The sequence below is a fragment of the Ruegeria sp. CE9 genome, from assembly GCF_056537425.1.
Map to the genome: position 1 here is coordinate 55,284 of NZ_JBQFRO010000013.1, position 57,671 is coordinate 112,954.

General features: G+C 55.2%; 47 protein-coding genes and 2 pseudogenes (2 of these 49 cut by a window edge). 36 read left to right on the forward strand and 13 right to left on the reverse strand.

Annotated features, from left to right (window positions below):
• The 4 genes from cobA to ACR0B3_RS20190 form a co-directional block, all read right to left on the reverse strand.
• Nucleotides 1-670: the 5' portion of a uroporphyrinogen-III C-methyltransferase gene (gene cobA, locus ACR0B3_RS20175; RefSeq protein ID WP_480810605.1), read on the reverse strand. The gene continues 92 nt to the left of window position 1, outside the view; the window shows 670 of its 762 coding nt (coding positions 1-670); it begins with the start codon at nt 668-670; the stop codon falls past the left edge of the window.
• A gap of 190 nt (nt 671-860) precedes the next feature.
• Nucleotides 861-1,262, reverse strand: a complete 402-nt coding sequence (locus ACR0B3_RS20180) for a cupredoxin domain-containing protein (RefSeq protein ID WP_480810606.1) — start codon at nt 1,260-1,262, stop codon at nt 861-863.
• A 54-nt stretch (nt 1,263-1,316) separates the two neighbouring features.
• Complete coding sequence (locus ACR0B3_RS20185; protein WP_480810607.1) at nt 1,317-3,101, reverse strand: NapC/NirT family cytochrome c; 1,785 nt, start codon at nt 3,099-3,101, stop codon at nt 1,317-1,319.
• A 121-nt stretch (nt 3,102-3,222) separates the two neighbouring features.
• On the reverse strand, nt 3,223-4,899 hold the full coding sequence (locus ACR0B3_RS20190; protein ID WP_480810608.1) for a cytochrome D1 domain-containing protein: 1,677 nt from the start codon (nt 4,897-4,899) through the stop codon (nt 3,223-3,225).
• Nucleotides 4,900-5,132: 233 nt separating this feature from the next.
• On the opposite strand from ACR0B3_RS20190, the gene ACR0B3_RS20195 reads away from it, so the two are divergent.
• The 7 genes from ACR0B3_RS20195 (at nt 5,133) to ACR0B3_RS20225 (ending at nt 11,831) form a co-directional block, all read left to right on the forward strand.
• Entirely contained in the window at nt 5,133-6,314 is a 1,182-nt protein-coding gene (locus ACR0B3_RS20195; protein ID WP_480810609.1) for an NnrS family protein, read from the forward strand.
• 98 nt (nt 6,315-6,412) lie between these two features.
• Nucleotides 6,413-6,862, forward strand: coding sequence for a c-type cytochrome (locus tag ACR0B3_RS20200; protein WP_010443109.1), 450 nt, complete (start codon nt 6,413-6,415; stop codon nt 6,860-6,862).
• Nucleotides 6,863-6,878: 16 nt separating this feature from the next.
• A complete protein-coding gene (locus tag ACR0B3_RS20205; protein ID WP_480810610.1) occupies nt 6,879-8,246 on the forward strand; it encodes a cbb3-type cytochrome c oxidase subunit I in 1,368 nt (455 codons plus the stop codon).
• A 5-nt stretch (nt 8,247-8,251) separates the two neighbouring features.
• A complete protein-coding gene (locus ACR0B3_RS20210) occupies nt 8,252-9,061 on the forward strand; it encodes an AAA family ATPase (RefSeq protein ID WP_480810611.1) in 810 nt (269 codons plus the stop codon).
• A 9-nt stretch (nt 9,062-9,070) separates the two neighbouring features.
• Nucleotides 9,071-10,993 carry a nitric oxide reductase activation protein NorD gene (locus tag ACR0B3_RS20215; protein WP_480810612.1) on the forward strand — a complete coding sequence of 641 codons (1,923 nt, stop codon included), beginning with the start codon at nt 9,071-9,073 and terminating at the stop codon, nt 10,991-10,993.
• The gene (locus ACR0B3_RS20220; RefSeq protein WP_480810613.1) at nt 10,990-11,538 is read left to right on the forward strand and encodes a cytochrome c oxidase subunit 3; all 549 of its coding nucleotides are present in this window, start codon (nt 10,990-10,992) and stop codon (nt 11,536-11,538) included. Before ACR0B3_RS20215 ends, ACR0B3_RS20220 begins: the two co-directional genes overlap by 4 nt.
• Before the next feature lie 5 nt (nt 11,539-11,543).
• Entirely contained in the window at nt 11,544-11,831 is a 288-nt protein-coding gene (locus ACR0B3_RS20225; RefSeq protein WP_480810614.1) for a cytochrome C oxidase subunit IV family protein, read from the forward strand.
• Between the two features lie 58 nt (nt 11,832-11,889).
• Here ACR0B3_RS20225 and hemA read toward each other — a convergent pair whose 3' ends face one another.
• Complete coding sequence (gene hemA, locus ACR0B3_RS20230) at nt 11,890-13,113, reverse strand: 5-aminolevulinate synthase (RefSeq protein WP_480810615.1); 1,224 nt, start codon at nt 13,111-13,113, stop codon at nt 11,890-11,892.
• Nucleotides 13,114-13,302: 189 nt separating this feature from the next.
• Here hemA and ACR0B3_RS20235 point away from each other — a divergent pair, with 189 nt between their 5' ends.
• Nucleotides 13,303-13,998: a Crp/Fnr family transcriptional regulator gene (locus ACR0B3_RS20235; protein ID WP_480810616.1), complete on the forward strand. Its 696-nt coding sequence runs from the start codon at nt 13,303-13,305 to the stop codon at nt 13,996-13,998.
• Nucleotides 13,999-14,396: 398 nt separating this feature from the next.
• Complete coding sequence (locus ACR0B3_RS20240) at nt 14,397-15,119, forward strand: response regulator (protein ID WP_480810617.1); 723 nt, start codon at nt 14,397-14,399, stop codon at nt 15,117-15,119.
• On the opposite strand, the gene ACR0B3_RS20245 is transcribed toward ACR0B3_RS20240, so the two are convergent.
• Nucleotides 15,116-16,474, reverse strand: coding sequence for a sensor histidine kinase (locus ACR0B3_RS20245; RefSeq protein WP_480810618.1), 1,359 nt, complete (start codon nt 16,472-16,474; stop codon nt 15,116-15,118). The two genes, ACR0B3_RS20240 and ACR0B3_RS20245, sit on opposite strands and share 4 nt — an antisense overlap.
• Before the next feature lie 296 nt (nt 16,475-16,770).
• Here ACR0B3_RS20245 and ACR0B3_RS20250 point away from each other — a divergent pair, with 296 nt between their 5' ends.
• The 5 genes from ACR0B3_RS20250 to ACR0B3_RS20270 all read left to right on the forward strand — a co-directional run bounded on the left by ACR0B3_RS20250 (nt 16,771) and on the right by ACR0B3_RS20270 (nt 26,813).
• The gene (locus ACR0B3_RS20250) at nt 16,771-18,552 is read left to right on the forward strand and encodes a type I secretion system permease/ATPase (protein WP_480810619.1); all 1,782 of its coding nucleotides are present in this window, start codon (nt 16,771-16,773) and stop codon (nt 18,550-18,552) included.
• 38 nt (nt 18,553-18,590) lie between these two features.
• Nucleotides 18,591-19,922, forward strand: coding sequence for an HlyD family type I secretion periplasmic adaptor subunit (locus tag ACR0B3_RS20255; protein WP_480810620.1), 1,332 nt, complete (start codon nt 18,591-18,593; stop codon nt 19,920-19,922).
• Nucleotides 19,923-20,221: 299 nt separating this feature from the next.
• Nucleotides 20,222-20,872, forward strand: coding sequence for a hypothetical protein (locus tag ACR0B3_RS20260; protein ID WP_480810621.1), 651 nt, complete (start codon nt 20,222-20,224; stop codon nt 20,870-20,872).
• A 306-nt stretch (nt 20,873-21,178) separates the two neighbouring features.
• Entirely contained in the window at nt 21,179-23,884 is a 2,706-nt protein-coding gene (locus ACR0B3_RS20265; protein ID WP_480810622.1) for a calcium-binding protein, read from the forward strand.
• Between the two features lie 352 nt (nt 23,885-24,236).
• Nucleotides 24,237-26,813 carry a hypothetical protein gene (locus ACR0B3_RS20270; protein WP_480810623.1) on the forward strand — a complete coding sequence of 859 codons (2,577 nt, stop codon included), beginning with the start codon at nt 24,237-24,239 and terminating at the stop codon, nt 26,811-26,813.
• 162 nt (nt 26,814-26,975) lie between these two features.
• On the opposite strand, the gene ACR0B3_RS20275 is transcribed toward ACR0B3_RS20270, so the two are convergent.
• Nucleotides 26,976-27,335: a DDE-type integrase/transposase/recombinase gene (locus ACR0B3_RS20275; protein WP_480810680.1), complete on the reverse strand. Its 360-nt coding sequence runs from the start codon at nt 27,333-27,335 to the stop codon at nt 26,976-26,978.
• Nucleotides 27,305-28,594, reverse strand: coding sequence for an aminotransferase class III-fold pyridoxal phosphate-dependent enzyme (locus ACR0B3_RS20280; protein WP_480810624.1), 1,290 nt, complete (start codon nt 28,592-28,594; stop codon nt 27,305-27,307). Before ACR0B3_RS20280 ends, ACR0B3_RS20275 begins: the two co-directional genes overlap by 31 nt.
• Before the next feature lie 91 nt (nt 28,595-28,685).
• Here ACR0B3_RS20280 and ACR0B3_RS20285 point away from each other — a divergent pair, with 91 nt between their 5' ends.
• The 3 genes and pseudogenes from ACR0B3_RS20285 to ACR0B3_RS20295 all read left to right on the forward strand — a co-directional run bounded on the left by ACR0B3_RS20285 (nt 28,686) and on the right by ACR0B3_RS20295 (nt 30,459).
• The gene (locus ACR0B3_RS20285) at nt 28,686-29,609 is read left to right on the forward strand and encodes a LysR family transcriptional regulator (protein ID WP_480810625.1); all 924 of its coding nucleotides are present in this window, start codon (nt 28,686-28,688) and stop codon (nt 29,607-29,609) included.
• Between the two features lie 176 nt (nt 29,610-29,785).
• Nucleotides 29,786-30,138 (forward strand): annotated as a pseudogene (locus ACR0B3_RS20290) (transposase family protein); the annotation flags it as partial.
• A 186-nt stretch (nt 30,139-30,324) separates the two neighbouring features.
• Nucleotides 30,325-30,459, forward strand: coding sequence for a hypothetical protein (locus ACR0B3_RS20295; protein ID WP_480810626.1), 135 nt, complete (start codon nt 30,325-30,327; stop codon nt 30,457-30,459).
• Between the two features lie 339 nt (nt 30,460-30,798).
• Here the strand turns inward: ACR0B3_RS20295 and ACR0B3_RS20300 are convergent, their stop codons facing one another.
• Nucleotides 30,799-31,272, reverse strand: coding sequence for a GlcG/HbpS family heme-binding protein (locus ACR0B3_RS20300; protein WP_480810627.1), 474 nt, complete (start codon nt 31,270-31,272; stop codon nt 30,799-30,801).
• A 174-nt stretch (nt 31,273-31,446) separates the two neighbouring features.
• Here ACR0B3_RS20300 and ACR0B3_RS20305 point away from each other — a divergent pair, with 174 nt between their 5' ends.
• On the forward strand, nt 31,447-32,391 hold the full coding sequence (locus ACR0B3_RS20305) for a helix-turn-helix domain-containing protein (protein ID WP_480810628.1): 945 nt from the start codon (nt 31,447-31,449) through the stop codon (nt 32,389-32,391).
• Here the strand turns inward: ACR0B3_RS20305 and ACR0B3_RS20310 are convergent.
• Nucleotides 32,360-33,640 (reverse strand): LytTR family DNA-binding domain-containing protein, encoded by a 1,281-nt coding sequence (locus ACR0B3_RS20310; protein WP_480810629.1) that lies wholly within the window; start codon nt 33,638-33,640, stop codon nt 32,360-32,362. The two genes, ACR0B3_RS20305 and ACR0B3_RS20310, sit on opposite strands and share 32 nt — an antisense overlap.
• Before the next feature lie 970 nt (nt 33,641-34,610).
• Here ACR0B3_RS20310 and ACR0B3_RS20315 point away from each other — a divergent pair.
• On the forward strand, nt 34,611-38,159 hold the full coding sequence (locus tag ACR0B3_RS20315; protein WP_480810630.1) for an autotransporter outer membrane beta-barrel domain-containing protein: 3,549 nt from the start codon (nt 34,611-34,613) through the stop codon (nt 38,157-38,159).
• Nucleotides 38,160-38,198: 39 nt separating this feature from the next.
• Here the strand turns inward: ACR0B3_RS20315 and ACR0B3_RS20320 are convergent, their stop codons facing one another.
• Entirely contained in the window at nt 38,199-38,453 is a 255-nt protein-coding gene (locus tag ACR0B3_RS20320) for a hypothetical protein (protein ID WP_480810631.1), read from the reverse strand.
• Between the two features lie 451 nt (nt 38,454-38,904).
• Here ACR0B3_RS20320 and ACR0B3_RS20325 point away from each other — a divergent pair, with 451 nt between their 5' ends.
• The 5 genes from ACR0B3_RS20325 (at nt 38,905) to ACR0B3_RS20345 (ending at nt 43,108) form a co-directional block, all read left to right on the forward strand.
• Nucleotides 38,905-39,528 (forward strand): tetratricopeptide repeat protein, encoded by a 624-nt coding sequence (locus tag ACR0B3_RS20325; RefSeq protein ID WP_480810632.1) that lies wholly within the window; start codon nt 38,905-38,907, stop codon nt 39,526-39,528.
• A gap of 527 nt (nt 39,529-40,055) precedes the next feature.
• Entirely contained in the window at nt 40,056-40,481 is a 426-nt protein-coding gene (locus tag ACR0B3_RS20330; RefSeq protein WP_170694991.1) for an H-type lectin domain-containing protein, read from the forward strand.
• A gap of 130 nt (nt 40,482-40,611) precedes the next feature.
• The gene (locus tag ACR0B3_RS20335) at nt 40,612-41,169 is read left to right on the forward strand and encodes an invasion associated locus B family protein (protein ID WP_480810633.1); all 558 of its coding nucleotides are present in this window, start codon (nt 40,612-40,614) and stop codon (nt 41,167-41,169) included.
• A complete protein-coding gene (locus ACR0B3_RS20340; RefSeq protein WP_480810634.1) occupies nt 41,159-41,797 on the forward strand; it encodes a L,D-transpeptidase in 639 nt (212 codons plus the stop codon). Before ACR0B3_RS20335 ends, ACR0B3_RS20340 begins: the two co-directional genes overlap by 11 nt.
• A 27-nt stretch (nt 41,798-41,824) precedes the next feature.
• A complete protein-coding gene (locus ACR0B3_RS20345; protein WP_480810635.1) occupies nt 41,825-43,108 on the forward strand; it encodes a BamA/TamA family outer membrane protein in 1,284 nt (427 codons plus the stop codon).
• Nucleotides 43,109-43,726: 618 nt separating this feature from the next.
• Here the strand turns inward: ACR0B3_RS20345 and ACR0B3_RS20350 are convergent.
• Both ACR0B3_RS20350 and ACR0B3_RS20355 read right to left on the reverse strand, forming a co-directional pair.
• Nucleotides 43,727-44,677 carry a MarR family transcriptional regulator gene (locus ACR0B3_RS20350; RefSeq protein WP_480810636.1) on the reverse strand — a complete coding sequence of 317 codons (951 nt, stop codon included), beginning with the start codon at nt 44,675-44,677 and terminating at the stop codon, nt 43,727-43,729.
• A gap of 648 nt (nt 44,678-45,325) precedes the next feature.
• Nucleotides 45,326-46,336 (reverse strand): annotated as a pseudogene (locus ACR0B3_RS20355) (IS110 family RNA-guided transposase).
• Here ACR0B3_RS20355 and ACR0B3_RS20360 point away from each other — a divergent pair.
• The 12 genes from ACR0B3_RS20360 to ACR0B3_RS20415 all read left to right on the forward strand — a co-directional run.
• A complete protein-coding gene (locus ACR0B3_RS20360) occupies nt 46,323-46,988 on the forward strand; it encodes an IS6 family transposase (protein ID WP_480810637.1) in 666 nt (221 codons plus the stop codon). The pseudogene ACR0B3_RS20355 and the gene ACR0B3_RS20360 sit on opposite strands and share 14 nt — an antisense overlap.
• Before the next feature lie 105 nt (nt 46,989-47,093).
• Entirely contained in the window at nt 47,094-47,366 is a 273-nt protein-coding gene (locus ACR0B3_RS20365) for a DUF4915 domain-containing protein (protein ID WP_480810638.1), read from the forward strand.
• 89 nt (nt 47,367-47,455) lie between these two features.
• A complete protein-coding gene (locus ACR0B3_RS20370; RefSeq protein WP_480810639.1) occupies nt 47,456-47,749 on the forward strand; it encodes a hypothetical protein in 294 nt (97 codons plus the stop codon).
• Nucleotides 47,750-47,772: 23 nt separating this feature from the next.
• Nucleotides 47,773-50,100, forward strand: a complete 2,328-nt coding sequence (locus ACR0B3_RS20375) for a caspase family protein (RefSeq protein ID WP_480810640.1) — start codon at nt 47,773-47,775, stop codon at nt 50,098-50,100.
• Nucleotides 50,101-50,433: 333 nt separating this feature from the next.
• Nucleotides 50,434-51,945 carry a caspase family protein gene (locus tag ACR0B3_RS20380; RefSeq protein WP_480810641.1) on the forward strand — a complete coding sequence of 504 codons (1,512 nt, stop codon included), beginning with the start codon at nt 50,434-50,436 and terminating at the stop codon, nt 51,943-51,945.
• Entirely contained in the window at nt 51,915-52,616 is a 702-nt protein-coding gene (locus tag ACR0B3_RS20385) for a hypothetical protein (protein WP_480810642.1), read from the forward strand. The genes ACR0B3_RS20380 and ACR0B3_RS20385 overlap by 31 nt, the downstream gene beginning before the upstream one ends.
• Before the next feature lie 12 nt (nt 52,617-52,628).
• Entirely contained in the window at nt 52,629-53,033 is a 405-nt protein-coding gene (locus ACR0B3_RS20390) for a hypothetical protein (RefSeq protein WP_480810643.1), read from the forward strand.
• A 403-nt stretch (nt 53,034-53,436) separates the two neighbouring features.
• Nucleotides 53,437-54,462, forward strand: a complete 1,026-nt coding sequence (gene tssA / locus ACR0B3_RS20395) for a type VI secretion system protein TssA (RefSeq protein WP_480810644.1) — start codon at nt 53,437-53,439, stop codon at nt 54,460-54,462.
• Between the two features lie 66 nt (nt 54,463-54,528).
• Nucleotides 54,529-55,044, forward strand: coding sequence for a type VI secretion system contractile sheath small subunit (gene tssB / locus ACR0B3_RS20400; RefSeq protein ID WP_170590832.1), 516 nt, complete (start codon nt 54,529-54,531; stop codon nt 55,042-55,044).
• Between the two features lie 2 nt (nt 55,045-55,046).
• Entirely contained in the window at nt 55,047-56,540 is a 1,494-nt protein-coding gene (gene tssC, locus ACR0B3_RS20405) for a type VI secretion system contractile sheath large subunit (RefSeq protein WP_480810645.1), read from the forward strand.
• A 91-nt stretch (nt 56,541-56,631) separates the two neighbouring features.
• Nucleotides 56,632-57,129, forward strand: a complete 498-nt coding sequence (locus ACR0B3_RS20410; RefSeq protein ID WP_170590837.1) for an Hcp family type VI secretion system effector — start codon at nt 56,632-56,634, stop codon at nt 57,127-57,129.
• Nucleotides 57,130-57,209: 80 nt separating this feature from the next.
• Nucleotides 57,210-57,671, forward strand: the 5' portion of a protein-coding gene (locus ACR0B3_RS20415; RefSeq protein ID WP_480810646.1) for a type VI secretion system accessory protein TagJ. Its footprint extends 360 nt past the window's final position; the window shows 462 of its 822 coding nt (coding positions 1-462); the start codon lies at nt 57,210-57,212; the stop codon falls past the right edge of the window.

Below are 57,671 nucleotides of genomic sequence, written 5' to 3' on the forward strand. Positions count from 1 at the left end.
AATCAGCGTCGCGCACATCCGCTGCCAATCGATCCAGCCGGGACACCATGCGGTGTTCATCCGGTGTGGTGGCTTTGCCAACTGCCAGAACCGGGGTCGCGCCGGGCAGGTTCTCGGTCATCAGCCCCATGGCGATCTGGCCGATATTGGCGACGCCCATATAGACGACCAGTGTCGAATCCGGATCAGCCAGACGTTTCCAATCCAGATCCAGTACCTTGTCCGCCTGACGGTGCCCGGTGACATACTGCACCGAAGTCGCCAGCCCGCGATGGGTCAGCGGCACGCCGGTGGAACAGGATGCGCCTTGGGCTGCAGTGATGCCTGGCGCGTAGTCGACCGGGATGCCGTTTGCCATCAGATGCGCGGCCTCCTCTGAGCCGCGCCCGAAAATCATCGGGTCGCCACCCTTGAGCCGCGCAATGGTGTGTCCGGCGCGGGCTTCTTCAACGAGGATGTCGTTGATACGAGTTTGCGGCACGGTATGGCATTTCGGGGCCTTGCCAACGGGGATCAGCCGTGCGCCCTTGGCGTGCATGGCAAGGATATCAGCCGAGACCAGACGGTCATAGACCACCACGTCCGCCTCTTGCAGCATCCGAAGCGCGCGCAGGGTCATTAGTTCGGGGTCGCCAGGGCCTGCGCCAATCAGATAAACCTTACCGCTCATGTACAAACTCGCTTGGTCTGAATGTCTTCGGAGCCCGGAATTCCTGCGCGATCACGGGACGTTGCTGGGTGAGCCGGGCGTGTCATGCACCAAGACTGCGGCAATCGGAAAGGAACCTCCTTGACTAAAGTTAAGGAGCGCAGGATTTGGTCCCGCGCTCCTTTTGTCTTGCCTGTAAGGTTGCCTCGGCTCAGGGTTCGACGGTGATCATGCCGATCATGTTCTGTGTCTCCCAATGGGGTCCGCACAGAAAGTCTTGCGGGCCAGGGGTGAGGAAGGTCAGGTCAACCGTTTCTTCAGGAAACAGCCTGTCGCTTTCGGGTTCGCTGCCGTCTTTCAGCAGGACCGAGTGGCTCGTGCGTTTGTCCACGTTGACCCAGCGCACCGTGGTGCCCACTTTCACGGTCAGCTCGACCGGGCAGAAGGTGTATTTGTACATCAGCACCACTTCCGCATCCTCAACGGAGGATGAGGGATGACCAAACAGCTCGACATAACGCTCTTCTGCTTCCGCACACAGCTCGGCGGTTTCATCCGCCCAGGCGGGTGTGGCCAGAAGCAGCAGCGCGGGAAGAAGGTGTCGGGGTTTCATCGTCCAAGTCTCCTCTTCTAAGCGGAAAGGGCCGGATCGCTCGGCCCCTGTCCTTTATTGTTTGACCACGTTGATGAAGGCGCTGTCGTCGTCCAGCGCCAGGCTGGTATCCAGCGTTACGTGGTGGAAACGTGCTGCGGCAAAGTCATCGTGGATGGCAAAGCCGACCGTGTAGGTCTGACCGGTCTCCAGTGGGACATCGCCGGGCGCGCCAGAGTTCAGCGGGCGAGAGAAGACCACGGTCCACATGCCTGCATCAAGGCTGGACGAGGCGGCGATTTCGCCGTCATTGACCACGCGCTGTTCCAGCAGATAGCCGTTGGTGGCGCTGCCATCTGCATAGACACGCATCAGGTCCAGATAGGTGCCATCGGCCAGATACTGCTCGATCTGATCAGCGGCTTGCAGCTTGTCCCAACCACCCAGCGCTTTGCCACGACGGCCTTTGATTTCGACCTCAGTACGGCTTTCGCTGATGTATTTGGTCACTGTGTCCTGCGCGGCCAGACGACCTGAGATATCTCCATTCGCGGCAATCGCCTCAGCACCCGGGTCAAACGGCATATAGCTGTTGTCTGCGTGGCATGAGGCCCAGCAGCCGACCTGATCGCCCAGCTCAATCCCGGTGCCAGTGATCATCATGGCCACCTTGATCTGGTTGTCCGGGTCCATCTTGCCACTATCCACAAACGGGGCTGGGTTGTGACCCGCATCCGGCCATTGCAGACGGATGTAGAGGTTCTGATCATCATGAGCCGCTTGTACGGTCGCATCGATTACGCCGCGCTTGCCGGGGATCGGAGAGGGTTCCAGATCGCCACCGGCCACGATCTTGTTGCCGATCGCATCCAGCTCGGCTGCGTGGCAGGTCGTGCACTTGTCGCCGCCCTTGGTCAGCGGGCGCGCGCCGCCGTGGGATCTACCGTTCTGAACCCACTCAAACGAGGCCTGACCGGGATAGAATAGTTTCATATCCGCGCTTGGGACTGCCGCCCAATCGATATTCGTACCGACATCGCTGCCGCCACCTGCGGGGGCTGTAGTTTCCTGGCCAGAAGCGTTGGCGCGTTCTTCCGCGACAGCGGCATCAACCGCTGCCGCGATCTGAGCTTGCACAGCTTCTTGTTGCGCCACACGCGCGGCTTTCTCGGCTTCGGCTTCGGCTGCTTCCTTGGCTTCGATGCGTTCGAGGCTTGCCAGGTATTCGGCCGGAATCTCGCGAATGAACGCAGGGTTCGGGGCCTCCAGTTCTTCCAGATACTCTGCATCGGCCCGATCACGGGCGTCCGAGTGTGCAATCCCCTTGTGGCAATCGATACAAGTCTGACCGACGGTCATCGCATTCAGGTGCTGCTGACGCGCACGGGGTTTCTGGAACTCGGGCATCATCGACTCGAAATCGTGGCAGTTACGGCATTCGCGCGAGTCGGTGGATTTCATTCGCTCCCACTCGTTCATGGCCAGATGCACGCGCTTTGCCTCGAATTTCTCGCGGGTATTGATGGTGCCGACCACCTTGCCATACAGCTCTTTCGAGGCTTTGATCTTGCGGATGATCTTATGCGTCCAGTCCTTGGGCACGTGGCAGTCAGAACAGACCGCACCCACACCCGAACGATTCACGTCGTGGATTGTGCCGGTGTATTCCTCGTAAACGAAATCTCGCATTTCGTGGCACGAGACGCAGAATTCCTTGGTGTTGGTCGCTTCCATGGCGGTGTTGAACCCGCCCCAGAAGATGATGCCGGCAGCAAAGGCTGCAGCAATACCGGCCACGGGCATTCCCCACAGGAAATACCGGCGCCAGATCGGTTTTTTCTTTTCCGGTTCCGAGGTCATATCCGGGCTCCGTTTTGGCTGTCTTATCTGGCCTGATGTGGCCGGTGAGTTTGGCGGATGGGTCAAACGAAGAAAGGGCGGGCGAGGGGCCCGCCCTTTCCGGTTCTGGGTGCTAACCCCGTCAGGTGACGTGGTTCGACCGGTTGTAGACGTTGAACTTACCGGTCGGGGCAAACAGGCCCTTCACGCGGCCGATCTCTTCCAGCGTCTTGGCGTCGAAGATCACGATCTCACCGTTTGGCTCCTTCGAGGTCGAGCGGTTCCACTTGGAAACCCAAACTTCGGAGCCGTCCTGGTTGAACTCGAAGTGAACGGCGACATTGCCTTCCTCTTCAGTGATCTGGATCGTTTTCACGATCTCACCGGTGGCCTTGTCGATGACCTGCACCGATTGCTGGATCTCAGGCTCAGGGTGCTTGGTCTGGTCAGCCCAGATGTAATCCGATTCCGGGTGTGTCCGGATAAACAGACCGGGTCCGTCAGTTTCAACCTCGTAGCAGACCTTCCAGGCGTCGTCCGGGCGACTTTCGGGGTCGTTGCCCCAGACGGTAACCGTGCCTTCGCCCAGGTGGGTTGTGCCGGCAACAGGACCACAATTCGGGTCATCCCAGTTGGCGCCCGGGCCAGGGTGCGGCAGCGGCGCTGTGTCGATCAGAGCTTCCAGCTTGTGGGTTTCAGTATCGACCACGACCATCTTGTTCGACGCGTTTGCAGCGATCTGGAAGTACCGGCCCGACGGATCAAAGAACCCGTCATGCAGGAACTTGGCGCTGTCGATCTTGTCGATCCGCAGGTTGTCCAGATCGGAGTAATCCACCTGCCAAAGTTGACCGAGTTCCTTGACGGCCACGATCCATGTGGGCTCGTTAGGGGTGGTGTAGATGGCCGCCACGCGCGCCTCTTCCACATAATCCCCGTCCACGTTGTAGCCGCGGGTCGAGACGACCTTTTTCGGCTCCATGGTTTCGGCATCAACGATGGCGAAATGCGGCGGCCAATAGGCCCCACCGATCACGTATTTGCCATCACCAGAAACGGCCACGTCGCGGGCGTCATAACCAATGGTGACCTCAGCCACGAGCATGTTCTCGGGGTTCTGCCACAGGTCGATCTTGGTCATCTTGCCGTCGCGGCCCATGGTGTACCAGAAGCGACCCGGGTTTTCCGGCTCTTCCAGTTTGTGGTGCTCGGACGCTTTCAGAACGTGTACCGCATATCCGGTCGGAATGTGCGCAAGCACTTCTTTGGTGTCGCCGTCGATCACGGCCACCTTGCCCACGTCACGTTCGATGACCACAAAGAAGTTTTCCCAGTTACGGCCATGCAGCGGCTCGGTTGGGTAGTCTTCGGGTTCGACATAAACCTTGCGGGTCGCCATCATCTGCTCAAGCGACATCTCGGGCGGTTTGGGTGGCTCCATCTGGATGTAGGTCGCCATATCGCGGATTTCGTCCTCGGACATCACATCCGAGAAGTTGTTCATCCCGCCTTCCGTGCCCCAGGCGATGATCTTCTCAAGCCGTTCCTGCCCCAGTTTCAGAGTGCCGGATTCGGTGACGGTGCCGTCGGCGTTCTTTGTTTCGACCAAAGGTTCAAGGCTTTTGCCGGTCGCGCCCTTGCGCAATACGCCGTGACAACCGGCGCAGCGTTCAAAGTAAAGCTGTTTTGATGATTCAAAGGCTTCCTTGCTCAGGGTTGGCTCTTCGGCAAAGACTGGTGCAGCGACGCTGCCCAGCAGCATCGCCAAACCGACGCGCAAGGCGCGGCCAGTTTTGTTGTAGCTGATTCCAAGTGACATGATCACTCTCCATTTGCTGGTGAGGCAGGTTCAAGGGTGAGACATCGCGCGTGGATACTCCTTGACGAAAGTCAACGCTGCGGGTGCAAATCTGTTGGCGGATTGGAAAAAAGAGCCAAAAAAACCTCAGGAAAATTTGGGTTATGGATGCATGTTTTTGCGGTTTTGATTTTGGTTAAGTTACGCGTGCGGGCTGAATGCTAGGGCTGGGAAAACCGTCAAGGAGAGCAGCTATGCCCGCAATGATCACCCGCGTTCTTGGCGAAGGGTTTCGTGTTTTCTTTCTGTCTGCGGGCCTCTACGGCATGTTTGTCGGGCTGGTCTGGGGCTTGTGGCTGACAGTGCCCTACCTGGCACCGGAATACGGCATGACCCCGCCGATGTGGCACGCGCATGAGATGATCTTTGGCTATGCCACGGCTGCGCTGGGTGGTTTCTTCCTGACCGCCGTTCCCAACTGGACCGGTGCGCCCGAGGCCCGTGCGAAGTTCATCGCCATCGTTGCCGGGCTTTGGCTGGCTGGTCGGCTGGCGATGTGGTTTTCAGGCGCTCTTCCTCCGGCGATAGTCGCCGTACTCGATCTGGCTTTTGTCCCGGTTCTGGCGGCCAAGATGCTGACGCAGCTGATCAAACGCCCGAAGCCGCAGAACATGGTCTTTTTGGCTTTACTGAGTCTCATCTGGATTGCCAATCTGATCACTCATCTGGGCTGGATGGGGGTCAGCAATGACACTAGTCAAACCGGGCTGAGGGCAGGGCTTCTGACTCTGTGCGCGATGATCGCCATATTGGGCGGACGTATTACACCGGCCTTTACCCGAAACGCCATGAAACGCGCCGAGGTGCCCGAGGCGCTTTGGCCGGTCTCATCCCCGATTTTCGACAAGGCCGGTATGGTCTTGGCTTTGCTTTTGCCACTCAGTGCCTTGACCTTGGGTGCCGGATCGGTGGCGGGTAGGTTGGCTCTGGTATTGGGCGTGGTGCAGATCTTGCGCATGGCGCGCTGGCGCGCGATCTGGGCGGCTCGGCAACCGATTTTGCTGGCACTGCATCTGGGCCTTGCCATGTTGGCGCTGGGCCTGATCCTTTGGGGACTGGCGGTGCTGGGAATTGGGAACGAAGTTGCTGCCCTGCACATTCTGGGTATCGGCTGCGTTGGCGGCATGACGCTTGCAGTCATGAGCCGCGCGGCGCTTGGACATAGCGGTCGCGCATTGGTCGCGCCCTTGCCGATGGTTGTGGCCTATGGGTTTATGGCTGCGGCTGCGTTGTCTCGCTGGATCGGGGCTGAGCTGAACGCCGGATACCTGGTTGCCATGCTGTTGTCGGACGGCCTATGGGTCGCGGCCTTCGCTCTGTACCTGATTTCGATGTGGCCCGCGTTGACAGGCCCGAAGACTGCGAAATCGGGCTGATCTGACTTCATTTCCATAGTCTTGACTTTCGTTAAGGAGCTAACGCGCCCCAACCGCCATGCTGAGCACACTAGCTAATCTGCGCAAAGGAGAGCGCAATGCGAGAAGTCATGACAAAGAGCATGGCTCGCAACATATTCTATGGCGGGTCACTGTTCTTCATCCTCATCTTTCTGGCCCTGTCGGCCCATTCGCACTTGTATATCGTCAACTCCGAGAATTCGGCAAAGCTTGATGAAAGTGTGGTCCGGGGCAAGCATGTCTGGGAAAAACACGCCTGCATCAACTGTCATACTATCATGGGTGAAGGTGCCTACTATGCGCCGGAAGTCGCGAATGTGATGACCCGTTGGGGTGTGTTGGACGACCCGGAATCAGCCTTTGAAGCCCTCAAAGGCTGGATGGAAGCACAACCGACCGGCATTCCCGGTCGTCGACAGATGCCCAATTTCAACCTCAGCGACGAAGAGATCCGTGATCTGGCGAACTTCCTGATCTGGACCGACAATATCGACGCTCAGGGCTGGCCGCCCAACGAGGCAGGCTGAGAAAGGGAACGGAGCAATGAAATACGAATCCCAAAAAATAGCCTATGCCTACTTTGCTGTAGCTATGGCGTTGTTCGCGATACAGGTGATCGGCGGCCTTCTGGCCGGTTTCATCTATGTATTCCCGAACTTCCTGAGTGAACTTCTGCCGTTCAACATCGTGCGGATGCTGCACACCAACTCTCTGATCGTCTGGCTGATCCTTGGCTTCTTTGGAGCGGCCTACTTCCTGATCCCGGAAGAGGCGGAACGTGAAATCCATTCACCCAAGCTGGCTTATCTGCAGCTGATCATTCTTGTGGTCGGCACGCTGGGCGTGGTCGTGACCTATGTCTTCAATCTGTTTGAAGGCAACTGGCTGCTGGGAAAAGAGGGGCGCGAGTTCCTTGAGCAACCCAAATGGGTCAAGATGGGTATTGTCGTGGCCGCGTTGATCTTCCTTTACAATGTGTCGATGACCGTTCTGAAGGGCAAGAAGACTGCCATTACCAACATCCTGTTGTTGGGCCTGTGGGGTCTGGCGCTGCTGTTCCTGTTTGCCTTCTACAACCCGGGCAACCTTTCGCTCGACAAACAGTACTGGTGGTATGTCGTCCACCTGTGGGTTGAAGGTGTGTGGGAGCTGATCATGGCCTCGATCCTGGCCTACCTGATGCTCAAGCTGACCGGCGTTGACCGTGAGATCGTTGAGAAATGGCTATATGTCATCGTTGCCGCTGCCCTGTTCTCGGGCATCCTCGGTACAGGTCACCACTATTACTGGATCGGTACCCCCGGGTATTGGCAGTGGATCGGGTCGATCTTCTCGAGCCTCGAGGTGATCCCGTTCTTCGCAATGATGGCCTTTGCGTTCGTCATGGTCTGGAAGGGCCGCCGTGACCACCCCAACAAGGCCGCGCTGTTGTGGTCGCTGGGTTGTGCCACATTGGCCTTCTTCGGTGCCGGTGTCTGGGGCTTCCTGCACACACTGCATGGGGTGAACTACTATACCCACGGCACGCAGATCACCGCAGCGCACGGTCACCTGGCCTTCTATGGTGCCTATGTCTGCCTCAACCTGGCGATCTTCAGCTATGCGATGCCGATCCTCAAGAACCGTGATCCCTATAATCAGGTTCTGAACATGGGCTCGTTCTGGCTGATGACCAGCGGCATGGTGTTCATGACCTTCGTCCTGACCTTCGGCGGAACCGTACAGACGCACATGCAACGTGTGGTCGGCGATTACTTCATGGACGTCCAGGACCAGATCGCCGTCTTCTACTGGATGCGTCTTGGCTCAGGTGTGGTCGTGGTCCTTGGCGCGCTGCTGTTCATCTACTCGATCTGGGTTCCCCGGAAAGAGGTCATTGAACCTGGCGCAGCTGAAGCCCCTGCGGAGTGATGGATATGGACGGCTCCATGAAACTGAATGAGGGGGCGGCAAACGCCCCCTTCTACCTCGCCCAAGGTGATGAATGTGATGTGTTCACCGCCGCCTACAACAACGACCTGCCGGTTCTGCTGAAAGGCCCGACAGGCTGCGGCAAGACTCGCTTTGTGGCCCACATGGCCGCAAAACTTGGCCGCCCGCTTTATACCGTGGCCTGCCACGATGACCTTGCCGCTTCCGATCTGATCGGCCGCTACCTGTTGAAGGGTGGAGAAACCGTCTGGGTTGATGGCCCCCTGACCCGCGCGGTGCGCGAAGGCGCGATCTGCTATCTGGATGAGGTGGTCGAGGCCCGCAAGGACGTCACCGTTGTGCTGCACCCGCTGACCGACGACCGGCGCATCCTGCCGATCGATCGCACCGGCGAAGAGCTTGAGGCCGCGCCCGGCTTTATGCTGGTGGCCTCATATAACCCTGGATATCAGAATATCCTGAAAACCCTGAAACCCTCGACCCGGCAGCGGTTTATCTCGCTGGAGTTCGACTTCCCATCGCCCGAGATGGAAGCCGAAGTCGTCGCGCAGGAAAGCGGGCTGGCGCTGGAACGCTGCAAGCCCCTGATCCGGTTGGCGAACAAGCTGCGTGGGCTCAAGGGTCAGGACCTTGAGGAAGGCGTTTCCACCCGTCTGGTTGTCTATGCCGCGACGTTGATCGCACAGGGCATGTCCACCGACCGCGCCATCCTTGCCGCTATGATTGAACCTCTGACTGATGACGAGGACATCAAACGCGGGCTCCTCGATCTTGTCACGGCTGTCTTTGGGTGAGGCCGGCCGATGGTCAGGATCGATTTTGAGCCATGGGAACCCGAAGAAACGATCGGGAAACTGTGGCACACCCTTGCCAGCCGCCTTGATGCACCTGAGGTGCATGATGGAGCCGCGGTCGACCTCTCTGAGGTCGCAGGGCGGCTGGCCGTCCTCTTCCGAGGGCTTGGGGGTAGCCCGGGCGTTGAATTGCGCCCGGTCTCACCCGAGATTTCACGTCACCGTCTAAGCTGGCGCCGCAAGCTGGCATCCGAGGCCGAGTTGATGCCGCGCGCCTCTTTCGATGGCGAAGTTCTGCGCCTGCCGGACCGGCTGGCCGTTTTCCCCGCGCGCGAAGCCAATGGTGCGCTTTTTGTCTGGCTGGCCTCTGCTGCCGCCCATGCCGGAACCCGGATTGATGAAGATGACCCTCTGCGCGCTGACCTGCGCGCGTTGATCGCCGCGCAGAGCATGGTCGAGGCTACTTTGGACGACGCCCCTGGCCTGCGCCCACTCTACACCGAGCTTTGCAAGGGTGTGCTGCATCACCGCGACATCCCCGGCCTGCCTCCTGTGGAGGCAGCGGTCGAGGAATTGGTCCGTTACATGTTGGGCGATCCCGCACCCCTGTCAGAGCGGGCCGAGCAGCTTCTAACCTTGGATGATGATCTGACCGCCTCACGTGGATATCAGCATTTCCGCCCTGTTCCGCTGTGGCCCGAACTGCGCGCCGTCGGATTTTCCGAACATAACGAGGTCGAAAACCCCGAAACCGAAGGTGAGCCCGAGGAATCCGGAGAGAAAACCCACCGCGCCCGCCGCCGTAAATCGGATCAGGCCAACCGCAGTGACAGTTTCATCCTGCACAAGTTCGAGGCGATCCTCAGCTGGGCCGAGTTCCTGAACATCAATCGGCGCATCGACGATGACGATCCCGATAACGCCAAGAAAGCCGCCGACGATCAGGAAGAGATCGGTTTGGGGCAGATCTCCAAAGCCCCGCCTACCAAGCTGAAACTGCATCTGGACCTCGCGCCCGAGGACGTGAATCGCGAGCGTCTTTCAGGCCGCATCCTCTATCCTGAATGGGACGTGCGCACGGGGCAGTACCTGCCGGATCACGTCAACGTCTTACTGTCGGATGCCGATATCCGCGAAGACTCGGCTGAATTCGGCAAAGACCCGGCCACCGCCCGCCGCATCCGTGCCGTAAAACGCCAGTTCGAGGCGCTGCGCCCGGGCCGCGTCATGACCCGCGGCCATCTGGACGGCGATCAACTGGATATCGAGGCCGCCGTGCGGGCCGAAACCGACCGCCACGCCAGCGGTGAAGGCAATGAACGCGTCTGGATGCAATCCCGTCCCGAAGCCCGCGATCTGGCCGTTTCGATTCTACTGGATGTCAGCCGCTCCACCGAAAGCGCCGTGACAGGCCGTGCCGTGATCGACATCGAACGCGAGGCACTGGCCGCGCTGGCCTGGGGTCTGAACGCCTGCGGTGACGATTTTGCCATTCACGCTTTCAGCTCGCTGAAACGCCAACGCGTCTACGTGCAACGCTGCAAACGGTTCGATGAGCCGATGGGCGGATTGGTAGAACAGCGCATCGCGTCCCTGCGTCCGGGCCACTATACAAGGCTGGGTGCGGCGATCCGCCATTGCTCGGCTGATCTGGCCAGTCAATCGCGCAAACGCCGGTTGCTGCTGGTGATCACCGATGGCAAACCCAACGATCTGGACCACTACGAAGGCCGCCACGGTATCGAAGACACACGCCAAGCCATCCGCGAGGCGCGCCGCGCCGGACAATCGGTCTTTGGCGTTACCATCGACAAAACCGGTAAAAGCTGGTTCCCGCGCATGTTCGGCCAAGGCGGATTCGCCGTCATCCCCGATCCGCACCGCCTGACCATGGCCCTGCCGCAGATCTACCGCCAACTGGTCGGCGCATGAGTGATGCCTCTTTGATCGACGAGCTTCCGGGCGAGTTGTTGATGTGGGTTCTGATCATCTCGGAACTGCTGGTATTCGGCGCTGGCCTGATTGCCTTCATGGGCGTTCGGCTGACCGATCCGGCCGGGTTCGCCGAAGCACAATCGCATCTCTATCGTACCGGAGCGGCGCTCAATACGGCGGTGCTGGTGACCTCAGGCTATCTGGCGGCGCAAGCGCTGCATTGGCGGCAGATCGCGCGTCGGCTCGCTGTCCGTCTGGCACTGATCGCCGCCGCTGCGCTGGGCGTCGTGTTTCTGATCATCAAGGGCGTGGAATACGCAGGCAAAGCTGCACAAGGGATCACCTACGAGACGCACCCGTTTTTCCTGTTCTACTACCTGCTGACCGGCTTTCACGCCGCTCATGTGCTGGCTGGCGTCGGCATCCTGCTGCTGGTCGCTTGGCGCGATGACCCCCGCAACATCGAGGCAGGTGCGCAGTTCTGGCACATGGTCGATCTGGTCTGGATCCTGCTTTTCCCCGTGATTTACCTGCTGGGATAATACGGATGCCCGCAGCTTCATCTTTTCCTAAATACGCCCGCCGGAGACTCCCGAATGCGCTCACACGCGCATGGCTAACCCTTCTGATGCTCAGCGTCGCATCTGCACTGCTGACTATGCTGCCCATCCCGCCTGCCGCCCTGGCCGGCGGTATTCTGATCCTCGCACTGGCGAAATGCCGCGTCATCCTGGCTCGTTATCTTGATCTCGCAAACAGCCCGGCCTGGCTGCGGGGGTTCACCATGGTGACTACAGGATTTGCCATCATCATCTTCGTCCTCTACCTGATCTGACCAAAAAAACGCCGCCTCCGAGGAGACGGCGAAGTGTCACGCAAGGGGCGCTTCTTAATCACTGGGCGGCCATCGGCATCCGCGCGATCTTACAGCGTTGCCAGAGGGCAGACAGCGCGCCGACAAGTTGGTCGATATCCTCATCCGTATGGACGGGCGACGGCGTGATCCGCAGCCGCTCGGTCCCTTTCGGCACGGTGGGATAGTTGATCGGCTGGATATAGATGCCGAACTCTTCGAGCAACGTGTCCGAGATGAACTTGCACTTCACCGGATCACCCACCATCACCGGGATGATGTGGCTGGGGTTGGGGATATGAGGGATGCCTTCCGCATCCAAACGGGCCCGAACCTGCGCCACACGGGCTTTCTGCAGGTCGCGTTCAGTATTTGATTGTTTCAGATGCCGGATCGAAGCCGCAGCCCCAGCAGCAATCGACGGCGGCAGGGCGGTGGTGAAAATGAAGCCGCTGGCAAAGCTGCGTACGAAATCGCACAGCGCGGCCGAGGCAGCGATGTATCCGCCCACCACACCGAACGCCTTGCCAAGCGTGCCTTCGATCACCGTCAGGCGATCCATCAGACCTTCACGCTCGGCAATGCCACCGCCGCGCGGGCCGTAAAGGCCCACGGCGTGAACCTCATCCAGATAGGTCATCGCGCCGTATTTGTCGGCCAGATCGCAGATCTCTTTGATGGGGGCGATATCACCGTCCATCGAATAGACGGATTCAAAGGCGATCATCTTGGGCGCATCGGGGTCGGCTGCGGCCAGTTTCGCCTCAAGGTCTGCCAGATCGTTATGTTTCCAAATTACCTTCTGCGCGCGGGAATGGCGGATGCCTTCAATCATCGAGGCATGGTTCAGCGCGTCAGAGAATACGATCAGGCCCGGAATCTTCGCGGCGAGGGTGCCAAGAGCTGCCCAATTCGAAACATACCCGGAAGTAAAGAGAAGGGCCGCTTCTTTTCTGTGTAGATCGGCCAATTCGGCCTCAAGCAGCACGTGGTCGTGAGTGGTGCCAGAGATGTTTCGTGTGCCCCCGGCCCCCGCGCCGCAACGATCCAATGCGTCATGCATTGCACCGACGACCGAAGGGTGTTGACCCATGCCCAGATAGTCATTCGAACACCAGATCCGGACGTCTCGCTGCACTGCTCCATCGGTTTGACGCGCATTGGGAAAAGATCCGCACCGACGTTGCAAGTCTATGAAAACGCGATAATTGCCTTCGTCTCGCAGGGCTTCAAGGCTCTGGGTGAAGAATTGCTCGTAGTCCATGTTATGGGCTCCCCGGAATACTGGCTTTGGACCGAGGATAGGGCGGTGCCGCAGCCGACTAAATGACAATTGTCAAGTGGCAGTGGAACAGTGGGCTGGACGCGATAGGCGTGAGTTTGACATAGCTTAAGGACAGAAACGACGGGCCGTGTTTCAACCGCTCCGGCAAAGGAATCGGGGAAAGAACTGATGTCTCATGAGGAACAAAAAGCAATCGCGCGTCAGTCACTGCTGCTGCGCAGTTTGCCAGATCAGCATGTCGAAACGCTTCTGAGTCACGCGATCTGGCGTCAGTATGATCGCGGCGAAACGATATTCTTGCAGGAAGAAACCGCAAAGGCGGTTCACGTGGTTCTGGCCGGATGGGTAAAACTATTCCGCATGACCCCAAACGGTGCCGAAGCAGTTGTGAGCGTCTTCAAGCGCGGCGACAGTTTTGGCGAGGCCGTCGCCCTGCGCAACGTGCCTTATCCAGTATCAGCCGAAGCCGTGTCGACCTGCGAAGTCATGCATATCCCCAGCCCGATCCTGATATCGTTGATGAAGGAGAACCCTGAAATCGGTATCTCGATTCTGGCGTCGACCTTCACCCATTTACACTCACTGGTGGCACAGCTGGAACAGCTTAAGGCGCAAACCGGAGCGCAGCGTGTGGCCGAGTTTCTGTTGAACCTTTGTGAAAGCGAAGGGGGCGGATGCGATGTGTCGCTGCCATATGACAAAATGCTCATCGCCGGGCGTTTGGGAATGAAACCCGAAAGCCTCAGCCGGGCCTTTTCGCGGCTCAAAACCGTTGGAGTAAGGATCAACCGCGACCACGCTGAGATTTCGGACATCAACGCGTTGCGTAGATACGTAGAGGATGAGCCTGCAAACTTACGTTGAAGCGCTGTTTTTGATTTTCCACATGATCACTTCTTGCGGAACGTGTGCACACGGGACGGAAAACTGCCGCTCGGCGCGGATATTCTTGGAGACATGTGCATAACCTATCGGATCTTCGTTCGGTTCAACTAAGCTTTACCAATCGTTGCCAACCTGCTCAGAATGACCAACGACGGTTGGTGAGTTGCCGATCGCTCATGTGCTGGCCCTCAATGCGGCACTGGCATTAGTATGACGAACTAATACGGGTTCGGAAGTTGCGTGTCAGGCCAAACCGATACCGAAACTCAAGATAAGAAGTGTTGGGGGCTTGCAACGCTCGTTGGCTGCGTCGTTGACACCGTGCGATACCCGATGCTGTTATCACGGCAGGAAAATTCTCCGGGGGAGATTACGGAATGAATGAGGCCGCGGACGGATCCAGCGTAATCAACGAACGGATTCTAATCTGTGACGACGATTTAGAATTTGCCGAAAACGTCTGTGTTTTCCTGCGACACAAGGGCTACCAGATCGATCACGCGCCAAATGTTCCTGCTGCTCGAGAAAAGATAGAAACCGAGGATTATGATCTGTTTTTGCTGGATCTCGTCATGCCGGGAACAACCGGAAAAGTGCTGTGCCGAGAGATTGCTTCGCGTTTGGATGCTGGGATAATAATGATCAGTTCTATCGACGACGATGTAGAGCGCATTTCGCTGCTCGAGCTAGGCGCAGACGACTATATCATAAAACCCTTCAATGATCTTGAGCTATTGGCACGTATCCGGGCACTTATGAGACGACGCCACACGGGTCAGAAAAGTCAAAAACGCCTGACACGGTTTGGCCCTTGGGAGCTTGTCGAGAACGAGCGGCACCTCAAACATGATGATGGGCGCGTGATCACCCTGACCTCAAGCGAGGCGCGAGTGATGCGATTTTTTGTCGAGAACACGGATGTTCTTTGCACACGGGAAGATCTTTTGGCCGTTGCGCGCACAAGACAACATGGCGGCGCAGGTGATCGCAGCGTCGACGCCCTGATCAAGCGCCTGCGGTCCAAGATCGAGAGCGACCCCGCCAACCCTGAACATATCCGCACCGTCTGGGGGCAAGGTTACATCTTCCGACCCGGCTAATTATGCTTGTCTATCGGTAGAAAGACACTTGCCCTCAGGCCGCCGCCTGCGCGGTTCTCCAATGACACCGTACCACCCTGATCGACAACAATTGTCCTAACGATGGCCAAGCCCAGCCCACTGCCGGGTCCCTCGGCGCCAAGCCGTTGAAAGGGCTCAAATGCGGTCTCTAACTGCTCGACCGGGATGCCGGGCCCTTCATCATCGATGTGAATTGCGGCCATGTCATCAACTCTGGTCAGAGTAACATTTGTACGCCCGCCATATTTGACCGCGTTCTCCAGAAGATTTCGCAGCACGCGGGTGAGCGCATTGTGACGCCCGTTCACTATGGAAGATTGCTCGATCGTGTAGGTCACGTCGCGGCCCGCATCGACCTGTTCTTCGACCAGAGCCTCGATCAATGAGCGCAGATCTATTCGCGCAAGATCTCCATCGTGGTGCGTTTCACGATTAAGGTCGGTGACAGAGTTCACAATTTCGCTGAGGGCATCCAACCGCTTGAAAAGCTGCTCTTTCGGGGCTGTTGGTTCCAGTTTCTCGATGGCGTCACTCATCCGGGCAATCGGTCCTTTCAGATCATGTCCAAGGCTGCGGAGCAAAGTGGTCTTGTATTCAAGTGCCAGAACAATCCGGGCTTCCATGCGATTGAACGCGATGATGGTTTGACGGATGTCCGCAGCACCTGTTTCAATTAGCGGACCAACTTCTTCACCCCGGCCTATCAGTTCGGCATTGACGGCCATCGCGCTCAACGGGCGCATTACTTTCTGAATAAGAAACGCAAGGGCGCAAAGCAGTGTCAGAGCGACCAGACTGTCGATGGACCCTACAAAGACCAAAGGCGCGATATCTTTGTTTCGCATGAGTAAATAGCAGTTCAGCCATTCTTCATCATCCTTGAGCCGGACCGAGAAAACGCTCACTAGAAACGCGTCAACGCTTTCTGGGTCGAGGGGTTCGCCCGAGTGGCTTTTGAACAGTTGTAGCAGCGCGCTTTGATCGTGTTTGGCGTCAACAACCGTGTCCGCCACGGACAGTTCTGCGACCGCGATCCCCCGGTGTTTCAGCCGCGCCGTTAGCCAGTCCGCCAGGTTCGGACGTTGGCGACCATCATCCAGAGTGGTTGCTGCGTCCTGCGTGCCGACCCTGACACTCCATTCTGCGGGGAAAAAACCAAGCGCCGCTTCGGCACGGCTGTCAGGCGGTATGTGGGCCAGGGTTGAAACGACCTGAGCAAGAAAGGCATCGCCCCGGTTTTGGATCTCTTCCGCGCGCGAGTTGCGGATCTGGACCACGTCGGTGACAACCGAGAACACGCCGACAATCGTCCAGCTGATGAGCACGATACTCATAATCTGTGCTCGAAGTGTCAGATCATTCCAGCGCATCGCACCTATGTTCCCTGTCGCATCCCCTTAGATTGGACGCTAGTTCAAGTTCGGCTGCTTTCCCAAGCGGAAATTGCATTTGCGATGTATCGGCGAGTGCGATGGGTTTCCCCTAGCTCAGAAGAGGGCTGTATGTGCGGTTAAGCCACCTAGCTCCAGTCAGGGCCGAAAACCCAATTGAATCAAAGTGTGACAAGCGCTTGGGGCCTTCGCTGCGGGCCCCCACGTAATTCCCACAGTCATTCGAACAGGAGCCCGTCATGCAACAACATTCGTCCGTTCATCCTCAACTCGCTGCAGCCAAAGGCGCGCTGAGACGCAACCTGATTGCCACCGGTATCTTCAGCGGTGCGGTGAACCTGCTGATGCTGACCGGCCCCATTTTCATGCTGCAGATCTATGATCGCGTCATGTCCAGTCAGAGTGTGAATACGTTGCTCGCACTCAGCACGTTGGTGGCCGGTCTCTATCTGTTTATGGCGCTGATCGATGGTGCGCGAACCCGCGTGCTGGTTGCCATGGGCCATCGTTTCGAACAACAGCTGACCCGGACCGCATTTGACTGCACCCTTACAGAACCTTCCCAAATGCGCACTGGAGGCAACCCTGTTGCAGCTATCCAGGATGTCGAGAAAATCCGTGGTTTTTTGTCGGGTCAGGGCGCAGGTGCGCTTTTTGATCTGCCCTGGATCCCGGTTTATCTGGGGCTGGTTTTTGCCATGCACATGTGGTTGGGCCTGGTTGGTGTCGTGGGCGCTGTGGCTCTGATCGCCATCGCGATTGTCACCGACATCAAGGTACGTGCTGCGGCTTGCGTTCAGGCTGAGCACGCTGGCAAGCGCAGCCGTCTGGCCGAGTCCAGCCGCCGCAACGCCGAAATGATCCGGGCCATGGGCATGCAGTCCAATCTGGGCCGTGCCTGGCAGGACGTGAACGATCTGCATCTTGGTGCAAGTGCCAATGCTGCAACAACTGTCGGCGTCTCTGGCAGCTTTACCAAGGTTTTCCGCCTCGCGCTGCAGTCTGGCGTCCTGGCGGTTGCGGCTTACCTCGCGATTCACGGGCAAATCTCGGCGGGTTCGATTGTGGCCGCGTCGGTTATCATGTCCCGTGGGCTGCAGCCGATCGAGACTCTTGTAGGCAGCTGGCGCAGCCTTGTCGCGGCGCGGCAGGCTTGGGCACAGTTGAAGAACACGCTGTCGGGTGGCGAAGCCGAGCAGCGAATCTCGCTGCCCAAAGCTCAAAAATCACTGACCGTCGACGGGCTGATCGCTGCCCCGCCGATGGCAACCAGCGCTGTTCTCAAAGGCGTAGGTTTCGACATGAAGGCCGGAGAAGCGCTTGCTGTGATTGGTTCGACCGGCAGCGGTAAATCGACCTTGGGCCGCACATTGGTTGGCGCATGGTCGGCAGCCAAAGGGAACATCAGCCTCGACGGTGTACCGATTGACCAGTACTTGCCCGAGGAACTTGGACCGCAGATCGGTTTTCTGCCGCAGGATGTCGAACTTTTTGACGGCACCATCGCCCAGAACATCGCGCGCTTTGATCCCGATGCGAAGGACGAAGAGGTCATTGCCGCCGCTAAAGCTGCAGGTGTCCACGAACTGATTGCTAGCTTCAAAGACGGCTATGCCACTTCTGTCGGCGAGCGTGGAGCGGCCCTTTCCGGTGGTCAGCGGCAGCGCGTTGCTCTTGCCCGTGCACTTTATGGAAATCCATTCCTGGTGGTGCTGGACGAGCCGAACTCGAACCTAGATGCTGTTGGCGAGGCTGCGCTGAACCATGCGATCCAAGCTGCCAAGGCGCGCGGAGCGATTGTGATCGTCATTGCGCACCGGGCCAGCGTCCTTGGTTCGGTCGACAAGATCCTAATCATGGAGGAAGGCCGCGCCGGAGACTTTGGCCCCCGCGCCGAGGTGATGGAGAGGTTGCGCCAGCGCAATCAAGCCGCTGCTGCCGCGCAGTCACAGCAAAAGACAGTCGATGAAACCCCACAGGCCGAACCTGCAGAGGCGACACCTGCCGCCGCCGCGGGCTGACATCAGCCTGTACTGAAATCGAATGAATGGAGGAAACCATGAATATCAACCCGAATTCAAACACCCATGCCGAAGGCTTTAAGGACCGCTCTATCCGATCCATCGGATTTGGCCTAGCCGCCATTGCTGTACTTGCCATTGGCTTCGGCGGCTGGGCGACGACGGCACGCATGTCCGGCGCGGTTGTGACATCTGGCAACGTCGTGGTCTCATCTGACCTACGCGATGTACAGCATCCCGATGGCGGTATCGTGGGCGACATCAACGTCAGAAACGGAGATCGTGTTCAGGCCGGAGATGTGGTTCTGAGCCTCGACAACCAGTTGCTGTCAGCCAATCAGACCTTGGTTGATGACAGGCTTGTCGCGATCGAGGCGCAACTGGCGCGTCTGGCGGCCGAACGGGACGGATTGGACGAATTGGCATTGTCCGACGAACTCGTTTCGCGAAACGACGAGGAAAAAGTTCAACGCGCGCTTGCAACTCAGATCGCCATGATGGAAGCGCGCCGTTTGTCCCAGGACGGACAAGTCGCCGCGCTGAACGAGCAGATCATGCAGATCGAGCAGGAGATCACCGGCCTCGAAGCGCAGCGCGACGCTGCAGACGAAGAGATCAAGCTCATTGAAAGTGAACTTGCGGGTCAGCAGCAATTGCTGGAAAAGGGCCTGACACCCGAGACCCGCGTGACTGCCCTGAAACGTCAACGCAGTGGTTTGGTCGGCAATAGCGGCGGCCTGATATCGCGGATCGCCGTCGCCCGTGGTCGGATCAGCGAGACGCAGATCAACATTTTGCAACTCGAAAAGACCTTTCGCGAGAAAGTTATGAACGAGATTGCGGCGCTTGAGGTTGAACGGGATGGCCTGAAGGAACGTCGCAGCGCCGCTGAGCTGCAAATGGCGCGGGTCGACCTTCGGGCTCCGGCAGACGGTATCGTGCATGAATTGACGGTTAATACTGTCGGTGGTGTTGTAGCTCCTGGTGAGACGCTGATGCAGATCGTACCCGAGGGAGAGGGTTTGGTGGTGACAGCCAGTGTCATGCCGCAGGACATCAACAATGTCGCGGTAGGGCAGTCGGCAAACGTGGTCATCGCAGCCTTCGACCAGCACGTCGTGTCCCGACTGGATGGCAGTGTCGAATATGTTTCGGCTGATCTCAAGACCGATCCTGTGACGGGAATGTCGTATTATGAAGCCCGGGTCGCTTTGGACGATGAAGCGTTCTCGCTTTTGGAAGACCGTCAGCTCAATCTGTTGCCGGGCATGCCGGCTGAGGTCTATATCGCGACCGGAGAACGGACTTTGTTCGAGTATCTGATTGACCCGCTCAGCAAGCAGATCCGGACTACGTTCCGCGAGGTTTGAACGCCTGATGGTGTGACCATCACCCACGGTTCTGAAGACCCTCAACACGTTAAACCAGCGTCAGAGATGGCGCTGGTTTTTTGCCATCTCAAGACAGGCCAATTCCGAGCCGAAATGGCAAGTCCTATTTGGTCCAAATTCAGATCAAAGTAGCGATTTTTGTCATACTTTGTAACATTTTAGCGCCCTTTTGCGCGTTGTAATGATCAGCCCGGATAACCACCTTTTCAGTGTACCCGAGGAGGAAGTTTCAAACATTTTTTGGGTGTTAAACAACGTGTGTAACAAGGAGAAATACAATGAAACATGAAACAGCTACGAGCTTTGAAATCGCCAATGACGACGTCACTGCAGTGACCCCGATCATGCCTGATCCTCGTTGCGGCACTCCGGTGCCTCAGGACGGTGAGGACCTGGTCGCGGTAAATCCGTTGCCGATTGATCCCTTGGTCGCAGATCCCATCGAAGAGTTGGTTGCGGTGAACCCGCTGCCCTTTGGTGCGGTCCCGGCTGGTGAGGGCGATGACGTCAACGCGGTCTCGCCGATCATGCCGGACCCCCGTTGCGGCACCGAGGTTCCGCAGGATGAGGACCTGGTTGCGGTAGCTCCCCTGCCTTACGGTGCAGTTCCTGCCGCCGAAGGTGGTGACCTCACTGCGGTTTCCCCGATCATGCCTGATCCTCGTTGCGGTACCCCGGTGCCTCAGGACGGTGAAGATCTGGTTGCAGTGAACCCGCTGCCCTTCGACCCGATCGTTTTGGACCAGGGTGACGACGTTATCGCCTTGCCGCCGATCTTGACGGACCCAAGATGCGGCACCGAAGTACCGCAGGACGAGATGGAAATGACCCCTCCGCCCCTGTGCGAGATCGTACCGACCGCGGGCGGCGAAGACATCTGCGGAACCCCTGTTCCGACCGACAACTTCTTTGTTGATCTGGTCGTCTAAGTGGGGCGAAGCTCAGCGATCATACATCGCTGCTCAACTAAAATCCGGGTGTCTTTGTTCCTTGCGAAACAGGCACCCGGGCAACCAAAAGGAAAAACTATCTCACCGGTTGGGGCCCGAAACGGCGCCAGCCGGGTTCGTTGTTTTTTAATGCCTTTGTTTCTATTTTTGTCATACTTTGTAACAGGTTAGGCCGTGTTTTGCGGTTGAGATCAACGGCCTGAAAAACCACATCTTTCTTATGATCTGCGATGCGTATGGGCCCGAAACCCGGGCACCGACCATCCAGAATAAGGAGGAAAGAAAATGAAACATGTAATGAAATCCAATAACCAAACTTTTGCGATGGGTTCGGTCAATACGGATGATGTTATCGACGAACAGATCGAAGATGCATCAATCGTGCCAGAAAACATGGCGGACTCGTCCGATGACGTTCTGCCGCCGCGCATCGTCAATGGAATTGATACCGAGATTGGGATGACGCCCGATCAGATGCACTTCGACAGCTATGATCATGAGTATTGGTCCAGGAATTGGCAGGAATATACCACATACAACAGCAGGCTCGATGTGACCGAAAAGGTCATTGCCGGCTTCGTCAAGGTCTTGGGTGAGAATGAGACCAACTTCACCAACAACATTTGGCATCACTTTGACCACAAGAAAGGCGCTAATAAAGACATCGTCTATCGGGTCGAAGCAGGCGTGATCGGGAATGACAAAGGCAACGTCATCTATGGCGCGGACACGCATCGCGGTACTTCATACCAGCACGATGACAAGATCTTTGGTATGGGCGGAGATGACGTGATCTTTGGTCTCGCTGGCAACGACACGCTCAGCGGTGGGTCAGGCAATGACTATATCGATGGCGGTGCTGACGACGACGTAATCTATGGCGGCACCGGCAACGATATTCTGTTGGGCGGCACCGGCGTGGATTTGCTTTATGGTGGCGCAGGTAATGACTGGCTCTATTCTGGTAACAAGGATGGCCAGGTCGGTCATGACCAGTTGTGGGGCGGCTCTGGCTTTGACACCTTCGTGCTTGGCGATGCAAATGCGCCCGCAAACGATGGCAAAGACTTTACGGACTACATGGCCGATGGATTGTGGTCAGGCATGAGTGCGGCTGCCGATGCCATCTTGCCTGGGCCCTTGAGCGGCTTCGTCAATCTGTTCTTAGGAATGGGAGAGGCGCTCTCAAACATGGGCGGTCAAGCCGGTGGCAAGTTCAAAGATGGCAATGCCACGCATGTGCGTGATTTCGATCCGACACAGGATACGATCATCATTCCATTGTCCGAGGACAACTTTGACGACATCACTATCAAGCATGATGGTCTGCCAAAGGCACAGGCGTTTCGGATCTATGATGAATCGAACGACACTCCCCAACTGATCGCTGTCATCTACTGGGACGATCTGAAGAACTCTTTCCCTGCAAGTTTGGATTGGGATAATTTGACCACCCGGAAAGCTTGGGCAAATCAGATCATCGAAAGCGCGCTTTTCATCGACAAAAACGGTGTCGACATGAATTCGGGCCAGTCCTTTGATTTGCCGAACGGATCGCTTGACGCATTGGGCAGCAGCAAGTTCCTGATGCTGGGTGCCTATGGCGGCACCGAGCTTTATGGGGAAGATGGTGTTGCTGACAAACTCTTTGGTACGGATTACGGCGATATCCTTATGGGATATAACCGGTTCGGCAAAGACGGTGAGGAAAGTAACGCTGGCGATGACAAATTTTGGGGCTTCGGCGGCGACGACCTTTTCATCGCCGGGTCTGGAATTAACTACATCTACGGCGGCGCCGACAACGATACCATCGCGTATCTGGATGCCAGCAGTGGTGTCACCGTGGACATGCGCAAGGAAGACGGCAAAAACTACTTCGAGGTGAACGGCGTTGAATACTACGGTCACACAGATGCGAATTGGCGTGATTATATCTACGAGGTGGAAAACGTCATTGGCAGCCAATTCGATGACCGTCTGACCGGCGATAGTGGCGACAACGTCCTGAACGGTTTGGATGGAAACGACATCCTGGATGGTGGAGAAGGCAATGACACATTGGTTTCGGGTGACGGCAACGACACTTTGACCGGTGGCCAGGGTAAAGACACCTTCGTTCTCAATGGTGGCGAGAACACGATCACAGATTTCAACGCCAATGATGGCGACCGGATCGAGATCGACCTCGGCGCTTACGGGATGACCGGCTGGTTCGATCTGGATCATCGTATCGAGAATGGTCAGATCGTGCTGTTCAGCAAAACGACCGGTGAAGACATCGTGCGCTATGACGATGACGGGAATGGATTTGACCCATCCTACATCGATCTGCGCAGCCTTCAGGACGGTGAAATTGTCTATGAGCCTGCCTTTGCTTCGAACACGCTGGCGTGGTTTGAGAAATACGGCAACCGGATCGATGTCCAAGTTGATGATACTGTTCCAAATGTACATGGGACTGACAGCTGGGACTATATGGTTGGCGACGACGGCAGCGGTATGGTGACCCTGAATGGCGGTGGCGGTGATGACTACATCATTGGCGGCGCACACAATCAGGCTGCTCACCTGAACGGTGGTGATGGCGATGACATCATCATGATCCGTAAGGGTGCACTTATCGCCAACGCCGATGGTGGCGCTGGTGATGACGTGATCATCCTGGATGCCGACCAGTCAACGAAAGCCGGTCTGGTGAACCTGACAGGCGGAGAAGGCAGCGATACTTTTGTCTTCACCGGTCCAGGTTCCCCCAATGCCACGCCGCGCATCAGAGACTTTGAAGCGGATGACGCGATCGTCTTTGATCTGGAAGGCTTGGGCTTGTCCTCGCTGGATCAGTTGCAGTTCAACTTCTCAAATGGGAACTGCCAAATCAGTGCCAATGATCAAGGAATTGTCACTGTCCAAAATGTGCACAGCGAATATGACATAATGCAGCACATCAGCGAACTGACGGTTCAGCAGTCGCAGGACTGGGGTCTCTGATCGTCACCGATTAACGAAAACGCCTCAGCCGATCTGGATCGGCTGAGGCTTTCTTAACAATTCGATCCGGCAATGACGCAAAGTTAATTATTACGACATTCCATATATGGCGAAGACTCGCGCATCTGCGCCGATCTCTTGCTCAAACCTTGCTATAACCCACTGAGCTGCGGCGTTTTTCTGCGCATCAATAGGTTAATCTAAGCCCACTTCCGCGCAGATTAATTCGTTAATGAACTCTTAACGTTTCTCGAACTTCAGGCTTGTTACCCAAGTTGGGTCCGACGTGATCGGGCAAAATTGGCCGAGATAATTGGGCCGAAACAACGACAAGATGGGAGTCTGTTTCAACATGAGTAATGGTACGTATGAAGAGTTTCGCGACGCCTTGCGTGTGTTTGAATCTGGTTGGGATCGAGAACGTTATGACGCCGGTGTCATTCAAGACTGGCAACTGAATCAATGGGCCGGAGGGACGGTCGCAGAGTTCTACCCCAGCTATTCCAGTTGGTCGGATCTGAGCAGTGATGAATGGGATACAATGTCCTATCGTTCAATGAACTCGCTGGGATTTGTTGGATACCAGTTCGGCGAGGCACTTGTGATCGACCTCGGGTATTATACGGACGACGTATATTACGGAAACGGTGCGGCTTCGAATACATGGGATGGAAGCTGGACCGGAAAAAACGGGGTCAATTCACTAGCGGACTTTACCACCGCCGAAGCGCAGGAACGCGCGATACAAGAGGCCTTTGGGTACAATCTTCAGGTCATAGAAACCGGGCTGGGTTACCAAGGTGAAAGCTTGTCCGACTATATCGGATCAACCCGCACCTATACGGAAAATGGACAGGAAGTGTCCGTAACCCTCAGCTTGACCGGCATTATGGCTGCTGCACATCTACGGGGCGCGTGGGGAACGCTTGCGCTTTTGCAGGGCGGGAACGTCTCGGTCGATGAATACGGCACCTCAATCCTACGCTATATTTCACAATTTGGCGGGTATGACGCGCCTTCGGTAGAGGATGCAATCAAGGTCTATACTGATGGTGTTTTGCCCACTGAAACCGATGGTGGGAATACTTCTCCTCCAATACTTCCGCCAACAACTCCACCGCCGCCTACCGAGCCGACAGGCAATGGTACAGCCGATACCACCGAAAATACTGCGGATGTTGTGATCACATGGGCTTGGGGCACAGACAACACGATTTCCGATTTTGATCCGGCGACAGATACGATCTTCATCTCATGGATCAGCGCGGATGCACTTGATGTCAGCGAAATGAACGGCTCGGTTGTGTTTGCAATTCCATCGAACAATCAATCAACGACACTCAGCGGTGTTACCCTTGCCGACCTGAGCGCTGCGAATTTCACCATCCTCGACGATACTGCAGCGACCGAAGTGCTCGGCGTTGTCGGACCTGACAGTACGACACCGGGCGGAGGTGGCCATGGTGGGGGGCACAATCATCAGCATATGCACATCACCCTGAGCCTTGCCACCGCAGCTCAGGTCATAGACGGGTTCATGCCCGCAATGGGCGACGTTATCGAAATCAGCGCGGATATCACCGCTGAAAACTTTGCGATTTTTGAAGAAAGCGGAGATGCTTTGGGCCAGACCGTCCGGGTCGAACTGACCGACGGGAATGTCACCAAGCAGATCGTATTCACAGGATTTGGTCTATCCGATCTAGATATCAGCAACTTCTCAGTCACCGATCAAGCCGTTCTGAACGAGCTGTCTTCGGCCCTTGGGCAAGTTGTCATCACGCCGGGGGCGGGCCAAGGATATACTCTCAGCTATGACTCTGACGGTTCAAATCCGCCAGCCATAACCGGAAACACGGATGCCGGTGGTCTGAGATACCGTGCCGACAGCAATGCAGACGACATAACGGGCTTCCGACCGGGCGTTGATGAGTTGGATTTTGGTGGCACCTCGGTTCATGGTATGATTGTCACCAAGTCGGCTGCCGGTGAAATTGTTATCGACAGCCCGTGGTCCGACGCGGCACAGATTGTACAAGGCGTCACCTTTCAGGACGTCACGATTGATGACTTTGGCATCGTTGGAAACGAGCACTTTCGTCAGGATATGGGCGGTGTCGTTAGCTGGGAGCAAGGGATTGGTCCTCGTGATGCGGATACCGTCTACGCCCGGAGTCATGAATATGGCGTGCACGAGGTGATCGACGGGTTTGATCCCGCAACCATGAAGATCAGTTTTCTCTATTTCGGGACCCGCGAACGCCTGACCGTCGAGGACAGCAACGACGGTCTTGTAATCTCTTCCTTGCCAACTGGGCAGAGCGTCACACTTACAAACGTAACCAAAGCCGATCTGGTGCCAGGGCTGTTCGAATTCCACCACGATCAAGTGATGGAAGATAACCTCGAGGTTCCTTTCGGCTTCGATCAGAACGACGTGACACTTGTTGATCGCACCATGTTGCTGACGCCTGAGGCACCTGTAGGAGCCACGACGGACGGCCATCAGATCAGAACGGGTGATCTTTCCGGAAGCTCTTCTGGTACAGACAATGGTGGTGTCACAGATGGTGGTTCCACTGAAACAGACGTTAATCAATCGGCAGGCGCCATTTCATTTGGCGCAGGTGCAGATGTTGCTGAACTGACTTGGAACTGGGGTGTGAAGACAGAAATCATCGGTTTCGATGCAAGCGAGGACGTGCTGGATTTCAACTCGCTCGGGGAACGAGACGTTGCTGTCAGCGAGAACGGTGATGATCTGGTGTTTGAAGTTGTCGGAAACGGCGGCCATACAGTGACGCTTCAGGATATGCAGGCAGAAGACCTCAACCTCGGCAACCTCACTGCAGATGACTGGAACTCTATCGACGAGGTGAACAGCGCGCTGGTGAGCCAGCTGGAGGCATTGGGAATGTCCATAGCTTGAAGTAAAATTCACATTCCACCCGGCCATCCCTCAGGCCGGGTGGCGTTTTATAGTAGTCGAGAGCGATTTTGTGTTTCCGAACGCGGCTCAGACGGTTCCATCATGAGATTTGATAGGTTGATGAGCTATTCTTTCCGTTTGGGAAACGCAGAAGGAGTTCGCCTAAGCCCCCATCAGATATTGAGTGTCGTTCTTGCATCGGGCGAGAATGCTAAGGCAGCGAATGGCAGTTTCGCCGTGCCGTGCCGTGCCGCTGCGCAGCTTGTCCCTGATCACGACACGTGGTTCGCCGCAGGCTGCAACCAGTCGGCTGAGGAAATGCTTTGCGGCTTTGGCGTTGCGGCGAGGCTGGATCAGAACGTCAAGTAAATCTCCATTGCCATTGATTGCACGCCATTGCCAATGTTTCTCTCCGTGATCGGTACGACCAGTTGTCCATATACCAATTGTCGTGCGGCCGTGGTCGGCCGCGAACAGATAAGCGAGTTCGTTCAGGCGGCAGCTATCTGAGTTTGTACCGATTGCCTCATGACTGCCGTGATCTGATCGATTTCAGCGTCAGTGCATGTGTAAGGCGGCGCAATCGCCATTACCGGCCCAATGATCCGAAAAAATACACCAAGACGTTCAGCTTCTTCACCCACAGCACGCGCCTGTGCTTCGGTATCAAACTCAACCGCGGCCAACATGCCCTGATGGCGCACATCCAGGACACCAGGAGTTCCGCGCAATTCAGCCAAACCGTCTGCGATCTTTTGACCAAGACGACCAACATGCGCGGGTAAATCCATCTCTTCATAAGTATCGAGGCATTCCAGCGCGACCGCTGCCCCGACCGGGTGGCCGCCATATGTGACGCCATGGCCGAACGTGCCCTTGCTATGACCCAAAGATTCAATCTCGTGGTAGACTTTGCTTGACACTGCAGTCGCAGACATCGGGAACACTGAGGCTGTCAGCTGTTTCGCCAATGTCATCATGTCGGGATGAATGTCATAGGTCTCACAGGCAAACCATTCACCGGTCCGCCCGAACCCGCAGATGATTTCGTCAGCGATCAGCAAGATATCATGTTTGGCCAGTACATTCTGAATTTCCGCCCAATATCCGTCGGGCGGAAGGATAACGCCCCCGGCCCCCATCGCAGGCTCGCCGATAAACGCCCCGACCGTCCCGGGATCAGCAGCTGTGATCAGCGCGTCAAGTTCACGGGCGCGGCGTTTGGAGAAATCGATCTCGCTCTCACCTGGGTCGGCATCGCGCAGGTAATGGGGTCGCCCAGTGCGCAAGACCGCGTCCAGCGGCAAATCAAATCCGTCATGACAATAGGTCAAACCCGTCAGAGCTGCGCTCATCTGACCTGACCCGTGATATGCGCCCTCGCGAGCGATAATGCGCTTTTTCTGCGGGCGATCCCTTGCGTTCCAGTAGTACCGGACAAATTTCGATGCCGTTTCCACAGCCTCAGATCCCGAGGTGCCAAAAAACACCCGATCCATACCCGGCAAGCGCGCAACCAGCCGAGCCGCCAGTTGATCGGCAACTTCGGGCGTGCGACCCATGAACGAGTGATAATAGGCCAATTTACCCATCTGGACTGTCATCGCACGCGTTAACCGTTCGGGGGTGAAACCGAGCGACGCGCACCAAAGGGCCGACACGGCGTCGATATAGGGTTTGCCCTCTGCATCGAAGACACGAACCCCCTCACCGCGCACAAATTGCGTCGGTGGGGTTTCTTCTGCCACTACCGGATCAGTAAACGGGAAAATCTGGGCCAATCGAACCTCCACAATTCAATCTGCTACAACTTGATATGATCGGATAACTCAGTCAAATTCGAAATATTCCTGCATTGTTAGAGTTTTCCTCATGCCAGAACGTGACTTACCAAATCTCAACGCTTTACGTGTCCTGACAGCGGTCGCCCGGGAAGGCGGGTTCTCAAAAGCGGCTGAGCGTTTGGGGGTCACGCAATCGGCCGTCAGCAAACAGATCGCTTTGCTTGAGGCAGAACTTGGTCAACCTCTGTTTATGCGATTTCACAGGCGGGTCGAGATCACGCCGTTCGGGCGGCAAGTCGCGGATCTGGCCACGGATGCGTTTGGCCGTATCGAAACAGGATTGCGCCACGCAAAAGAAGCTCCGCCGGAACAAATCCGGTTTTACGGGGATGCGGACTTCACTGAGCTCTGGCTGTTCCCTCGCCTCCGCCGGTTTGAGGCAACTTGGCCTAATACCAGAATTTCGATCTCGGTCGAGGTCGCCATGAACAAACCACCCGAACAAGACTACGATTGCGCGGTGATCTGGGGCCGAGGAGACTGGACCGGCTGTCGGTTTGACCCACTCCTTACTAATTCCGTCTTTCCCGTGGCCGCCCCTCATTACTTTCAAGCGCTGAATCGTTCGCCGCAGCTGTCCGACATACCCGAGCCCGACCTGATCCATGATCAAACCCGGTTCTGGTGGCGCGCCTTTCGAGAGGCCATTGGCGACCGCAGTCTGAACCCAGATGCCGGGCGCATATACAACCGGTCTTCATTGTGCCTTGCAGCAGCGGCACGAGGCGACGGTGTCACAATCGGGGATGAGGTTACGGCCTGGCTGTATATTGAAAACTCGTCATTGATTTGCCCGTTTCAAACCCGTCTGCCCTCACCGGATTCCTATTTCTTTGTTCAACCCGAGGAGATTCGTGACTCAAATGCTCTGAAACAGTTCAAGTTATGGCTGTTTGCCGAAGCGGCCGAGGCAAAGCGGTTCTTTCAAAGGTTCTGGAAAAAACGCGTTTAAGCAACAAGTTGTTGCCAATCCCAACTAGGCCGTCTTGGCAAACTGGTTTCACACCGCTCTACGAGCATGATCCAAGCTTGCATCCACGACGAAGACTAGCATGGCACGAAACTTGATGTTGGACCACGGGCAGGTTGCATTGATTTTCGACGAGCATCATGATTCAGAGCGATGACATGAGCGAACGTTGGTGGCCAGCTGATGCGCAGATGGCCAAGATTTCCAGTTTCTTCCCACATTCGCATGACCAACTATGCGTCGACTAAAAATGGTGCCGAGTGGTACAATCTTTTTCAATCGCAATGGGATGCGATGGCTGGCGCTCCACATGAATACCTGACCAACAAGACGATTTGCATCCGGTGGATATGTTGGATCATGATCGGCTTGGCAGCCGTGCATGGCTAGAAAAGGACCGTGATGATCGATGCGACGTATCTTGAGGCACATCATACCGCAGTCAGCAAGGCCGCGAAAAAGAGAGGCTTGCCGACTGATTGATCGAACTCGAGGCGGGGTGAATACCAAATGGTTGTGTCACTCCTTTGATACCTAATCATCTTCTATTTGGGCGTAGAGTTTTGCTCATTTCCTCAGCATGACAACCTGGGGTCGCCATATGAGTCTTCCGGCTTTGCAGGTGGGATGTGCGCGATGCGGTAATTCTTCACCGGATCAGCGCGAGCTGGCGCGGAAAGGAATAGGAGCAAAGGTGGTGAGACAAGCTTTCGAGTTGAGAGTAGGTGGATTGGAGTTGAAGCGCCCCTTGGAGGTAGTCCAATTCTATCACGCTCTGGCCGACGTCATTCTGGTCGATCAATTCGAACGTAAAACTCTGACGCATCCTTGATTGACTCTCGCAAACTCGCTTGTCCGACTGTCGACTTGATCAATGGTCTAGTAAGGGATTGCCTACCCTTCGCGGACAACATGTTTGCAGCTCCAATTTCCAGCCTGTGGGCATCGAGTTGATGGCCGCGCAAAACCAAGGAAGGGCAGGAGACCTAGACCATCAATTTCTCTGTTCTCGACAGGTAATATTCAGCACAAAGGGCGGAAAGGAGGCATTTTGCTGCGGCAGCACTAAAGTCTTGGGTCAATTCAAAAAAGTTGACCTTGGAGCAGTTGTAGGAAGGAGGGCCTCCTAAGGACACGCCTCTTTTCAAGTTCGCGTGCGCTACGGTCTCAGTTAGTCACTGATTGCCGAAATACCTGCTTCGGCGCAGATGTCGTCGAATTCCTTGCCATTTGCGTCCTTGCCGGGATACCCAGCAATTCCGATTCCACCTATGACCGCGCCTTCGTAAATGATCGGGACGCCCCTCGAAAGTGTAATCAGGCCGATTTCATTGAACACAGCACCCAACGTAGGCTCATGCTCATTTTCGGCCTCAGTCACCGAGTTCGCTTCGCGGCGTGATGCGACCGTGATTGCTTTGCGGTAACTTGTGTGAACGGTGTGCGGAAACGCGCCTTCGCGCATCAGTTGGACGCGGGGATTTGCGCGCTGGCCCACAACCGTGACCTTTGTTGCAAATCCCATATAAGCGCAGGTCTGAGACGCAACCGTGGCGGCGGTCTGCGCCCATTCGAGAGTGGTGCTCAATTCCACATAAGGGTCGGCGTGCGCAGCGCGTGCGCCTTCCGGGGTTTCGAAGTGCACGGGTTAAGTTCCGCTTTGAAACTTCACTTTTGAGTGCCGTTTGAACTTGCCAAGTTACAAGGCGCAACTCGCGAATTATAGGCGTATTTTGCGAATTTTCCCTGTCGTTCAGGTTGCTGCAAAGTGGTGTTCCCGTGCAGCAAGAAAGAAAACGACAGGCAAATTGACTCCAAGATGCAATATTGGACGACCGCTCTACACCAGGAAAACCAGAGGTTTGACGCCTGGTGCTCAAAGCTGACGGAATCGGGTCTGCCCTGGCAGCCGTCGATGCTGAGCGGCGATGGGTTTCACGCTGAATTCAAGGCGATTGACATAGGGCGCATCTACATGATGCAAAACCGACTGGGGGCCTTCTCCGGTATGCGCGAACGGCACCAGATTGAATCTTCGCACGAGCCGTATTTCGGCGTGCAACTCATGATCTCAGGCTCCGAGGAAATGTCCCATGCGGGCGAGCGGCTTGCCCTGATGCCGGGCAGCGTTTTCCTGAATGACAGCGAGCAACCAATCAGCTTCAGCATTCCGAAAGAGATGACAGCGATTTCGCTGCGCATTCCTAAAGGCTTGTTTTCACAGAACCTCATCGGAGAGCCGCTGCAGGCTTACTGCGTCGAAAGCCATTCGGGGATCGGGGCGTTGCTGGCACGGTTTCTGCTGACACTGCCCGATGATGTGTCGCACTTGGATTGGGCCGAACGGCAGTTGCTGGAAGGAACGATCGTTTCGATCGTCGAAGCCGCGTTCTTTCCCCCGTCCGCAAGACACAGGCCGAGTAGTCGCAGCCTCACTCTGAGCCGGGTGAAGTTCCATATCAACGAACGCTTGAGCGACCCTGGCCTTTCACCGAGCAATGTCGCCGCCGATATGGGCATGTCGCAGCGGTACATGTATCAGTTGTTTTCCGAGGTGGGCGAGACATTCGTCACCTACGTTCAAAGGCAACGGGTAGAACAGATTGCGATGGAACTTCGAAACCCGTCCTTCAACACAACGATTACGGATTGCGCCCTGCGTTGGGGGTTCAATGACTCCAGTCATTTCAGCCGTGTCTTCAAACGCCTGAAAGGGTGCACCCCTAGAGCTTTCATGACTCGCTGGCAGAAAGGTTCTCTCTAGGCCGCGAACCTGTTAGGCGCAGGCGGTCACGAATTTCCGATCTGAAGGATCTGCTGACGCTGTGCAACTCTCCGTCAACGGTTTCGATCATCATCTTCTTCTGCCTGGTTGTGGTGGAAACAACCGCTGATAGTGCGATCCAGCAACCACGGTGAACCTGGAATCCGTCCAGCCCTTTGACTTCGTCAAGTGCGTCGCGAAACCGCATCAGCGCAAGATGCTTGCCCTTCGACGTGGTAATCTCAACATAGTGATCGCTGCTGCGGAAATAGTAGATTTTATCGCCCAGGTAAGCGGGCAGGCGGTCAGCCAGTGGCGGGGGCGCATTGAGCTGGTTCTCTTCACTGCTCCCCGTTGGCTCGGGAGATAAGATGTCGTTTCGAATATAGTATGACCTGAACGCGCCAATGGCCAATGGCGTCGGAAAGGTGATCAACCAAACCTTCCATGGTGGGTTGCTGTTTCCAAGAAGCAGGTCTGTAACAAAAATCGCCAGCGTGATACTTGTCGCCACGACAGCGGCGCACAGCCCGGATACGGTCGCCAGATCCAGGAACGTGTTGGTTGTGGGCTCTATCACGCGGAAATAGTTCTGAACAATCGACTCTCCGGTTGTTGCGGCCGTCGAATGGACCATCAACCACCAGAGATAGATTGCCATTCCGCTTTCCAGTCCGTGCACCTCGCGAAACGGGTTCGCAACGACGCACAGTGCCGGAACGACCGGCCAAAGCAGTTGTATCCACGGTGAAAACTCGATGGACAACCTTTTGTCTTTAAAGGCCAGCGGCAATGATGCCGCCGCATTTGCCAATCGCGGGAAACAGGCCGTAACCTCGGACTTAGACGTATTCGATGGGTCGCCTGGGCCAGGCACGCCCTGAACACCGCTGCGAAGAAAATACAGCCGCGTTAACCCGATAAGGATGGCGACGGGAAAGATCGACTGTATCGTTGGCAGCAGCTCGAACTGCCCATTCGCGGCCTTGGTCATCAGGAAGATGACTAGACTGACGCCGAATGTGACGTTTGCCGCTGCAATCAGCGACCCGGCAACAAAGGCCGAAACGATGTGCTTCTGTGCGTAGAGGGGTCGAAACACGTTCTGCGCAACGAGCTCGCCGCACAGGTATGCCACGCTGTTGATCGCAGCCCACCACAGCACGAGCGCTACGCCGGACAGGCTGTTTCCCTGGCTAAATGGGTCAGTTAATGCGCAGATCACGGAAATCGCGCACAGCAATAGCATGTGATCTGCTGGGACAAACAGGTGGACGCGTCCACCAAGGAAAGTGAATTTCATATCACGAGCGGGTATTTGCTGGGAAGATTAAGGGCAACTCGTAAGCCCATTTTGCCTGAAGTCTGGTGTGGACAATTTTTCTTGATCCTGATGTTCGCGGATGTCAACTGGCCATCCGGCGTTCCTTTTAGTCAAGTTCATTCTTATTTGTTGGAGCCGGTCATGACTGATTATTCGGTATTGCGACAGTGTGCTTGTTGGACTTTTTATTAGATGCATCGCCCCGGTGCTGGCAGCCATTTCTTATAGCGGCCTTTGGCCATGCTCCACGTACTGCTGAGCCTGTTTTGATCCCGCGCGACGGGAGGTTACAGCAACTCACTCGGTAAGAAATCCGTCTCGTCGTAGCGTTCGAAGTCCTCGCAACTGACAGAGATTCCAAACCCATCGGTGATGTCAGTGAAGGGTAGGGCAAGGATCTGGGATATGTCAGAACGATGTAATCCTAGCTAAGACTTGCTAAGAATTTGGTTGCGTGAAGCATGAGTTGCCGATCGCGACAAAATCTATGAGGTCGAAGTTGACTGGTCGCATCTTGAGCAATCGTTCCATTGGGTGGGATGGCCGGGTGAAGATTAGTTTTCCCTCAATTGGTTGGTTTAAGAAGTCCTGTTGATATCCAAGTTCTTCGCACCAGAGCCCAAATATTGAGGACATCCGATCGCAGGTTGCATAATGCAACTCGTGATCCACTGAATGGAACATTCATAAGAATCGAATTCGCTCAGATATGACCCATTTGAATACTCCACGTTGGGGTCAAAAGGAATCGTTTGAAATGAAGATGCAACAACAAACCTTGTTTAAGGGTTATGCATTAATTTGTGGCTTTGTTGGTAGGTCGAACTTTAGATTCCTATTGCTGCAGACCGCGACCCCCATATGTTTGTTCTTTCCTCAACACGTTGCGGCACAGGTGTGTGGTCCAGATACTATAGGCGTAAACACCGTAACTTGTTCGGCCAATACTTACGGCCCCATTACATATGCGGCGTCGGATGGCATCACCGTCGTGTTGGACAATCCCGCAATGGCGGTAACTGGCACCGGGGCCAACAGCATCGGGGTTTGGACCAACAACATTGGAGCCACCACGACCGACACTCTGACGATCAACGCCGATAACTTTGCGATGATCGACAATGTGGGCAGGGGACTTGCAGTTACCCAGTTGGGCACTACGGGCGACTCGTTCATCAACATTGACGGCAATGGACTAATCAACGCGGCGCGAGCTTTGGATGGATTTGGCGCGCTGATTTTCAATGGCTTGGGCACAACCGGAGATGCCACCATAACGATGAGCTCGGGGACAGTGCGCAACACGGGCAACAGAGGCGCAGGTTTGCTGGCGAACACGATAGGGGACGGGAACACCACAGTAATCGTTAATGGTGGCACAATCGAGACCTCCGGTCAGGCAAATGGAGGCGTACTATCCATCGTCAGAGACGCTGATCAGAATTCTACGTCAGTCGCGCGTGTAGAAATCCACGGGAATACCACGATACGAACTGCCGCAGGTCTGCAAGGCCTTCGGTCGGGTGGAGCGATTGCGACCAATGTTGCAAGCGGTCGTGCTGAGGCTCTCATGACCGGTGGCACAATCGAACTCAGAGGCTCTGGTGCCGGGAATCCGGGGGCAGGATTGTTGCAAGTGGGGACAGGATTGATGGCCCTTGTAGGACACCCGACCAACCCCGCAAATATTAACAACGCGTCGGATGCAGTTGTTACGATGACAGGCGGGGAGATAACAGCTGGGGACTATGAATTCTCCAGCGCAGCGATAGCCGCCAACTGGGCGTCCGGCGGCGCTTCCATAAGTGTTTCAGGCAACAGCACCATAAGAGCGGTTGGTTTGAACTCTTCCGGAGTTGCCGCATCGATACAAAGCAGACCCGGCACTGCACTCAATAGTTCGACGGCGCAGGCGACGGTGCGCGGCCCAGACGTTCTCGTCGAGGCTTCGGGGGTGGACAACGTCGGTGTCTTGGCCTTCACAGCCGGCAACGGGGACGCGATCGTTGGGGTCCATGATGGTGCCAACGTATCCGGTAGCCTTGCGGGGGTTTCTGCGGCAACCCAAGGTAACAACAGAGTCGTGCTGGATGTCAATCCGAGCAACTCTAATTTACCGCGAACACGCGTGTTTAGTACAAGCGACGGACACGGTGTTTGGGTCCGCCAGCGCGCATCTGGGCAGACCTCGACTTTCGATATCCGAGTCGGTGACAGGGTCACGGTTACAAGTGGCAATGGGAGTACTTCCAATGGCATTCTCGTGGCAAGCCAAACAGGCAATACCGGCACTATCGAGATTGAGCATGGTGCGCTTGTAGATGCCTCCAACAGTACATCCAGTGGCATTGCGGGTATTGTTGATGAAGACGGTGACGCTACGATTATCGTCACTGGCGAAGTTCTGGGGGGAATTTCTGCGGGCAACGGCGACGACATCCTGTCACTTGATGCTTTCATCGACGCCAATAGCAACACCCTGTTTGGCGCTGAAATTACCGGCGCCATAGATATGGGCAATGGGTCAGACAGGCTTACGATTGACCTTGGGGTCGACATTGCAGGGGTGCTGGCGACCGGGTTGGGGTCGATTGACGGGGGCGATGATGTGTCTTCGGCTGACAACACCGTGGATGTAATAGACTTTGCGGGATACTCCGGCACATTTTTGGGCACTGATCTGGTCAACTGGGAAATCATCAATATTGGGTCGGGGCCCTTCGGCCCCCAGGGCGCTCTGGTCGGTGGTGATGTCACCTTCACAAGTGATCCGGCAGTGCCCGGCAGCGATCAGTTGGTATCAGGTCTGGATTCTGGCACGCACACGATCTCGATAACCCCAACCCAAACACAGACCTACAGGTTTGGATTGAACGTCCAATCGGGATCATTTGCGCGTTTTGATGGTGATTTCACCTTGAACGCCAATCTGTTCAATGCTGGTGCCCCAGCTGGCGGTCGGGGAGGGACAATTGATCTTAGAGTGGACGGCGTGGTCGGTACGCGACTGGATGTGTTGGGAGACTATGTGGCAGCAGCTCGATCACGGCTGGATATAGACGTTTTTCTGAATGATGGTGGTCTTGACAACCTGCTTGCAACCGACCGACCGATCGCGGACCAGTTTGTGGTAGCTGGGGATGCGACAGGCACCACTTCCTTGTTCGTCCGAAATTTGTCCGGGCCTGGTGCGCTGACAGACCGCAACCGGAACGGTGTTGTTGATAATGATGAAGGCATCCTGTTCGCGCAGGTCCGGGGAAATTCGACCGCCGGTTTGTTCACGCTGGGTGCGCCGGTTACGGCCGGGGCATTCACTTACGATTTGGTGTCATTTGCCCCAAGCCGGTCTCAGTCTGGATTTTGGGACTATGTCTTGGCCAGCCGGTTCTCTGAGACCAGCGAAATTGCAGAGACATATCCGCGGTCCATATTCGTTCTTGCAGGCATGCCGACGCTGCATCAACGCGTTGGTAACCGAAAGTGGACCGGCACATCGCAAACTATCCCCGAACAGATTTTCTGCAAAAACCCAGATACCAATTATCGTTGCACGCTGACACCTGAACAGCGCGCATATTACGAGGATGAGCACATCATCGAAGAAGATGGCAGCTGGATTCGGGTGTATGGCGCGCGACAGGACATTGACCCGTCACTCTCGACGACGAATTCCAGTTTTCGCATTGACACGGCTGGGGTTCAGTTGGGGCATGACTGGCTGATGCACGAAACCGATGATGGGTCCAAATGGATCGCTGGGCTGAATGGCGAAGTCGATACGGCGTATGTGCGTGGCAATGGCGGGGATGGCGATGGGACAACGAAAACAACGGCCATCGGAGTCGGGGGTACTTTAACTTATTATAAACCTAACGGTTTTTATGTTGACCTGCAGGCCCGGGTGATGGGCGCCAGGACTGACTTTTCGGCTTCATCCGGCAGCTATGATGGTGCAGATGCAACCGTGTATTCCGCTTCTGTCGAAGTTGGCCGAAAAATCCCGATTGGCGAGAACGGCTGGCACGTCGTTCCGCAGGCGCAATTGGTCGCCAGCAACGCGCGATTTGACTCGTTCGTCGATGATAACGGAACCCGGATTGAGCCGGACAACGCGCAATCAAGGCGCGCGCGCCTCGGGGTGAGTGTAGGCCGCGAAAAGAGTTGGCTGCACGAGGATGGCAGCATCAGACGGCTTGAAACCGAGGTAGGTGCGCATGTCTACAAAGAGCTTGCGGGTGAGACCCGAGTAGTTGTCGGCGGCACAGACCTGTTTAACGAAGACGCCGATGTGATTGGCGAAATCACACTGGGCGGCACTTACAATTGGAAAGATGACCAGAACTCGGTCTATGGCGAGATCGGAGTGCAGCGAAGCCTGAGGAATTTCGGCAGCAATCGCCGCATTTCCGGCACCATCGGTTTCCGTCATCGGTGGGAGTAAACTAGCTGCAATCCTTTATCCGGAAGCAGTGAACGGGGGTTATCCCGTGGTGGTCTGCCCGGCCTCAAGCCTCAAGCTGCTTAGCTTGTCCAACAGTTTGTCTAGGGCGCGGCAGGCGCCGTATTCCTCAAGATCCCCAAGCGAGTTTCGCTGTTCGGCGACAAGTTTTTCTGTTGCCTCAAGAAGCCCGTTATTAAAAACATCCGCCACCGCGATACCGGAAAAAAGCAATATATACATGGCCAATACCGTATCCTCTAACTCTCGAATTCTGTTTTCGATGTCTTTGGTCACAGGCGGCACTCCGAATGGTGGTACTTTTGGTCGCTCGCTGGCGGGACAGTTAGAAGGAAGCAGCTAACGTTGGTGTTCAGCCGGCTCAAACGACCTTATGGGGCAGTTCCGATCAGTGGGATGGCCTTTGGGCGTGCTTTAGTCGCAAAACGGTGCGTATCGATTGGTGTTGTTGCTGTGACTGGAACGCTCGGGGATTGAGCCTTTAATACGGTGTAAAAGTGGGCAATCTAACTGCATGACCGGCATTTAACCGGCTACTCACTCGCGCTGCGGTGCTTGCTGATCGCTGACCCCCTCGTAATCAGCTTGCACCGCAGTAAATTTCCCCTCGCAAAAGAGCAGTATGGATACCGAGTTCCGACAAGCGGAACAGGACTGGGAAACGTCCGATACCTGTAAATCAAGCAGGGGATACTGAATACGGAAGTTCGTGAACTCGGAGGACGATATGCCATCAATTGCGTGTGAGCAGGAGATCCACCTCGTCCGAAAACTGTGCCAGTTGGGCCGACATGCGCAGGCGTACAGACGGGCAAAGCGGGCATCGCTGATGTGGCCAGATGTTGCGACCTTCCCCAAGTATGCAGGTATTGCAGCGACCCGGCAACAACGCCACGATATCGCGCGCGAGCAGTTTAAACGTGCTTGGAAATTGGCTCCCAATCAGCCGTCTTTCATTTTGAACTATGGCCTTAGCCTGCTGCATTGCAACCTGATTGATGCGACGCTCGAACTATTGGCAATGGTTGAAGAAGCTCAGGATTTACCTTGTACGCTGCTTCATCTGCGCGCGATGGCGTATTATCGGAACAAGAACTTCGCAGCATCGCTTGTTTCGTTGAAACGCGCGCTCGACCTTGATCCACGCCACTTGGGGTCATTGACGCTGCTGGTGGAGGTTCATGAGAAATTGGGCAACAAAGAACTCTCATCCGCTGTGTCGACCGAACTGAGACTACTGCAGCCCCACTGGATGCAGATTCGGGAAGGTCAAAGCCTTTTCAAAGAAGATATTGCCGAGCGTCGCTGCTTTGTTGGCGGTCGCACGTCAGGGCGGTCACGTGTTGATTGATCCGCTCAGCGGTTGGTCTGTTCTATCTTCTTGTTCTTTATAGATGTTTTGTCGATACCTTTTGGGTCAGTTTGACGCTTGGGGGTATTGAATGCGGTGTGGACGGTGCGGCGAAGATGTCGCCGAAGACCGGGTGGTTTGCGGACATTGCGGTGCGCATTTCCGAATGAGCCTCAGGGTGGCGAGCGTCAGCATCCTTTTGTCAACGCTTGGCATAATGGCGACCGAAACAAATGAAGTCGCGCGACTTTGTGTGCTCATGTTTTCAATCATTGGGATTTATCTCGGCACGCGTCGACGTTGGCAATCAAGAAAATCCTAAAGCTTACAAGACCAAGAACTCAGGTCACATGATATGGAAGTCGACCAATGCATGGTGCAAGGCTTAGCGCTGCCTGCTCAGTAGACGCCTCTGCGTTGCATTCAGTGAAACCCCAATCATTTGTATGTTGCGATTTTCAGTCGTCAGCCGCAGCTTTTCATAAGGAACTGAGAGTACCATTTGTTATATATTTCAGGAGCTTAAATTGAGCGAACGTTACCTCGGTGCCGATGTCACGCAACTGTCGTCAGATCGTCGTGCGCATCATGAATTCAAATCGGTTACCTATTCGGACCTCTACCAAAGCGTCTTTGCAATCGGTCGTGACTTGCAGATCATTCACTGCGAAGGAAACCTATTCGAACACCGTACCTCTGAGGGGCTGCTTTATTCGGGTCAGGGGCAGCGCTGGATGTTTTTCAAGTTCTGCTTTCGAAGCCCATTCACGATGATCCCGAAACTGCTGTTGGATGTCACAACGGTGGACGCCGATATCGAACAGAACGTGCAATACAACCTGTCGCTTCAGGATGTGACGCGCGATGGCTTTACTTTGCGGTTTCAGACCTGGGGTACATCCGCAATCGCAAGCGCTGATATCGTGTGGGTTGCTATGAGTCAGCAAGTCTGATCAGCGAAGCGACCAACCTTTATTGCCGCAGATGATCGTTCCGCTGAGTGGAACCCCGTGCCCGGCGGCTTTGCAATTCTACCGTTGCTCTGGACGAGTGGGTTTGTATCAGAATGTTGAGGGGTCAAACGTGAAAAGATTGCAGAACGCGGTTCTGGATACCTGCAAAAAACTGGCCATAGTTTCAATTCTGGCTTGGCCTTCCAGCATTCCGGCTGCAGCCCCCGATCGAACCAGCAGCACCTATAAGTTCTGGACCATTCAGTGCTTTAACACGCTCGATGCCGGTGGTTCTTCTACCGCATCCGCCTGTGAGTTGTTTCAGGATATCGTAGAGTCGAACACTGGTAGTCGCATTTTGCGCATTACGATAAATCCGCTGCCGGATACGCAAGGTGTGCGAATTGTCTTTCTAACGCCCGTGGGTGTTGATCTTCACAAGTACTTCAGCTGGAAGATGAAAGTTGAAGGAGGTGATGATGTGCTGCGCGAAGACCTGTTCCGGGTCTGTCTTGCGACTGGATGCAGCGCGTCCTTTGACCTCAAGGCGGATGAGTTCCAACGGATGCTGACAGCGCAGTCGCTTGAGATCAGCTTCAGCCTGCCTGATCAGGTCAACCCATTGATGGTATCAGCTTCGCTAAGCGGGCTGGGCGATGCATTTGGTGAATTCTCTGATGTGCAATAACACCCGGGGACGTCTCTGGACACGGCGTAGGTTTGGCGTGGTCGGAGCCGCGAGCGTGCTGACCGCTGGTTGCACGTCATTTGATCCGAACCTGGATCATCCCACGTTTTCGACCCGTCGTTTGTCATATGACGAACCCTTTGAGGTCGGGTTGGTAAAAGAACGTAAAATCGCCGCCGAATTTCGCCCCCATATCGTTCCTTACGATCCCGGCGACGATCCGGAGGCCGTAAGGGTAGATACCGAAAACCGCTTCTTGTACTTGCCCCAACCAGATGGCACCGCGCTGCGTTATGGCGTGGCGGTAGGTGCTGCTGGGTTCTCCTGGTCAGGTCGTGCCGTAATCGGGCGGAAATCCGAATGGCCTGCCTGGCATCCCACGCCCCGGATGCAAGCGCTGGCGCCCAATTTCCCTGATTATGTCAGCCCCGGCCCACACAACCCACTGGGCGCACGGGCTTTGTATCTTTACGTCGGTGGACGTGACACGCTGTACCGTATTCACGGCACCAATGAACCATGGACCATTGGGACATATGCATCATCCGGCTGCGTTCGCATGCTGAACGAAGACATCATCGATCTCTATGACAGATTGGCAATAAATTCTGCGGTGATCGTGAGCTGAGAGACAAATCGAGCAACGAGACAACACATGAATTGGAAAAACCGGCGTGCGCTCGGCGGCGCCCTCTTTCTATTATGCACGGCAGCGCCTGGCCTGACACAACCTCTGGGTCTGACCACACTCGATGTCCGGGGCAACACGAAGATGACGGATCAGGAAATCGTTGATCTGTGTAACCTCGGCCAGACCACGGCGCTGACATACGAGAAACTGGAGCAAGCGATTGAGTGTTTCGCAGACAGCGGTAGATTTCGTTCAGCGGAATTTGCCGCTGAAGGCCGCACGCTGGTGCTGAACGTGATCGAAAAGCCCAACTACACTGGGGTGGTCGATGCCAGCGTCTCAGCCGATGATGACAGGGGCATCGGGATTGGCCTTTACATCGAGAAGGACGAGCTTTTCTCGGAGCAGTATCTCGCCAAGGTCGATCTGGACTACACCAAGGTGGAGCAAATTGCAGATTTCCAGTTTGTCAACAAACGGCTCTTTGGTCCCGATCGACCGGGCGGATTGCGGCTGAACTATCTTGCACATGATTATGATAGTGATCCCTATTCGGCCAAAACAGGCCTGTTCGAGGGCTTTGCGTTGCACCCGTTTTCGGAACACACGGTTGCGCGTTTCAGCCTTGGGGGGCGGCATCAGGACATTGAAACGACAGACACGAATGCAGGGCCCTATGTTCAGCAAGACGAAGGAATATATCGTGACATCGTTGTCGGCGCAGAACTGAATCACCAAGCAGAATTCTGGATTGCTAACAAGGCTGGCTCGGTATTTCTTGGGGCGTCTCAATTCCTGTATCAGGGTGATGGGGGAACCCTGAGCCGCACCAAATTTGACATGTCGATGTCGACTCAGCTGAGCCAGAAATTCTCATTCAACCTGAACGCAAGTGCAGGTGCGCTGAATGGATCGGGTGGTCGGCGCAGTGTGATTTCGGATCGCTTTACCCTTGGCGGTCAGTCTCTGCGGGGTTTTGCACCGCGCGGCATCGGACCACGCGAAAACGGATTTGCGATTGGTGGTGACAAGTTTGTCAAGCTTGGAGTCTCTGGTGATGTGCATCTTGGGCAGCTGGGCGGGGTAGGATTCAGAAGCGGCGTGTTTGCTGAGGCTGGCAGTGTCTGGAACCTGTCGGATGCTCCCGAACACATCGACGACGATTTCTTGTTGCGTAGCTCAGCCGGGTTGAGCGTGACTGTTGAAGCAGGCGGCGTACCGGTCGATCTTTACTATGCGGTGCCAGTCAAACAGGGCGACCAGGATCAAGCCCAGCGTTTCGGGTTTTCGATAAGATCCAACTTTTAGATTGATCAATCATTATCGATAGACTGCGGCGACAATGCGCTTTGCGTTATTTTAGCCGGGTCTTCACACCCTGGTTCGGATGAACTGAGTGTGACTCCTTCCCTCAGGGCAAAGCCTGAACTCTCAGTCTTAGCCCTAGAAATTCAGCCTGAATATATCAGCGACAAAACAATATCGCATGTTATGGTAAAAAAATGCGACCTGCTTGAGGTTACTCAGCGCAGATCGCAAGGAAGTGGTTTCTGGGAAAGGTCCAGTAGTTTATATCGTCAAACTACACAAATAATCTATGATTATTAGATGTTTATCGTGACTTCCCCACTCAATGGAACGCGGGCTCTACAGGCCGCGAACCATACACCCAAGCAACAGAAGAAGCGAAGCTGCAAGAAAACACCATATTGATTTGAGAGTGACAACCGGCACCGGGAAGCCAAACAGTTTCATGACTCCGATCACTGTCAATGCAAGGGCTATGAGAAATGAAATGAGCGAGGGCGCGTACAGACGCATGTGATATTCCTGTTCTGTTCGTATTGTAGTGTCAGTGATTAGATGATTGCGACTGCGGTTACGGCAGAGCATCGGATTGCTAATTTGAGCTTCTTGAGTGAGAGCTTAATTTGAAGGCTGGTCCTGGTGCAGCAGTCGGGCGATTTCCTCACTGCAGAGTTCGACACAACTGCTCAGGTTGTTTGCCGTTCCTTGCACCAGCCTCAGGGCACCTGTTTCGCCAGATGGCAGCTTTAGCGCGCGAAAATAGCAACGTTTCTTGTCGTCATGGTACTCACCAGAGGTTCGGAATTCATTCAGATAGCGCTTGAAAATGGCGTAGCTTTCCAGACACGACGCATTGTTTTTTTGACGAAGCGACTGGTCGAATTCCGCGTCAATCCGATCTGAATAGCCGGATAGGCACGCAGCACCCAGTATCGAAAATTGAGCGTGTTCTGAATGCGATGCGATCATTGCCGCATCCGAACACCCAACGGTTTCAATATTCCCAGAAGAGGTCATCGCAGCAAGTTCGAAACCGAAACCGAATTGCCGGGCAAGCGGTGAAATTGCAGCAGCGATCCTGTGCCATGCAACGTCATAGCCATCAGTATTCATCGTCATGGCTTTGAACTGGGGCGAGACCTGAAGGGCACCGTTGCCTTGCTTCTTCTGAACCCAGTTGGCCTGTTCAAGTTTTGAGATGGCGCGCGATACTGAGCTTTTGGGTAACTGCAGCACATTTGCGATGTCGGTAACAGAAATTGGACCTGATCGTAAAATACAGGTGTGGATCGCCAGAATCCGCATTTGCGACGATGACAATATGTCTGCAGAAAGTACCGGATGGTCGTGGTCATACGGTTGCTCTGACGTCAGTGCGCTATCTGACCTGTATAGTCGCGGCTGCTGCGTCATAGTCGACGTTCCCGGTCCATGTGTTCCAATGATTTGTGCAGTTAGCTTTTGGTGATCTTGGTTCTCCTTGATAATCCGAACGAGAAGGCAATTCTTTTCTGAGAGTGCATAAGCTCTTGCGCCGCAGTGCACTGTAGTCATCTTATGATTGAACAATATGACTCCTACTTCATGCTATGAGTGCCTGTTCTTTGGGAAAACTCCGCATTCCTGATCAGGTATGGCCGCACTTTGACCTTCACCCGATGCTCGGCTTCAGGCCGTTTAGTTTGACTTTCCATCACCCGCTGGTATCGAAGCCGCAAGCATGATTAGGAAAAGCTAAATTACGCCCGGAAGCTGCCTATTTCAGCAATTCGCGAAATTTACAGTTTGTCCCGTTAACCCGTTGAGGTCATTGCGGTCAGCGACAGACTTCGCAGCGGAGCCGCCGCTATGTTATTGTTGTAACAAGCTAATGATTGGTTGACTCAAGTGGGCTCAGGGCTTCGGTAACGGGTTCGACTTAGTCAAGCGATTTTGCGCAATCAAATTGATCCGCTAAGGCGGTTGTTCGGATCGGGTAGGCTTGTCCCTACTTTCTGGTTGCCTTCGGCTGAGGTTTTTTCGGGTACTTGCTTCGGTTCGTGGTCAGCGCGGCGGCTGCCAACATGTTGCTGGTTCGATGTAATTCCTAAGTGCCCATCTCATAGGCGTGCTTGGCTTATATCAGCGACGGTCCTGACCACGGCATCATCGGAACCGCGCCCCTGCGGGACCTCGGCAACCTGCGATCATGCAGGCAACGAGTATCGGGTCATCCGGTCACGCAAAGTTCGGCGCGGCATCCGGCTGGAAGGTTGTGCCATCGACCCAAATCCGGTTGAGGAAGACAGCGATGCAGCGTGCGAGGGCGACCATCGCGATTTTTCGACCACGCCGCTGCGCGAGCTGGCCTCTCCATGTTCTCAGCCATGTCGATCGACCACGGTTCATCATGACGGTTGCGGTCTGGCACAATGCTCACCTCAGACTGACGTCACCCGCGTTGGTGATGCCGCCTGACACGTCCTGCTCACCGGACTGGCTACGAGAGGGCGTCAAGCCAACGCGGGGACCAACCCTCTTTGATGACCGAAATCGGGCCGGATCATCGACCGCAGAACGGAAGTTTAGCGCCACGACGGCACCGATCCCTGGCATCGTCATCAGGCGGCGGCATAAAGGGTCGTCCCCAGCCAACTGGCGTACTTGCTTTTCGACACCGGCCAGTTCCTGTCGCAGAGATGCTCTGGCCCGCAACATGGGTGCCGTCGCGGTTTCCAACATTGAATTGCCATCCGCCAACTCACGAATGCGCGCCTCAAATCTACCGCGAGAGATTGCGCCGACCTTCAGACCAAAGTTCCGTAGCAATGCTATTAGAGACATTTCCAGGGCGATCATGTTCTGCTGAATGGCATTTCGGGCGCCGAGAACAGATCGGACTTCCTGAGCCGATACAGACTTACAGTGAACTGGACGGAACCAGCCGAGGTAAAGAAGGAGTGCAATCCCTTCGGCGTCGCGGCGGTCCGTCTTAATCGGCATCGCCTTTAGGTCGTCTTTCACCTGCCGCGTTTCCATGGGCGCCGCAGCAAGATCCGCTTCGGTCAGTCCGCGGTGCAGCCATTGCGACAATAGCCCAGCCTCCAGGCTGATTGCCGCGATGCGGCGGTCCAGATCGTCCAGCGACGGATCTGTTGCAAACTTTTGACTGTTGACGCTCATAAGTGCTTCGAGTGATTGGATATCGAAATATTGAAGTCGAAAGTCTGTTTTTATGATCTCTTTCAAAGGCGCGCAGGATCCGAAAGATGTGATCCTCTTCGCCGTGTTCTTCTATGTCCGATACGGTGTGTCTTACCGGGATTTGGAAGAAATCATGGCCGAGCGCGGTGTTTCAGTGGACCACACCACGCTAAACCGGTGGGTAACGCGGTATTCTGGTGCAATCGCTGATGCAGCACGTCGCCGCAAAGGGCCATGTGATCGTTCGTGGAGAATGGACGAGACTTACATTAAGGTGAAAGGTAGCTGGGTTTATCTCTATCGAGCTGTCGACAAGCACGGCAAGACGCTTGATTTCATGCCTTCGCAGCGTCGAAACAAGCCCGCGGCCACGAAATTCGTCGCGCGAATGCTGGAGGTCAACGGCCTACCGAGAAAGATTGTCATCGACAAAAGCGGAGCTAACACCGCTGGCCTCAAGGCCATCAATAAGATGCTGAAAGGTTTTGGTTGCCCGGTCCCAATTGAAATGGTCAGGCGCAAATACTTGAACAACATCGTGGAACTGGACCATCGTTTCATCAAAAGACGAACCCGCCCGATGCTCGGCTTTAAGTCTTTTGCTTCGGCGTCCGCGACTGTCGCTGACATGATCCGTAAACGCCAACTCACGCTCGGACTCTGCCCGTTTCGTCAATTCTCCGAGTTGGCAATCTGATCCTGGTGTGATCGAAGATCTATTTGGCTGACCTAAAACTTTGCACCGAAACCAGATCGGCGCCATCTAAACGGATTGGCGCTCTCAGGCGGAGCGCTGCGCCATGTGATCGCCTCCAGTGGTTCGGGTACGGTGGATGGTTGTCGGAAGCGTCGCTCGGATAGCTGGGTCGAAATCAAGGTGACGACCACCGATGCTGCATGCGATGGCTTGTCCATGCCGCATTCTCCTCGCCTTCATCAAGGGCGGTGCCTTTTTTTGATTGTGCGTTTTGTCTGTTCGCCAGGATCGATAGACAATCTTCAGAGATTACGATGGAGCTTCGAGTTTGCGGTAGAACCCTTTAGTTCGCCCAAATCGATTATTTTGCCTGTGTAAACTAGTTCATTTAAGCTATAGTTTCAATTGCATACTGTACCTGCATAACTGTGTTTGACGGTTTTTTGTTTTTGTTTAGGAGGCTTGAGATGCGTTTTGCAACTATCTCTACTTTGGTTTTTTGTACTGCTTCAGTTGCCGGATGTACCACGCCATGGTCGCAGTCCGAGGCAATAGATACGTCCGCTTCAGCACCGCAACAGACCGTTGCTGACACGCCAAAACCTGCTGCGACAACGACATCTTCGTCTGTTTCAACTTCAACTCTTTCCGGTGAGGAACGAGAAGGAGGTGGTGAGTCCGATGGCGGCGGAAGTGGTGGCGGTGGCAGTAGCGGCGGCGGCGGCGGAGCTGGCGGCGGCGGCGGTGGAAGCTGGGGCTAAGGTTGATCTGAGAGGATCGGTAAATGTTTCTGCCTGTGCTAACAATGAGATCCGGCCAGGTCTTGGCCGGGCTTGTTGTATTGTTCCTAAACACCCAATTGTTGCTGGCGCAGACGACAGCCGCGAACAAACAAGCGGATTTGGCCTCGGTTCGCGTGGCCATCGTAATCGGCAACCAAGACTATACGAGTGTTGGGGATCTAACGAACGCGCGAAAAGACGCACAAGATATCGCGGAGATGCTGCGTGAATTCGATTTTCGGGTGTACGACGGTTATGACCTGAGCAAACGCGAGTTCGAAGATCTCATCCGAACAGCGATCCTGAATATTCCCGATTCTGCTGACGTGCTGTTCTACTATGCAGGTCACGGCATTCAGATCGGTCGCCGTAATTATCTTCTGCCCGTGGATGCGAAGTTTGAGAGTGTTTATGATGTTCCCTTGGTAACCATGACACTGGACCGCGTCATAGACGCTCTTTCAGCACGTAGTTCCGCCCATGTCGCAATCCTCGATTCATGTCGTGACAATCCTTTTCACGACCTGAGATTGGCTGCGGACCTCGACGCGAACCTGTTCGAGACCCGGGAAGGTTTCGACGTTTTCAAAACTCCATTGAACTCGCTTATTGCGTACTCAACATCACCTGGCGCGGTGGCTAGCGATGGCGCTGAGGGGCAGAATAGTCCTTACACTGCAGCTATTTTAAAAACAGCGCAATCCTCTCCTTATGAAAACATTCAGCAGCTGTTTCCCGTTATTCGGGAACAGGTTCACATATCTACAGCGGGCAAACAAATCCCTTGGGAGAGCTCGACACTGGTGCGCCCGTTTTACCTGGCGCAACTAAAAACAGAGACGGATCAGGAGCCGTTGTCGGACGCACCCCCCAAGTCTTTGAGCTTAAGTCAGCAATTCGACAAAACTGTTCAGGTGACTGAAGGATTGAAACAGCAGCTTGGAGATGAAATCCTAAGCTTGCGCCTCGTGAATACTCCGCAGCGGGGCGTTGTCAGTGCCGACAGCCGGTCATCAAGCAGTCTTCTCACCTACTCTCCAGAAATATCTGACACACGCGCGGTCGAGTTAGTTGATACCGATTTCAGCGACACGTTCTCGGTTGAAGCCGTCACAGCGGGTCAAACAAAACATCTGGTGGAGGTGTCATTACAGCTTGAATTGAACGCCTGCGATTTAGAAGCCGGAGATGCGTTGGATCTGAATGGGGTTGGCGTTTTTCGACTTCCAAATGAGCTGAACATTCCCAAAGGCTTGGAGGCCTGTACGCAGGCGGTCGAAGATTATCCTGGAAACGCACGATTTTTGTATCAACTCGGTCGCGTTCAGCAGGCGGCGGGTCTCGTTCCTGAAGCGTTTGACAGCATTTCAGCCGCTGTCGACGGCGGCCATATCCGCGCGAAATATGCCCTGGCAACTTTGCTAGAGACGGATCGCATTGATCGTGCCGTGACCAAAACACCCTATGATCCAGAAAAGGCGCGTATGCTGCTGGAAGAGGCCACCTCCGAACAAGATCCATACGCGATGCACAGCCTCGGCAAGCAACTGCTTCGGAATGGGCAAACGGAGGTTGAAAAGCAGCGCGGATTTGAGCTTTTGGAGCGTTCTGTCGAACTTGGCCATACGTTTTCGATGAACGAACTTGGCCTTTATTTTCTACGCGACAACTCTGACCACTACATCCCTGAACGCGGAATGCGCTATCTGCGTGCCTCCGAATTGCGCAAGGACATCTATGGCTACGATAACCTGGCTTACGTTTCCTTGCTCGGGCTTGGTGGAAATCCGGTCGAGTTCAACAAGGCCGAAGAGTATTTTCTGGCCGCGGCAGAGGGCGGACACCCGACTGCGCCTGCCAGCATCGCCCGAATGATTTTGAATGATCAATTGCAAGGCAGGTCGAGCGCCGAAGCGCTGGAGTGGTACGATAAATCGCTGGAACGCGGTGATGCGTGGGGTGGTGCGAATGGTGCATACATCATATTGGATGGGCAAGTGGCCAATCGCGGACCCGCCGATGCTGCGCTGCGTGCCGCCAAGGCCGCTTTGTTACCCAACGAAGAACCGGCCAATCAGGCAAGGGCGCAGTTGGGCCGGATTTCTCAAGAGGATCTGAACCGTGCATTGCAGATGGCGATGAATGAGCTGGGAGAAAACATTGTCGTGGATGGTCAAGTCGGACCCGCGACCCAGCTTGCGCTGGAGAATGTGAGTGCCGAATTCGGAGTGCCCGTCCCATTTGCGGCGACAAATGATCCCACTGAAAGACTGCTGCTCGCCGCGCGCATCTACTGGGCGCAAAATCCGGTCCGCTTTGATTTGTTCTGAAAGTGACCAACCAAGAAACTTAAGCTTTGGAAATGCTTACGTTAACTGTGCCGAACAGTAGATGTCTGAATCTATGAAGCAGCAGACAGGCCTTCGCGCATCGGACTTTATTCGAAGGATCCATCAGGGACATATGCGTAGCCCGCCAACAGAAACCTCGGTTGAAATCCACGGTCTAAATCTGTTGGTCCGCCTTGCGGCGCTGGCTTTGGGAAACAAATTGTTCAACCCAAGTCTTTGCAACCGGTCCAGTACATACGCTAACGTAGCGGCATGTACTTGATGCGCCCGTTTCCAAAGCAAATTTGGGTTTTGAGTTTTGCTGCCTTCTGCTTGGCCCTGGTAACCATACAGGCTCAAGCCTCGAACCGCGTTGCGCTGCTGATAGGCAATTCCGACTACGCGGTTTCTGACATGGCGCTGCGCAACCCGGTGAATGATGTCACTGCATTGGCCGCAGCGTTGACTGAGCTGGGGTTCAGCGTAACCGAAGCAACCAACCAGAACGCAGAAACGATGCATCGAGCATTGGATCAGTTTGGCGCTGATGCGAAGGGCGCCGAGATGGCCGTGTTTTTTTATGCTGGTCATGGCGTTCAAATCGGTGGTGAGAACCACCTGATCGGTACGGATTTCAACGGCAGCGATCTTGATGCGCTCAGAAGCAGTTCTTTGACGTTGGATCGCGTGCGGGACGTGATCTCGAAGGCAGGACCAGAGGTCGGAATTCTGCTGCTGGATGCCTGCCGGAACAATCCGTTTTCCGACAGCGGTCTGGTCGCACAGGGGCTGGTGCGGATGCAGGGTGGGGCCGGTCTGCTGATTGCATATGCCACTGATCCTGGCAATGTGGCGTATGATGGCCTTGGTGATAACAGTGTCTTTACGACAGGTCTTCTCGAACATATTGCAACCCCAGATCTGGACGTGCGTCTCATGCTTGGTCGGGTTCGCCAGCAAGTTGTGCTGGAGACAGGCGGTCGTCAGATACCTTGGGTGGAAGAATCCGTACTGGACGAACACAGCTTTGCGCCGGGTCTGTTCCAGGAAGAGCCGCTGGATCCAACCACTGCCGACCTGGCGCAATGGCGCAGTATTTCGTCAAGCTCGGATAGCTCGGTCTTCGAAGGCTATCTACGGGATTATCCCGATGGGCTGTTCGCCGATTTCGCGCACGATCGGATTACCGCTTTGGCGCGCCACTCAACCGGATCATTGGCATCTTTAAGCGATTCACTGCACGAGGCGAATTCGGAAAAGCTGGCTAACGCTTTGATAGCTCTTGGTCATTTGAACGATGGCCAAACGCGGGACCTTAGCCCAGCATTGGACAGCTATCGCCGCAGTTTACCGGCGCAGGAGACCGCCTCGGCCGAACGGCTTTACGAAGATGCGGCGCAGTTGTCGATATTTCTCGCCGCGACCACTTTGCAACGGCTGCGTACGGATATTATCGCGCTGCGCAGTGTCGAGCGTACGCTTAGTATTGCCGAAGATGCGCTTGGACAGATTGAGGATATCGCCCGTTCGAATTCAGACGCTTTACCTGTGCTGCAACAGGCGCGAAACGATGTTTACGAAATCTATCGATCCCGAGGCATTATCCTGCGTAGGCTGGACCAAAGCCGCAGTTACTACGATGAGGTGTTGACGCGCTCTGTCGTTTTCTTTCCATCCGACATTGATAAATCGATTATCAGCTCGGTGTCGGGATCAAACCAACTGGGCGGTGGTACCGCGCAACTGAACAATGACGCTGCTCTTTTCCTGCGCCATGTCGCGCAAGAACAGGACAGCAAAAAAGGGAGTTACCAATGGCTAGCCGATCTCATACCACCCGAATAAGCGCTGCACTGCTTGCGGTATCGTTGACCCTGTCTGCCTGTGGCGACACCAGCACTACCACCGCACCTGTGACCGGTGCAGGTGGTGCAACGCAGGCTGAAGCCGATCTTGCCAAACAAGCGGCTGCTATGCAGAAGACCATTCTGCAAGGTGCAATTGCCGGAGGTGTCACCGGCGGAGCGATTGGTTTCGGACTGGGCGGGAGCGATGATGCCGGTACCGGGATATCGATTGGTTTAGGTGCCGGCGCACTGGCCGGAACTTATGTGGCTTTTGTCCAACGCAACTATGCAGGGCGTGAATCAAGGCTTAGGCAGATCAAAAAGGATCTGGATCGCAACGCATCGGAAATGCAGACAACCATTAATGTAATGAACCAAGTTCTGGCTGCCCAAAAAGCTGAGCTTGATGCGCTGAACGCGCAGGTTGCTTCGGGCACCGTCGATCAGGCGACGTTGCAGCGCGAGTTGACCGAGGCAAATGGTAACTTGACGCAGATGGAGCTGGCCATTGATGGCGCGACCAAGCGGCAGGCAGAGTTCGCCGAAGCGCGTAACCTGACCATCGCACGAGGTCAGACTGCCTCGCCAATAGATGGCGATCTTGCGGCCTTGTCTAATCAGGTCTCACAAATGCGCAGCATCGCCGGCGATCTGGCCTCATCGATTTAGAGGGCGCACATAATGATCCGTTTCGCAGCTCTTTCATGCTTATTTCTAGCCGCGTGCCAAACGACCACCGATCCCGCTGAGGGTGGTTTCTTTGCCGGGGTCTCAGGCATAGCGACCGGCGCTTATGACGACCGCATCGCAACCGCCGAGGGTGAAGTCGCGACAGCCCAGGCACGCAACGAAGCCTTGGCGGCGCAAATTCAAGCTTCCGAGTCAGAATTGGCACAATTGAAGCTTGGTATTTTGCAGCAACGTGATGCGCTTGAAGGTGAAGACCCCGCCACAAGGAAGCGGATCGATCGGGTTCTGAACAGCAGCCCTGACGGCGCGACCCCAGACGCCAAGCTTGCCGCCCTGCGGCGCAGTATCGCCGAGGCCCGAGCACTCAGCAGCGATCTGGCAAAGTTGACCAACTGACGCTGGAGCGATGAGTAAATTTATCCAGCCATGCGATCAGTGAGCGAAATCGATTTCGTTTCAGGTGCTTATATCAGCACAATGATCGCTCAACCTCTACATGGCCCAATACCAATTATGTTCCATGCGACATCCAGCGTTTCACGGCCCGAAAAGCCACAGTGGTTTGTCGTTTGCCCATAAATAGCTACTGGAAAAGCATACCGCGGAAAAACCTGCACATAAGGTTTGACATTGTTTGGGGTATGAGGCCTTTTTATTCAAAAGGCAGCGGATAGTACGCAGAGTCATTGCCAGTTTCCTGACCGTGTGAACAAATTCATACACACGCTCTCGAAGATTGGGTTAATCGGTGCGAATACAACAACGACAAGCTGACAGGCAAAAGGTTATCGGGGACAACATGGACCTATCTTCATATCTGGAACCCAGGAGCGACGAACCTCCTAGCGGAGAAAATCTGGAATATGATCCGTCATTTACCGATCTTGAGATCGCGGCACAGCCTGGTGAAGAACGTCAGATGGGTGACGAAGTTGTCGCCGCTGAAGAGCAGGACTGGGGTGATGTTGAAGCCAAGTCACTTGCCGTCATGGACAAAAGCCATGATTTGCGCGCCGCGATTTATTTGGCTGAAGCCGTTCTTCACACCAAGGGATTGCCCGCTTTTGCATCTTCGCTGGGTTATGTGAAATCCCTGCTCGAAGATTTTTGGGAAACCTGCCATCCTGAACTGGACGAAGACGATGGTGATGCGACCATGCGGATCAATGCTGTGCGCGGGTTGGCCTCGTCGGATCGCATGGTGCGGGCGCTGCGCCGAACTGGCCTGACAGACAGTCGCATGTTTGGCCAAATGACTCTGCGCCATCTGGACGTGGCAGAAGGCCGGATCAACATGCCACCGGACCTGGAAGATATTCCTGACGCAAGCAGTGTCGCGGCCGCCTTCAAAGATACCGATGAAGAGGTTTTGTCGGCCAATGCCGATGCGATTGCCTCTGCGCTGGAAGATGTGTCTGGGATCGATGCAATCTTTACCGACAAGACGCCAGGGGAAGGACCTGATCTTGAACCGCTGACCGCAGCCCTAAAAAGCATCAAACAGGCGCTTGCCCGCTATGCTGATATCGGTGAAGAGGCGGCTGAAGAATTGAACGAAGATGCAGTGCCCGTCCGAACGGCGGCGGCTGCGCCCTCAGGCGGAGGGGCGATTAACTCCCCCGAGGATGTCACAATGATGCTGGACCGCATCATGGATTATTATGCACGTTGCGAGCCTTCCAGCCCGCTGCCCATTTTGCTGGAGCGCTCTAAGCGCCTTGTTAATGCCGACTTTCTGACAATTATCGAAGATATGGCGAAGGAAGGTTTGGATGAGGTGCGGCAAATCGGTGGTCTCAAGCAAGACGAAGATGATGGATATTGATCCGTTCCGGCTGCCCGGAATACCGGATCAAGACGATAAACTTATGGATGAATCGAGGAGCATCAGATGGCTGACAGTTCACAAAAATTCATAGCCCGGAATAGGGCTCCGAGAGTTCAGATCGAATATGATGTTGAGCTGTACGGTGCGGAAAAAAAGGTTCAACTGCCCTTCGTTATGGGTGTGATGAGCGATCTAGCGGGTAAATCCGAGGTTGAGCAACCGGCCGTTGCTGACCGCAAATTTCTTGAGATCGACGTCGACAATTTTGATGATCGGATGAAATCAATGGCCCCGCGCGCGGCCTTCACGGTACCGAACACCCTGACAGGCGAAGGCAATCTGGCCGTCGATATTACCTTTGAAAGCATGGATGATTTCAGCCCAGCAGCGATTGCGGCAAAGGTAGAACCGCTCAAGGAACTGCTGGATGCCCGTACTCAATTGTCAAACCTAATGACGTATATGGACGGTAAAACCGGGGCAGAGGATCTAATCGCAAAAATCATGCAGGACCCGTCCTTGTTGAAGACACTGGCAGCCCAGCCCAAGCCGGGCGGCGAAGCTGCTGAGGAGGAATAAAGATGGCCGAAGAAGCCAAGGTAGAAGCCGCTGAAGGCGCAACAGCTTTTGGATCTTCAGAATTCGAAGAACTGCTGCAGAAAGAATTTCGCCCGAAATCCGATCAGGCCAAAACTGCCGTGGAAAGCGCGGTCAAAACGCTGGCCGAACAGGCGCTGGCGAACACCGGTCTGATCTCGGACGACGCGCTGCGTTCGATCGAAGGCATCATTGCGGAGATTGACAAGAAGCTGACGGAACAAGTCAATCTGATCCTGCATCATGCAGACTTCCAGCAGATGGAAAGCGCGTGGCGCGGTCTGCATTATTTGGTGAACAACACCGAAACCGACGAGATGTTGAAAATCCGTGTGATGAACATCTCGAAGAAAGACATGCACAAGACCCTGCGCAAATTCAAAGGCACCGCGTGGGACCAATCGCCGATCTTCAAGAAGCTCTATGAAGAAGAATTCGGTCAGTTTGGTGGTGAACCTTACGGCTCGCTCGTTGCAGACTATCATTTCGACCACAGCCCGCAGGATATCGAGCTGTTGGGTGAGATGTCTAAGATTGCCGCCGCCGCGCACGCACCTCTGATCACTGGCGCCAAGCCCAGCCTGTTCCAGATGGACAGCTGGTCGGAGCTTGCCAACCCGCGTGACCTGACCAAGATTTTCCAGACCCCGGAATATGCTGCATGGCGGTCTCTGCGTGAAAGCGAAGATTCTAAATATGTCGGTTTGGCGATGCCCCGTTTCCTGGGTCGTTTGCCCTACGGTTCGAAAACCGAACCAGTCGAGGAGTTCGCTTTTGAAGAAGACACCACCGGTGCCAATAGCGATAGCTATAGCTGGGTTAACGCAGCCTATGGCATGGCAGTGAACATCAACCGGTCCTTCAAGGAATATGGCTGGTGCTCACGTATTCGCGGCGTGGAAAGCGGCGGTACCGTCGAAGGTCTGCCCGCGCATACATTCCCGACCGATGACGGTGGAGTGGACATGAAGTGCCCGACCGAAATTGCAATCTCGGATCGCCGTGAGGCAGAGCTGGCTAAAAACGGCATGATGCCTCTGATCCACCGCAAGAACAGCGATTCTGCGACCTTCATTGGCGCGCAATCATTGCACAAGCCTGCGGAATATGACGATCCGGACGCAACTGCGAATGCCAATCTGGCCGCACGTCTGCCCTATCTTTTCGCTACCTGCCGCTTTGCGCACTATCTCAAGTGCATGGTTCGCGACAAAGTCGGTTCGTTCAAAAGCCGTCAGGATATGGAATCCTGGTTGCAGGACTGGATCAACCAGTATGTCGACTTTAACGCCGACATTTCGGCCGAAGCTGAGAAAGCACGCAAGCCATTGGCATCGGCTGAGGTTGTGGTTGAAGACGTAGAAGGGAACCCGGGCTACTACACGTCCAAGTTCTTCCTCCGTCCGCACTATCAATTGGAAGGCCTGTCAGTCTCGTTGCGTCTCGTTTCGAAACTTCCGTCAGAAAGAGCGGGATAAATCGAAAAAAATGGTGGCGAGTGAAGTGTTTCACTGCCGCCCGAATCACAGTTTCGTATACCGATGACACAAACCTTAGAGGAAGACCAAAATGGAAAACGTATTTGTAAAGATTGACGGAATCCCGGGTGAGGCGCGTGAGAAAGCGCACAAGGAGTGGATCGCATGTAAGTCATTTGCATGGGAAGTCGCCCGCACCCTGGACATGTCGGATCTGGGCACCACACAACGTGGATATGCCAACGCAAACTTCGGCAAGATCAGCATGTCAACAGAGCTGAGCAAAGCATCGCCGAAGCTGATGACCTATGTCGCGTCGGGTAAGGCGACAAAGGAAATGGTGATGCACCTGTGCCGGTCAGGAGATGACGAAAAGAAGGGCATGGAGCCTTATCTGATCATCACCCTTCGGCATGCGATCATCGACAGCTATTCTGTTGACGGTGGCGAAGACTCGATCCCGTCGGAAACCTGGACCATCGCATATCGCGGCATTCAGATTCAGTATAAAGAGGCTGACTTTGAAACCGGCAAGCTTGGCAGCCCCAAAGAGTTCCTGTGGAACCTGGAAACCGGCGACGTCAGCTAAATCGCTTACACGTTATGGTCCCGGCGGCGCAGGCTGCCGGGGCCTTTGCACTCACACCATCCTGACTGCGCGAGGATCACATGACGCCGGAAGAGCATCTCAAATCAGGCGATCTGGCGGCCACGTTGGCCACGCTGCAAGACAAAATCCGGGCAAATCCCGCAGACGCCAAGCTGCGGATTTTTCTGTTTCAATTGCTTTGTGTCATGGGCGACTGGAAACGCGCGATTACGCAGTTGAAGCTGAGCGCGGAAATGGATGAATCGGCCACGATGATGGCCAAGACCTACCGTGAAGCGATCATCTGTGAGGTCTACCGCGAAAAGGTATTTGCGGGTGAAAAAACCCCGATGATTTTCGGTGAGCCCGAGGAATGGCTGGCTCATCTGATCGAAGCCCAAAAACTGACCGCAGGTGGTCATTTTGATCAGGCTGCCGAGCTGCGCGCCCGCGCCTTTGACGCCGCTCCGATGACGTCAGGCACCGTGAACGGTGAGGCGTTTGAATGGATTGCCGATGCGGATATGCGACTGGGACCAGTC

Bases quoted from the DNA above. Each gene is read 5' to 3' on its own strand.
- tssC (WP_480810645.1), top strand. From the start codon at position 55,047: ATGGCCGAAGAAGCCAAGGTAGAAGCCGCTGAAGGCGCAACAGCTTTT.
- ACR0B3_RS20340 (WP_480810634.1), top strand. From the start codon at position 41,159: ATGTGCAATAACACCCGGGGACGTCTCTGGACACGGCGTAGGTTTGGC.
- tssA (WP_480810644.1), top strand. From the start codon at position 53,437: ATGGACCTATCTTCATATCTGGAACCCAGGAGCGACGAACCTCCTAGC.
- ACR0B3_RS20385 (WP_480810642.1), top strand. From the start codon at position 51,915: ATGGCTAGCCGATCTCATACCACCCGAATAAGCGCTGCACTGCTTGCG.
- ACR0B3_RS20390 (WP_480810643.1), top strand. From the start codon at position 52,629: ATGATCCGTTTCGCAGCTCTTTCATGCTTATTTCTAGCCGCGTGCCAA.
- ACR0B3_RS20210 (WP_480810611.1), top strand. From the start codon at position 8,252: ATGGACGGCTCCATGAAACTGAATGAGGGGGCGGCAAACGCCCCCTTC.
- ACR0B3_RS20345 (WP_480810635.1), top strand. From the start codon at position 41,825: ATGAATTGGAAAAACCGGCGTGCGCTCGGCGGCGCCCTCTTTCTATTA.
- ACR0B3_RS20375 (WP_480810640.1), top strand. From the start codon at position 47,773: ATGTTTCTGCCTGTGCTAACAATGAGATCCGGCCAGGTCTTGGCCGGG.
- ACR0B3_RS20305 (WP_480810628.1), top strand. From the start codon at position 31,447: ATGCAATATTGGACGACCGCTCTACACCAGGAAAACCAGAGGTTTGAC.
- ACR0B3_RS20370 (WP_480810639.1), top strand. From the start codon at position 47,456: ATGCGTTTTGCAACTATCTCTACTTTGGTTTTTTGTACTGCTTCAGTT.
- ACR0B3_RS20245 (WP_480810618.1), bottom strand. From the start codon at position 16,474: ATGAGTATCGTGCTCATCAGCTGGACGATTGTCGGCGTGTTCTCGGTT.
- ACR0B3_RS20220 (WP_480810613.1), top strand. From the start codon at position 10,990: ATGAGTGATGCCTCTTTGATCGACGAGCTTCCGGGCGAGTTGTTGATG.
- ACR0B3_RS20285 (WP_480810625.1), top strand. From the start codon at position 28,686: ATGCCAGAACGTGACTTACCAAATCTCAACGCTTTACGTGTCCTGACA.
- ACR0B3_RS20265 (WP_480810622.1), top strand. From the start codon at position 21,179: ATGAAACATGTAATGAAATCCAATAACCAAACTTTTGCGATGGGTTCG.
- ACR0B3_RS20185 (WP_480810607.1), bottom strand. From the start codon at position 3,101: ATGACCTCGGAACCGGAAAAGAAAAAACCGATCTGGCGCCGGTATTTC.
- ACR0B3_RS20325 (WP_480810632.1), top strand. From the start codon at position 38,905: ATGCCATCAATTGCGTGTGAGCAGGAGATCCACCTCGTCCGAAAACTG.
- ACR0B3_RS20410 (WP_170590837.1), top strand. From the start codon at position 56,632: ATGGAAAACGTATTTGTAAAGATTGACGGAATCCCGGGTGAGGCGCGT.
- ACR0B3_RS20225 (WP_480810614.1), top strand. From the start codon at position 11,544: ATGCCCGCAGCTTCATCTTTTCCTAAATACGCCCGCCGGAGACTCCCG.
- ACR0B3_RS20180 (WP_480810606.1), bottom strand. From the start codon at position 1,262: ATGAAACCCCGACACCTTCTTCCCGCGCTGCTGCTTCTGGCCACACCC.
- ACR0B3_RS20215 (WP_480810612.1), top strand. From the start codon at position 9,071: ATGGTCAGGATCGATTTTGAGCCATGGGAACCCGAAGAAACGATCGGG.
- ACR0B3_RS20270 (WP_480810623.1), top strand. From the start codon at position 24,237: ATGAGTAATGGTACGTATGAAGAGTTTCGCGACGCCTTGCGTGTGTTT.
- ACR0B3_RS20360 (WP_480810637.1), top strand. From the start codon at position 46,323: ATGATCTCTTTCAAAGGCGCGCAGGATCCGAAAGATGTGATCCTCTTC.
- hemA (WP_480810615.1), bottom strand. From the start codon at position 13,113: ATGGACTACGAGCAATTCTTCACCCAGAGCCTTGAAGCCCTGCGAGAC.
- ACR0B3_RS20260 (WP_480810621.1), top strand. From the start codon at position 20,222: ATGAAACATGAAACAGCTACGAGCTTTGAAATCGCCAATGACGACGTC.
- ACR0B3_RS20195 (WP_480810609.1), top strand. From the start codon at position 5,133: ATGCCCGCAATGATCACCCGCGTTCTTGGCGAAGGGTTTCGTGTTTTC.
- ACR0B3_RS20235 (WP_480810616.1), top strand. From the start codon at position 13,303: ATGTCTCATGAGGAACAAAAAGCAATCGCGCGTCAGTCACTGCTGCTG.
- ACR0B3_RS20240 (WP_480810617.1), top strand. From the start codon at position 14,397: ATGAATGAGGCCGCGGACGGATCCAGCGTAATCAACGAACGGATTCTA.
- ACR0B3_RS20200 (WP_010443109.1), top strand. From the start codon at position 6,413: ATGCGAGAAGTCATGACAAAGAGCATGGCTCGCAACATATTCTATGGC.
- ACR0B3_RS20190 (WP_480810608.1), bottom strand. From the start codon at position 4,899: ATGTCACTTGGAATCAGCTACAACAAAACTGGCCGCGCCTTGCGCGTC.
- ACR0B3_RS20310 (WP_480810629.1), bottom strand. From the start codon at position 33,640: ATGCTATTGCTGTGCGCGATTTCCGTGATCTGCGCATTAACTGACCCA.
- ACR0B3_RS20255 (WP_480810620.1), top strand. From the start codon at position 18,591: ATGAATATCAACCCGAATTCAAACACCCATGCCGAAGGCTTTAAGGAC.
- ACR0B3_RS20205 (WP_480810610.1), top strand. From the start codon at position 6,879: ATGAAATACGAATCCCAAAAAATAGCCTATGCCTACTTTGCTGTAGCT.
- ACR0B3_RS20250 (WP_480810619.1), top strand. From the start codon at position 16,771: ATGCAACAACATTCGTCCGTTCATCCTCAACTCGCTGCAGCCAAAGGC.
- tssB (WP_170590832.1), top strand. From the start codon at position 54,529: ATGGCTGACAGTTCACAAAAATTCATAGCCCGGAATAGGGCTCCGAGA.